This window comes from Rhodothermales bacterium, from assembly GCA_034439735.1.
Taxonomy (GTDB): Bacteria; Bacteroidota; Rhodothermia; order Rhodothermales; family JAHQVL01; genus JAWKNW01.
Genome location: JAWXAX010000029.1, coordinates 1 through 45,525 on the forward strand (window position 1 = coordinate 1; position 45,525 = coordinate 45,525).

The 45,525-nt window shown below is 62.1% G+C and carries 34 protein-coding genes; 26 read left to right on the top strand and 8 right to left on the bottom strand.

Features of this window, described 5'->3' with window-relative positions; genetic code table 11:
* The first annotated feature begins 213 nt into the window (after positions 1-213).
* Together SH809_01835 and SH809_01840 are read left to right on the top strand one after the other, a co-directional pair.
* Positions 214-1,446, top strand: a complete 1,233-nt coding sequence (locus SH809_01835; GenBank protein MDZ4698420.1) for an ABC transporter permease — start codon at positions 214-216, stop codon at positions 1,444-1,446.
* Positions 1,447-1,537: 91 nt separating this feature from the next.
* Entirely contained in the window at positions 1,538-2,782 is a 1,245-nt protein-coding gene (locus SH809_01840; protein ID MDZ4698421.1) for an ABC transporter permease, read from the top strand.
* Between the two features lie 71 nt (positions 2,783-2,853).
* Here the strand turns inward: SH809_01840 and SH809_01845 are convergent, their stop codons facing one another.
* The 4 genes from SH809_01845 to SH809_01860 form a co-directional block, all read right to left on the bottom strand.
* Positions 2,854-3,063 (bottom strand): hypothetical protein, encoded by a 210-nt coding sequence (locus tag SH809_01845; GenBank protein MDZ4698422.1) that lies wholly within the window; start codon positions 3,061-3,063, stop codon positions 2,854-2,856.
* Positions 3,064-3,310: 247 nt separating this feature from the next.
* On the bottom strand, positions 3,311-4,483 hold the full coding sequence (locus tag SH809_01850; protein MDZ4698423.1) for a hypothetical protein: 1,173 nt from the start codon (positions 4,481-4,483) through the stop codon (positions 3,311-3,313).
* A 60-nt stretch (positions 4,484-4,543) separates the two neighbouring features.
* On the bottom strand, positions 4,544-5,845 hold the full coding sequence (locus tag SH809_01855) for an aminotransferase class V-fold PLP-dependent enzyme (protein ID MDZ4698424.1): 1,302 nt from the start codon (positions 5,843-5,845) through the stop codon (positions 4,544-4,546).
* Between the two features lie 77 nt (positions 5,846-5,922).
* A complete protein-coding gene (locus SH809_01860; GenBank protein ID MDZ4698425.1) occupies positions 5,923-10,065 on the bottom strand; it encodes a choice-of-anchor D domain-containing protein in 4,143 nt (1,380 codons plus the stop codon).
* Between the two features lie 151 nt (positions 10,066-10,216).
* Between SH809_01860 and SH809_01865 the strand changes: the two genes are divergently transcribed.
* The 6 genes from SH809_01865 (at position 10,217) to SH809_01890 (ending at position 16,045) form a co-directional block, all read left to right on the top strand.
* Positions 10,217-11,437: a hypothetical protein gene (locus SH809_01865; GenBank protein ID MDZ4698426.1), complete on the top strand. Its 1,221-nt coding sequence runs from the start codon at positions 10,217-10,219 to the stop codon at positions 11,435-11,437.
* 256 nt (positions 11,438-11,693) lie between these two features.
* Complete coding sequence (locus SH809_01870; protein ID MDZ4698427.1) at positions 11,694-13,067, top strand: ammonium transporter; 1,374 nt, start codon at positions 11,694-11,696, stop codon at positions 13,065-13,067.
* A 26-nt stretch (positions 13,068-13,093) separates the two neighbouring features.
* Positions 13,094-13,447, top strand: coding sequence for a P-II family nitrogen regulator (locus SH809_01875; GenBank protein ID MDZ4698428.1), 354 nt, complete (start codon positions 13,094-13,096; stop codon positions 13,445-13,447).
* Between the two features lie 171 nt (positions 13,448-13,618).
* Positions 13,619-14,185 carry an NfeD family protein gene (locus SH809_01880; protein ID MDZ4698429.1) on the top strand — a complete coding sequence of 189 codons (567 nt, stop codon included), beginning with the start codon at positions 13,619-13,621 and terminating at the stop codon, positions 14,183-14,185.
* A gap of 50 nt (positions 14,186-14,235) precedes the next feature.
* A complete protein-coding gene (locus SH809_01885) occupies positions 14,236-15,462 on the top strand; it encodes an SPFH domain-containing protein (GenBank protein ID MDZ4698430.1) in 1,227 nt (408 codons plus the stop codon).
* Positions 15,463-15,526: 64 nt separating this feature from the next.
* Positions 15,527-16,045, top strand: a complete 519-nt coding sequence (locus SH809_01890; GenBank protein MDZ4698431.1) for a hypothetical protein — start codon at positions 15,527-15,529, stop codon at positions 16,043-16,045.
* Positions 16,046-16,153: 108 nt separating this feature from the next.
* On the opposite strand, the gene SH809_01895 is transcribed toward SH809_01890, so the two are convergent.
* Together SH809_01895 and SH809_01900 are read right to left on the bottom strand one after the other, a co-directional pair.
* Entirely contained in the window at positions 16,154-16,972 is an 819-nt protein-coding gene (locus tag SH809_01895; protein ID MDZ4698432.1) for a hypothetical protein, read from the bottom strand.
* 440 nt (positions 16,973-17,412) lie between these two features.
* On the bottom strand, positions 17,413-18,138 hold the full coding sequence (locus SH809_01900) for a hypothetical protein (GenBank protein ID MDZ4698433.1): 726 nt from the start codon (positions 18,136-18,138) through the stop codon (positions 17,413-17,415).
* Positions 18,139-18,309: 171 nt separating this feature from the next.
* Here SH809_01900 and SH809_01905 point away from each other — a divergent pair, with 171 nt between their 5' ends.
* The 14 genes from SH809_01905 to SH809_01970 all read left to right on the top strand — a co-directional run bounded on the left by SH809_01905 (position 18,310) and on the right by SH809_01970 (position 36,768).
* The gene (locus tag SH809_01905; protein MDZ4698434.1) at positions 18,310-20,538 is read left to right on the top strand and encodes a VIT domain-containing protein; all 2,229 of its coding nucleotides are present in this window, start codon (positions 18,310-18,312) and stop codon (positions 20,536-20,538) included.
* A gap of 350 nt (positions 20,539-20,888) precedes the next feature.
* A complete protein-coding gene (locus tag SH809_01910) occupies positions 20,889-21,665 on the top strand; it encodes a response regulator transcription factor (GenBank protein MDZ4698435.1) in 777 nt (258 codons plus the stop codon).
* Positions 21,662-22,123 carry an Asp23/Gls24 family envelope stress response protein gene (locus tag SH809_01915; protein MDZ4698436.1) on the top strand — a complete coding sequence of 154 codons (462 nt, stop codon included), beginning with the start codon at positions 21,662-21,664 and terminating at the stop codon, positions 22,121-22,123. The genes SH809_01910 and SH809_01915 overlap by 4 nt, the downstream gene beginning before the upstream one ends.
* A 50-nt stretch (positions 22,124-22,173) precedes the next feature.
* The gene (locus SH809_01920) at positions 22,174-22,773 is read left to right on the top strand and encodes a hypothetical protein (GenBank protein ID MDZ4698437.1); all 600 of its coding nucleotides are present in this window, start codon (positions 22,174-22,176) and stop codon (positions 22,771-22,773) included.
* A gap of 426 nt (positions 22,774-23,199) precedes the next feature.
* Entirely contained in the window at positions 23,200-23,670 is a 471-nt protein-coding gene (locus tag SH809_01925; protein MDZ4698438.1) for an Asp23/Gls24 family envelope stress response protein, read from the top strand.
* 318 nt (positions 23,671-23,988) lie between these two features.
* A complete protein-coding gene (locus SH809_01930; GenBank protein MDZ4698439.1) occupies positions 23,989-24,366 on the top strand; it encodes an Asp23/Gls24 family envelope stress response protein in 378 nt (125 codons plus the stop codon).
* 183 nt (positions 24,367-24,549) lie between these two features.
* Entirely contained in the window at positions 24,550-27,084 is a 2,535-nt protein-coding gene (locus SH809_01935) for a hypothetical protein (protein MDZ4698440.1), read from the top strand.
* Between the two features lie 346 nt (positions 27,085-27,430).
* Positions 27,431-28,411, top strand: a complete 981-nt coding sequence (locus SH809_01940) for an OmpA family protein (GenBank protein MDZ4698441.1) — start codon at positions 27,431-27,433, stop codon at positions 28,409-28,411.
* Between the two features lie 35 nt (positions 28,412-28,446).
* Positions 28,447-29,367, top strand: a complete 921-nt coding sequence (locus SH809_01945) for a DUF4097 family beta strand repeat-containing protein (GenBank protein MDZ4698442.1) — start codon at positions 28,447-28,449, stop codon at positions 29,365-29,367.
* Between the two features lie 96 nt (positions 29,368-29,463).
* Positions 29,464-30,486, top strand: coding sequence for a mechanosensitive ion channel family protein (locus SH809_01950; GenBank protein ID MDZ4698443.1), 1,023 nt, complete (start codon positions 29,464-29,466; stop codon positions 30,484-30,486).
* A 231-nt stretch (positions 30,487-30,717) separates the two neighbouring features.
* Positions 30,718-31,107 (top strand): BlaI/MecI/CopY family transcriptional regulator, encoded by a 390-nt coding sequence (locus tag SH809_01955; GenBank protein MDZ4698444.1) that lies wholly within the window; start codon positions 30,718-30,720, stop codon positions 31,105-31,107.
* Positions 31,104-33,011, top strand: a complete 1,908-nt coding sequence (locus tag SH809_01960) for a M56 family metallopeptidase (protein MDZ4698445.1) — start codon at positions 31,104-31,106, stop codon at positions 33,009-33,011. The genes SH809_01955 and SH809_01960 overlap by 4 nt, the downstream gene beginning before the upstream one ends.
* Before the next feature lie 433 nt (positions 33,012-33,444).
* Positions 33,445-33,804, top strand: a complete 360-nt coding sequence (locus tag SH809_01965) for an endonuclease domain-containing protein (protein ID MDZ4698446.1) — start codon at positions 33,445-33,447, stop codon at positions 33,802-33,804.
* A 42-nt stretch (positions 33,805-33,846) separates the two neighbouring features.
* On the top strand, positions 33,847-36,768 hold the full coding sequence (locus SH809_01970; GenBank protein MDZ4698447.1) for a hypothetical protein: 2,922 nt from the start codon (positions 33,847-33,849) through the stop codon (positions 36,766-36,768).
* Positions 36,769-36,901: 133 nt separating this feature from the next.
* Here SH809_01970 and SH809_01975 read toward each other — a convergent pair whose 3' ends face one another.
* Positions 36,902-37,741, bottom strand: coding sequence for an RNA polymerase sigma factor RpoD/SigA (locus SH809_01975; GenBank protein MDZ4698448.1), 840 nt, complete (start codon positions 37,739-37,741; stop codon positions 36,902-36,904).
* Between the two features lie 533 nt (positions 37,742-38,274).
* On the opposite strand from SH809_01975, the gene folP reads away from it, so the two are divergent.
* The 3 genes from folP to SH809_01990 all read left to right on the top strand — a co-directional run bounded on the left by folP (position 38,275) and on the right by SH809_01990 (position 40,724).
* On the top strand, positions 38,275-39,177 hold the full coding sequence (gene folP, locus SH809_01980) for a dihydropteroate synthase (GenBank protein MDZ4698449.1): 903 nt from the start codon (positions 38,275-38,277) through the stop codon (positions 39,175-39,177).
* A gap of 78 nt (positions 39,178-39,255) precedes the next feature.
* A complete protein-coding gene (cdaA, locus tag SH809_01985; GenBank protein ID MDZ4698450.1) occupies positions 39,256-40,017 on the top strand; it encodes a diadenylate cyclase CdaA in 762 nt (253 codons plus the stop codon).
* Between the two features lie 26 nt (positions 40,018-40,043).
* Positions 40,044-40,724, top strand: coding sequence for a protein-L-isoaspartate(D-aspartate) O-methyltransferase (locus tag SH809_01990; GenBank protein MDZ4698451.1), 681 nt, complete (start codon positions 40,044-40,046; stop codon positions 40,722-40,724).
* 67 nt (positions 40,725-40,791) lie between these two features.
* Here the strand turns inward: SH809_01990 and SH809_01995 are convergent, their stop codons facing one another.
* Positions 40,792-42,102 (bottom strand): hypothetical protein, encoded by a 1,311-nt coding sequence (locus SH809_01995; protein MDZ4698452.1) that lies wholly within the window; start codon positions 42,100-42,102, stop codon positions 40,792-40,794.
* A 279-nt stretch (positions 42,103-42,381) separates the two neighbouring features.
* On the opposite strand from SH809_01995, the gene SH809_02000 reads away from it, so the two are divergent.
* Complete coding sequence (locus SH809_02000; GenBank protein ID MDZ4698453.1) at positions 42,382-45,246, top strand: T9SS type A sorting domain-containing protein; 2,865 nt, start codon at positions 42,382-42,384, stop codon at positions 45,244-45,246.
* The last annotated feature ends 279 nt before the right edge of the window (positions 45,247-45,525 follow it).

A 45,525-nucleotide genomic window follows, 5' to 3' on the forward strand; every position in this document is an offset into this window, starting at 1 on the left:
GAACCATCCAGGCTTTAATGTTGCGCTGAAGCAAGCCAGGAACTGCAAGTGAGGTATTCTCGATTGTTCAATGGGTCCCCGCGTTCGCGGGGATGACGATAAAAAGAGATCTCCGTGTCAACGGCTCCACCCGATAGAACACCATTGCGCGAATAGCGGCTGCCACTTTACAGCGCCTGACATACCTCGCGCCCGCACACCAGGAATCAACCCATGCGTTTCCTCGCCACGTTATCCCAGTTTTTCTACGACCTCTGGGCGCAGCGCCTGCGGACGACCCTGACGATCCTCGGCATCACCTGGGGTACGGTGGCGGTGATCGTCCTGCTGGCCTTCGGTGTCGGGCTCGAGAAGCAGTCGCGTAAAAACATGCACGGCATGGGGGATGGCATCGTGGTGATGTTCGGCGGGCGGACCACCAAGTCGTTTGAAGGGTTTCCGGACGGGCGCGAGATCCCTCTCCGGGAGGAGGACGCCATGATGCTCGCTCGGGAGATTTCGGAAATCGAAAGCATCAGCCCGGAGTATATCGAGCGAAACACCGCGGTGCGGGTGGGTCAGGCCTCGACGATGCCGGCGATCACGGGGATTTACCCGGTTTATGGCGATATGCGTAACGTCATCGCCGAGCCCGGCGGACGGTTCATCAACACGCTCGACATGCAGAACCGCCGGCGGGTGGCCGTGCTCGGAAACGAGATCAAGCGCCTCCTTTTTGCGGACGAGGACGCGATAGGGAAACAGATCATGGTCGGCGAGGCCGCCTTCACCGTGGTCGGCGTGATGCAGCCCAAGACGCAGAATTCGTCCTACAACTCGCGGGATTCAGACCGGATGTTCATCCCGGCCAGCACCCATAAGTCGCTCTTCGGAGACCGGTACGTGAACAACATCATCTATCAGCCGGCGGACCCCCTGCTCAGCGAAGCTATCGAGACCCGCGTGTACGAGGTGATGGGCCGGCGCAACCGGTTCGACCCGACCGACGAGGACGCCCTCGGCATCTGGGATACCAACGAGGCCGACAAGTTCATGCGGGCCTTTTTCCTCGGATTCAACATCTTTATGGGCGTCATCGGGAGCTTCACCCTCACGGTGGGCGGAATCGGGGTGGCGAACATCATGTACGTCGTCGTCCGCGAGCGCACCCGCGAGATCGGCGTGAAACGGTCGGTCGGCGCCCGCCGGCGCGACATCCTCATGCAGTTCTTCGGCGAAACATTCCTGATCGTGGGCATCGGCGCCACGCTCGGTTTCGGCATCGCTGTCGGCCTCGTGAAGGCCCTCGCCTTCCTCCCGATCCAGGACGCCGTCGGCACCCCGGAAGTGTCGCCCATGGTGGCCGTGACCACGATGGCATTGCTCGCCATCATCGCCTTCCTCGCCGGCTTCTTCCCCGCCCGCAAAGCCTCCCGGCTGGACCCGGTGGAGTGCTTGCGAACTTGAAGTGGTTGCAGGTTCGCAGGTTAAAAGTATAAAGCCTGCCAACCTCAACTTGCCAACCTGCAACTTGCCAACCTGCCAACCTGCAACCCCCATGTGGAAAATCCTCCTCCAGGAATTCTGGAACGACCTGCGGACGCAAAAGACGCGGGCGTTTCTGACGATGTTCGCCATTACGTGGGGGACGCTGTCGGTGGTGCTGTTGCTGGCCTTCGGCGAGGGGCTGGGGCGGACGATGCAGAGCGGGCTGCTGAATGCCGGCGACCGCATCTTCCAGATCTACGGGGGCGAAACCAGTCAGTCGTATGAGGGCCTCGACAAAGGCCGGCGCATCCGGCTCATCCGCGAGGACCTCGACCTGCTTCAACGGTCGATCGCGGACGTAGACCTTGGCAGCATCTCCTACGGCCGCTGGGGCGTAGCGCTCCAGGTGGGGCAAAACAAAACCACGACGTACATGGAAGGCGTCGGCGAAGCCTTTGAGGATATGCGGCGCATGTATCCCGCGGCCGGTGGGCGTTTTCTGAATGCCATCGACGAGTCCCAGAAACGCCGCGTCGTGTTCCTGGGGCCGGAACTGGCCGGCCGGCTCTTCGGCGAGACCGAGCCTGTTGGGGGATCGGTGATGATCGACGGTCTCCCGTTCACCGTCGTCGGCATCATGCAGGAAAAGCTTCAGACCTCAATGAACAACGGGCCAGATGCCAACCGCGCCATCATCCCCTCGTCGACCTTCGAGACGATTTACGGGCATCGGTACATCGACCATATGGTCCTGCGGCCGCGCAATGTGGCGGTGGCGCCGGCGGTCAAGCAACAGATCTACGAGGTGCTCGGACGTAAATACAAATTTGATGCGTCGGACGAGCGGGCGCTGGGCATCTGGGACTTCATCGAGAACGAGAAGGAAAGCGCCAAGGTGTTTATGGGCATCCAGCTCTTCCTGGGGCTCGTTGGCGGGTTGACGCTGCTGCTGGCCGGGGTGGGGGTGGCGAACATTATGTACGTCACGGTCAAGGAGCGGACCCGCGAGTTCGGCGTCAAGCTGGCGCTAGGCGCCCGTAAGTATCACATCAAAATCCAGGTGATCTTCGAGGCGCTCCTCATCGCCCTGATGGGCGGCGCGATCGGGTTGCTGGTCTCCTACGGCGTCGTCAAAGCGATCCAGAGCTTGCCGAACAAAGAGGGTGCGATGGAATTCCTCGCCAACCCTGTGCTCTCCACGCCAGTCGCTCTCCTGACGGTGGGCGTATTGACGGTGATCGGGCTCCTCGCCGGCTACTTTCCCGCGCGGAAGGCGGCGAACGTGGACCCGGTGGAGTCTCTCCGATACGAATAAGGTGTAACGTTCGAGGTTCGAGGGTTAAGGCGTTTTGCCCCTTAACCCTCGAACCTCGAACCTTAAACCCTTCAGATGTTGCTGGCGGTGCGGTACAACTCGAAGTACAAGGCCGCCTTGCTCTTGTATTCTTCCGCCATCCGCTGGCGTTGTGGCTCGGGCATGAGGAACAGGCGCCGGCGCGAGGACTCCAGGTAATCCCGATCGAGGCCTTGCAAACTGGTCAGCCCGTCACGGATCGAATCAACATGTATATTCTGCTGCATGGAAGTGCTTGTCATCAAATGGGGTACTTAACCTTGTAAAGAGATTTCAAAATACGTTAGCCGGCCGCCGAACCCGTACTCATTTAGACCAGAAGTGAACGGTACTTTTGGTGTACCGTACAGGCTACTTTGGCGCGGCGTGACGTTACTTTTGACGGCGTACCTCCAGCAACGCCGGCCGGTATCAGGAAAGTCCACCCAGGCCCATTGGAATGCGGATTCTACAACCCGTATTCGTGTGTATCTGCTGGAAACCGCCGGCCTATAATTCGGGCCTCCGAAAGTCCATTAGACTATCCGGCTCCACATGCGGCGATGCCACCGGCGCCGCATCCGGGTCCACGGGGGGCTGCCAGTCTGGATCCAACTCTACCGCCTCCCGCCGCACCTCGAACCGTACGACGACATCCGCCACGGAAGCCTGACCCGGCTGTAATCGATATTCCTCAAGCACTACCTGTACCTCCCGCCCATACCAGATCGCGCGGCAAAACGGCCCTTTTTTCGTATGCAGCGTATCCGAATACGGGGCGCGGCCCATCTTGCGTTCCAGCGTCCGTAACATGTCGAAAAAGCCGATCGTCTGGCCCTGCGAATTGTCAAACCGAACCTCCATCGAGACGAGGCTATCCACTTTCGGCAGGAAATACAGGGCGACACGCGCCATGTCGAGGCCATAGAGACTCCGCCCTTGGACGCCAAAAAAGGACTGCACGAGGCTGTAGTCGATCATCCCGACGGCGCCCCGGCGATCCGGGTTGGCCGTCCGACGGTACTGGTAGCGCCAGGTAGCGAACGGCTCGGTGATCTGGAGTTGGACGGAGCCGACTTCCTGCAGGGCGTCGAGCGCCGGGGAGGGGGCGTCGCGGCCGGCGGCGATCGCTCGTTGGATGCTCAGACGGCGCCCGCGCAGCTGGCGGTCGTACACCAGTAGCTCGGCATACCCCTCCCCCATCCCATACGCCAGCACCACACGTTCTCCTTCCCAGTGCCGCTGGTCGATCTGGACGAGCATGCCGGCACCGGCCACATCGTTCGAATACACCGCCGTCGGTATGCCATACCGCGCGATGAGCGAATCCAGCATAGCACGTTGTTGCACCGTGCCGGACTCCAGTTGGAACAACAGGGCATAGACCTGCCCATCGATCACCCCGGCGGTCGACCGAGTGAGCGACACACCCATCATCCGGCGATCGTTGGAAACCGGCAGCGGGAGCTGGTCGGCAAACCGGCTGCCGGCCGTTTCAAACTCCAGCACATCGTAATCGAGCCGTGTCCGCTCCGCCTCCCCGATGACGCTGCTGTAGAGCGAATCCCCCAGCACGTAGCCCTCAAACCCGTAGTCCGCATCCAGCCGGCCCACACCCGCGGGCATCGGCTGGCAGGCCGACACGCTGGCGCACAGAAAAGTCAGGAGCAGGACACACCGCATGGCTACGCTGGAGAACCGCTGAAGGGGAAACACCGGGCCATCCATGCGCCTTCCGGGAGGTCAGGCAGAAGGCAGGCCGTGCTTGATCACATGTTCCATAGCATCGACGAAGCGATCCAGTTCCTCTAGCGTCGTATATACGTTCGGCGTCACCCGGAGACCTTCGAATTCCGGGTGGATGATGGGGACGACGATGATCCGGTGCTCTTTCCAGAGGTAGTTTTTGAGCGCGGCCGTATCTACGCCCACTACCTGCACATTCCCGATCCCGCAGGACATGCCGGGTTTCAGGCTGGTGTTGAGGCGCACGCGGTCGTGGCGGAGCAACGCGTCGGCCCAGTACTTCGTGAGGTACCGCAACCGCTCTTGCTTCCGCTCGGCCCCGATGCCCTGGTGGAATGTGAGGGCATCGGCGATAGCGAGGTAATTGGCGGCCGGGTGGGTGCCGATCTCCTCGTACTTGCGGATGTTGTCGTCCATCGTATCCGGCGAGGCCATGAGCGGCCAGAGATCCTTGATTTTCTCTTTGCGGACGTACAACAGGCCGGTACCGTGCGGCGCGAGCAGCCATTTATGCAGGCTGGAGCCGTAATAATCACAGTCGAGATCAGCATGTGTAAACGCGAAGTGGGCGTAGGCATGCGCGCCATCGACGACCACCGGGATGCCCTTTTCCCGCGCCATCTGGACGACTTTTTTGACCGGCAGGATCTGCCCCGTGATGTTCACGATGTGGGACATCAGGATCATCTTCGTGCGGGGCGTGATGTGCGACTCGAACAGCCGCACCACCTCGTCGTCGTCCTCGGCCGGCACGGGAAGCGGGAACTGGACGAGCCGGATGCCCTCCCGGCGCTCGCGCTGCTTGAAGGTGGTGAGCATGCGCGGATAGTCATGCGTGGAGGTCAGGACCTCATCGCCGGCTTTGAGATCGATGCCGAGCTGGCAGATCTGGAGGCTCTCGGACGCATTCCGCGTCAGGGCGATTTCCTCCGTATCACATCCAAAATCCCGCGCCACACGTTGCCGGACACCCTCGCGCTGGGGCTCGAGGATCTCCCACATCGTATAGACGGGTGCGAGATTCGAGAAGTCGAGGTACCGCTTCATGGCAGCCTGGACGTCCGCCGGCGACGGGCTCACACCGCCGTTGTTGAGGTTCACCAGGCTGCGATCCACCGTAAATGCCTGCTGCACGGTACGCCAGAATGCCTCGTCAGCCGCCACTACGGCCGGTGCGCCCGGGTAGTGGGCGAGGGTTTCCAGGAGATTGGGAAGGGCGGCCGGATTAAGGCTCGCGGCGGTCAGGGCGGCGGCGGCAGGCCGGCCGATATGACCGAAGAAGTCGCGACGGGTAGACATGGGGTCGACGAGGCATGGGTGAGCGAAGGTCCTGACGCACAGTATAGGCGACGGATGCGGACTCTATCAACGCCCCATCAGCGCACGACGATAAAACGGCGGACCTGCGCGGTATCCCCGGCCTGGATTCGGTAGAGGTAGATGCCGGCGGCCAGCCGTGAGCCATCGTAGGCGACGGCGTACGGCCCGGCCGGCTGTAGCTGATCGACCACCACATCCACTTCCCTTCCCAGCACATCGTACACCCGGAGCGACACCTGCGCAGTTGCGGGGAGGATGTAGCGGATGGTGGTTTCGGAGCGAAATGGATTCGGGTAGTTCTGCTCCAGGACAAAGGCCGGCGGCGTCATGGCGTCGGGTTCGTCGACCGCCGTGATGATCACCTGCCCCTCGAGCGCGACCAAATAGGCCGAGCCGGCGGTCGCGCCGTTCCCGTTGGCGTCGTACCGCGCGCCGATGAGGGCGTCTTCGCCATCGAGGGCGACCGTCTGTCCGAACCGATCAGGCCCGCCCTCGTCGGTGGGCCCCATGCGGGCTTTTTCTAGCCAGTTCGTGCCGCTCCGCTGGAAGACGTAGGCGGCGCCTCGCTCGGCATCCGCCCCATCCGCGCCGATGAGCGCATAACTGCCGCTCAGGGCGACGCCACGGCCGAAGCGCTGGCCGTCGCTTTCGTCGGAAGCCTGGAGCACGGCCAGTTCACGGACGCCCCACAGGCCGCCGGTGCGCCGGAAGACATAGGCGGCGCCGGCGTCGGCATCGCCTCGGTTTGGCGCGCCGACGAGGGCAAAGTCGCCCTCCAGCGCCACGGAAGCTCCGAGACCGTCATCCACCGATCCGACCGAAGCCACGAGTTTGGCCTCGGGGTTCCAGTCCAGCCCATCCCATCGGAAGATGTAGGCCGCGCCGGTTGCAAAAGGTCCTTCCTGGGGCGCGCCGATCAGCAGGTCCACCCCATCGACCGACACACTCTCGCCGAACCGGTCGCCCGCGCCGCCGTCACTGGCCAGCAGCGTGCCGGTGGACGGCCACTGGGCCCCATCGCGGCGGAAGACAAATACGGCGCCGGCATCCTCGCCGTTGGTGTTGTCGTCCGCCGGCGCGCCCACGAACACCTCTTCGCCCTGTACAGTGATTGCGGCGCCGAACGCATCGCCGACGGCCCCCGATGGGGCCACGATACGCGACTGCTCGCTCCACGATTCGCTGCCGCGGAGGAAGACATAGACGGCGCCGGCGTCGGCGCCGCGCTCGTTGTCATCGCCTGGTGCGCCCACAAACAGGTAGTTGCCGGCCAGAGCCACCGCCGCGCCGAAGCCATCACCGCCCTCGCCATCGGAGGCGACCAGCTCGGCGACCTGCCGCCAGCTTACCCCCGTGCGCTCATAGACATAGGCCGCGCCCGGAGTCCCCTCGCCGCCGCTCGCGCCGATGACGGCCATCCCATCGCCCAGCGTCACCGAGGCGCCGAAGTAGGGCTCGATGACCCGGCTCGAGGCGATGACCAGAGTTTGCTGCGCCCAGGAAAGGCCGATCCGGCTGTAGAAGTAGACGGCGCCGGCGTCGGTCCCGTTGAGGTTGTCGGCATCCGGAGCGCCCACGATGAGATCGCTGCCGCTAAACCCGAGGGCGCCGCCAAAGCCATCGCCGTCGCGGGCCCCGAGGGCCGAGATGCGAACATCGAACAGCCAGTCCTCACCACTTTTTGAGAACACGTAGGCCGCGCCGCGCTGGTTGTCGACACCGACCGCGCCGACGATCACCTCGTCCCCCTGGATGGCGACGGCCGTTCCAAACTCGGCTCCGCTCGCGCCGTCCGTGGCGCCTAGCCGGGCGCGCTCGACCCACTCCGCTTCCACCCGCTCGAAGATGTACGCTCCCCCTACATCCAGCGTGCTGTCGCCGTCGCGCAACGGCGCGCCCACCACCGCCACATCGCCTTCGATGGCGAGTGTGGCGCCAAAGCCGTCGCTCAGTCCGCCGTCCGACGCGGCGAGCTGGCCTTCCGCATCCCACACCGTGCCGTCGAACTCAAAGATGTAGGCCTTGCCCTCTCCAAAAAAGCCTCCGTTCGCCGCGCCGACGATCAACTGGAGATCGCGCAGGGCCACGGCGCTGCCGAATCGATCCCCCTGCCGGCCGTCCGAGGCCGCGAGGCGGGTTTGTTGCGTCCAATTCGAGCCCGAGCGCTGGAAGAGGTAGACGCTGCCGGCGCCCAGGCCGCGCTCGTTGTCATCCTCCAGGGCCCCGATCGCGGCCGCGTTGCCGTCGATCGAGACCGACCAGCCGAATCGGTCGCCCGGCAACGCATCGTCCGCCTGGATGCGGGCTTGCTGGACCCATACCGAGCCGCTACGCACAAAGACGTACGCGGCGCCCCGCGCCTCGTCGGCGCTCCATGCGCCGATCAGGGCCCGGTCGCCGTCGATCGACACCGCGCTCCCAAATCGATCCCCGCCCATCCCTTCGTTGGCCATCAACCGAGCCTGCTGGATCCACGTTTCGCCCGAACGCCGATAGATATACGCGGCCCCCGGATCCGTATCGTTTAAGCCTTCGGCGCCGACGATGGCAAAATCTCCGCTCACGGCCACCGTGCTGCCGAATCGCGGTTCGACCTCCCCGCGAGAGGCCAGCACCCGCGCGATGCCGGGCTGGAGGCCATCACTCCCCTGGCCGTTGAGTTCCACCTCGTGCGGACTGTCCGCCGCGTTGCTGACGATGACGAGGCGGGCCGGCTTCGCGCCCGGGCTCTGCGGCGAAAAACGCACGGTAACGCCGATACTAGCCAGAGGCGCCAGCAACGCGGGTCCTCCGGAGACCACCACGTACGAAGACGCGCCCTCCCCTTCGATGGAGACGCCGGTGATGTTCAGATCGGCCGTTCCGATATTTGAAATCGTGAACGAGTTTTCTACCGATTGTCCCACCGCCACGGTGTTAAACGAGAGACTGGCGCTGCTGGCGAGTAACGCCGGCAGCCCGCTGCCGCCTACGGGGAAAATGTACGCCGCGCCGGCGTCCTGGCCGCCGTCGTTGTCGTCCCATCGCGCCCCCACGATCGCCTGCTCGTTGCTGAACCCGAGCGCGCTCCCGAACTGATCGCCAAAGGCGCCGTCAGCGGCGATGAGCTGGGTTTCGAGCGACCAGGCCGCGCCGAAGCGCTCGAACAGATATACCGCGCCGGCTTTGTCGCCGTCGCCATTGCGTCGCCAGCGGGCGCCGACGATTGCGTACCCCCCTTCAATGTGTACCGCAGAGCCAAACTCGTCGCCTTCGCCGCTCGAGAACGGCAGCATACGCGTCTGGAGGCTCCAGGCCGTGCCGGTGCGGACAAAGAGGTAGGCCGCGCCCGCTTCGTCCCGCCCTTCCACGGATTCGCGGGCGTTGCCGACCACCGCGTACAGGTCGCTGATCGAGACCGAGCCGCCGAAGCCGTCGTCGCCGGCGGGGGTCGTCGCGGCGAGGGTGGCTTGCTGGACCCAGAGGGATCCCGTGAAGCTGAAGACGTACGCTGCGCCGGCATCCACCAGTCCGTTGGTATCATGAGCCTCGGCGCCGACCACCACGTGGTCGCCATCGATCGCCACCGCTTCGCCGAAGGCATCGCCATCCGCTCCGTCCGCGGCCTCGATGCGGCCTTCCAGCACCCATTCGGCGTCCGTTTTCCGGTAGATGTAGGCCGCGCCCCGCTGACGCGTAAAGCCGGGGGCTCCGACGACGACACGATCCCCCGACACATCAACCGCTGCCCCGAATTGATCGTCGAAGGCGCCTTCCGGCGCCAGGAGCCGCGCGTCCTCCCGCCAGCCCGCGCCATCGCGGACAAACACATAGGCCGCGCCGGCGAACGGACCGTTTTCGTTGTCGTCGCGTCGTGCGCCCACCACCGCGACCTCCCCATCGATCGCCACCGAGACGCCGAACTGGTCGCCGGCCTCGCCGTCGCTCGCGAGCAACGTCGCGTCGAGATCCCACCCGGGCCCATTCTGGCGATAGAGGTAGGCGGTGCCGGCGTCCTTCCCGTTCGCATTATCCCCCAGCCAGCTTCCCACGACGGCATACCCGCCGTCGATGGCTACCGACTCCCCGAAATAATCGAATGGCCCGCCATCTTCACCCAGAGACAGCTTGACGCTGACCTGCGCGTGCGCTAAGGAGAACCCGCCGGCACTCACGAGAAGGGACAGGAAAACAGAGACAAAAACGCGGGGGAGTTGCATACGAGGGGGGGCTGGGGGGTGTACCCGAAAACTACCGAATTCGATCCCATCAATCCAGCATCGCGCAAGGTTAAGCACCGAAGGGCCCGACCGATACCAATTCAGACACTCCGCAGGGACCCACCCCCCTTTCGACATGTGAGGTAGCTTCATGTATGAGGCGCTCAGCATAGCTCTTCTTGACACCATTACACGCTTTTACCTCCGGTCGAACCGGTTTACAGGGATCCCTGTAGCCACGCTCGCCGATCGGGAGAAGACGTCCCTCGAGACCGTTCGACAGGCGCTGCGTCCGCTCGTGCGGGCACAGCTGGTCAGCATCGAGTTCGGCGATCGATATCCGGACCCGCATGTGCGGGCGTTGCACGACGCGCCGATCTGGCGCCAGGAACAGGGGCTCGAAGGGGGGGATATCGAACTGGCCTGCGTCTTTCCGGCCCAGCGTCACCTGGAGCGGGTGGTCAATGCGCGGTTGTTTGCGGGCAGGCCGTACACGCTCGGTCTTGCGCTTGGGGCGCCACGGCTGAAGATCGAGACGTTCCATCCTTCGGTGCTAAGCTGGTACGATGCGCAGCCGGCAGAGGCAGGCATCGTGGTGGGCCGCGGGGCCACGCCGCCGCAGCCACCGGCGTACGGCATGGCGTACGACACTTCGTTTCATCGGGCGGTAGCCACGTGCGTGGGCGACCTCGCCGAGCTGCCCCCGGCCGAGCAACAGCTCTGGCTCGGAAAGGCCATTCACGGACCGTTCCGTATCCACCCCGAGTTCGAGCGGTCGCTTTACGGCCACTCCTTCAACCGGCGCCTGTCGATTTATCGGGCCCTCCAGGAAGAGCTTCAGACCATCAATCGGTGCTGCGCCTACCTGCGTCGGCCCCTCCTCTTTCCGCACGCCCTGTCCGATGGGCTGTTTCTCAACGAGGTCGGCCTGCTCGCCCGGCCCAGCGTCGCCACGGCGAGCCGCTTCCTCACCTGCCTCCAGACCCTTACGATCCAAAATCTCGACACCGCCTTTTTTGCCGGCGACGACGTCGAAACTCGCGCCACGGTCGGCGTCTACCCCCGGGAGGTGACCCTCGCCACAACCACCCTCGAACGGCTGGACAACTGGATGATGCGGTATCAGGGCGCCGAGGAATCGGCGTTTCGGCCGTACCTCAAGGTGCTGCGCAGCGCCCGCCGGCGTATTCGGCGCATTCAACTCGCTTCCCCAGGAGAGGGCTGGGAAGATACCATGAGCGACCTCCAGCGGCGCGTCGTTCGCGCCGCCTACGTGAGCTTCCGAGATATCCGCAAGCACCTCGAACAACGGATCGGGGCCGACCTCTACATGCATCCCGCCGCTCGGGAGGAAATGGTCTGGAGTCTCTGACCCCTTATAGGGCCATCACATCATACGGCAGGGGCATCATCAGGCTTATTTTGTAAGATGAGCCCGCCCATTTGCAAGCATTTCACAAAAAGATTCGGGTTTTCCCTTCTTTTTCTCTGCGTTCTATTCCCCCCCAAGCACTTGTTAATGAACGCGTTAGCCCGACAGGAAGCGCTTTCGTAACTATTTTGGTTTATGTCCACTTTGTATTATTAAATTAACCAAACCTAGACCATGCACCTAACTTTATTCCATCATGAATCGCTACACCCTACTCTTGCTCCCGCTCGTAGCGCTGGCACAGCCGGCCTATGCCCAGGACGCAGCTGAGGTTGCCATCTCCGGGGCCGACACGGCCTGGATCCTGATGTCGACCGCCCTTGTGCTGCTGATGACCCCTGCTCTGGCGTTCTTCTACGGCGGCCTGGTTCGCTCGAAGGACATGCTCAACACGATGATGATGAGCTTTGTCTCGCTGGGCATCACCGGAGTGCTCTGGGCGCTGGTCGCCTACTCCCTGGCGTTCGGCGCCGGTAGCCCCTGGCTCGGCGATCTGTCAATGGCCTTCCTCGCCGGTGTGGGTCTCGAGGCGAAAGGTAGTATCCCTCACATCCTCTTTATGGCGTTCCAGGGGACGTTCGCGATCATCACGGTGGCGCTCATCTCGGGAGCGATCATCGGTCGGATGCGGTTCAGCGCCTACATGCTCTTCATTGCAGCGTGGATTCTGTTGGTTTATGCGCCGGTATGTCACTGGGTATGGGGAGGTGGATGGATCGGAGGGATGGGTGCGTTGGACTTCGCCGGCGGCGCCGTCGTCCACGTCAACGCCGGCATCGCCGCGCTGGTAGCGGCTTCGATGCTCGGGCCGCGGAAGGACTATGGTCGCCAGGCCCTGCTGCCCCACAACGTCCCGTTTGTGCTGCTCGGCACCGGTCTCCTCTGGTTCGGATGGTTCGGCTTCAACGGCGGCAGCGCCCTGGGCTCCAACGGAATCGCCGCGCTGGCCTTCGTCAATACCATGCTCGCGCCGGCCGCCACGGCCGTCGTCTGGGCGTTGTTGGACTACCTGCGGAATGGCAAGGTGACGGCCGTTGGGCTCGCCACCGCCATCGTCGTGGGCCTCGTCGCCATAACGCCGGCCGCAGGCTTCATCTCCCCAATGTTTTCGCTCCTGCTCGGCGCGATCGCGGCATTCCCAAGTTATTACCTGATCCTGTGGCGCTCGCGTACCCGGCTCGACGACTCGCTCGACGTGTTCGCGGCGCACGGCGTGGGCGGCCTCACGGGCGCCCTGCTCACCGGCGTGTTCGCCCAGCAGTCCATCAACGGCATCGCCGATGGGCTCCTGTTCGGCAATCCCACCCAGTTCATCATCCAGCTCGGCTCTGTCGTCGCCGTGCTGCTGTACAGCGGGGGCATTACCTTCGGCATCCTGAAGGTGCTTGGCCTCTTCATGAAGATCCGCGCGACGGATAAGGAAGAAGGCATCGGTCTGGACCTCACCTATCACGGCGAGGAGGCCTACGCCAACGGCGACGGCACGGTGCTGCTGCTCGACGAAGAGATGAATGGAGACGGCGCTTCCCATGGAGTGCACGTCAAACCGGCTCGTGTAGCCGGCGCCTGACCCCGCCACGCAATCCAGATACGGACATGAAACTCATTAAAGCGATCATTCGCCCCGAAAAACTAAACGACGTGCTCAAGGCCCTTTACCAGGCCGAAGTCCACGGCATCACCGTAACCCGCGTGCACGGCCACGGCGGCGAAACAGACCTGGTCGAAACCTACCGCGGCACCACCGTCAAGAAGGTGTTGACCGAAAAAGTGGCGCTGGACATCGGCGTCTCCGAGCCGTTTGTCGAACGGACCGTCCAGGCCATCCTCGGAGCCAGCCGCACCGGCGAGGTTGGTGACGGCAAGATCTTTGTCCTCCCCGTCGAAAAAATCTATCGGATCCGCACCGGCGAGGAAGACATGGCCGCGGTGACGCCCGTGACCGCCTGATCCAACACATCGGCGTTTTACTTCACTACGGACCCACAGAGCCCGCTCTCGCTTCGGCGAGGGCGGGCTTTTGTTTGTTCCTTCAACGCAAGGCCCTGGTATTCTTGCCGACCGGCGCAACGCTCCCTATCATAAGGCCGTATTCCCCTCGTCTTCCATCCAGATGCACCTATGGATACTGTTTATCTGGTCAGCATGATCGTTGGCGGCTTCTTCGTCCTGCTTTCCATCTTTGGAGGGGAGATGGAACACCACGTCGACGTTTCCAGCGATGTGCATGGCGATTTCGGCGGAGCTACCGCGCACGACTCGGATACGGGCGGCGGCGGCTTTGTGGACCTCCTCTCTCTTCGCACCCTGTTCTTTTTCCTGGCCTTTTTCGGTCTCACGGGCTCTCTCCTGTCGTGGACGGGCTCGAGCGAAACGCTGACTGCCATTACAGCCACGGTGGTGGGCCTCGTCGTCGGCTTAGGGGGCAACTTCGCCATCCAGCGCATCGGCCATGCCCGGGTCTCGAGCGAGATCACGTCGAACGACCTGACGGGGCTGACCGGACGGGTACTGATCCCGTTTTCGGGCAGCGACCGGGGGAAGATCAGAGTCGTGGTCAAGGGCAACGAACTCCGCCTGCCGGCCCGCTCCCTCGATGTCGAATCGGCTGAATCGTTCGAAACCGGCGATGAAGTGGTGGTCGTCTCGCGCGACGGCGTCACTGTCGAAGTCGTAAAGCCTACCTGAAACCTGCGCGGGGACTGTCCCCACCACACCCTTATTGGAACGGAACGTCTATGTTCGAGCTCATTGTCGCCGGCGTCATCATCCTGGCCATCCTCACCGTACTCGGCGTCATCCGCGCCAACCTGAAAATCTGCCAGCCCAACGAAATCCTCATCTTCAGCGGCAAACGACGGGTCCTGCCGGATGGCACGACACTCGGCTACCGCCTCATCCGCGGCGGCCGCGCGTTCCGCATCCCGATCATCGAGCGGGTGGATCACATGATGCTTACCACGATCCCTATCGATCTGTCGGTTTCAAACGCCTACTCCAAAGGGGGCATTCCGCTCACCGTCCGCGCCATAGCCAACGTCAAGATTGCCTCTACCGAGCCCGAGATTAACAACGCCGTCGAGCGCCTGCTCGGTAAACCGCTGGACGACGTGCAGGCGATCGCCAAGGAAACCCTCGAGGGCAACCTCCGCGGCGTACTCGCCCTACTGACCCCCGAGGAAGTGAACGAGGACCGGCTCAAGTTCGCCAAGCAGCTGGTCGACGAAGCCGACCAGGACATGAACGCCCTCGGGCTTCAGCTGGACACGCTCAAAATCCAGAGCGTAGAGGACGAACGGGGCTACCTGAAGGCCATTGGCCGACAGCGGACCGCCCAGATCATTGCCACGGCTGAAATTACCGAAGCCGAACAACGCGAGCAAGCCAAACTGGCTGAAGCTAAAGCCAACCAGTCGATCGCCGAGGCCGAGAACAAGGTACGTGTCGTTCGCGCCCAACTCGCCGCCGACGCCGAAGCCGAGGAGGCGAAGATCAGCATCGCCGCGAAAGTCGCCCAGGCGCGCGCCGAACAGGAGTTGGCCGAGCAGGAAATCACCCTCGCCGAAAAACGCCAGCGGTCCACGGTAATCGTCGCTGCCGAAGGCGAGCGCCGGGCGAAGGAAGAGATCGCCAAGGGCAACGCCGCTCGCATCTTCGAAGACGGGCTGGCCGAGGTAGAGGTTCTTCGCCGGAAACTCGAACTCTGGAACCTGGCCGGCCCGGACGCCGAGCGCCTGTTCCTCATCCAGATGCTCCCGGACATCCTGAAGCAGGTGGTGCAGACGGTCGACAACCTGAGGATCGACAAACTCACCGTGGTCGATAATGGCGGCGGGAATGGCGGCGTGCCGGCTGTGTTTAACCAGATCGCCGGCGCCACGCCGGCCCTGCTGGAAAGCCTGAAAGCATCCACGGGCATCGACGTGGCCGGGATGCTTGGCCGGGCGTCGGCGCACAATGATTGAGGGGGAATACAAGGGGGTGTAAAGTGGTCCAAGGGCTGAGGTACATCCACAAATCCATCGTCCTATGCGCCGGCCTTCTTCCATTTCCCTATTTGCCCTCCTCATCGTCACCTTTTCCCCCGGCTGCCGCGTGATCGACAGCGAAGACGAAGCGGAAGTAGCGTTGTTCGCTTACGCCTCTGCGTCGTGTGCCCCCTGGGATGGGCCGGCGCTGGATCTGGTGCTGACCACACGGGAACAGAGTTGCGCGAATATCGAACACGTCACATACGGCGATGGCCCCGCGCTGGACTTCACACGCCTGGTCATCTACGGGATCAACGAGCCGGAAAGCGGCCGGAGCTGGACGATCGATCTTGACGAAGACGGGGGCCTCACGCCGGCCAGCGCCGGCTGGGGCCAGAGGTGCCCTGGAAACGAACAGAGCTGCGCGCCCATCGACCGGGCGACGGTGGCGTTCACCCCGGCCGGCGATGACGCGTTTACGATTATGACCACCATTCTCTATCCCGACGGTTCCGAGGACACCACTCGACGCAACGTGTGCGTTTGCCCGCGCCCAAGTTTTCCATTGTGCGGCTGACGCCGGCTCGAGCTCAGGAACGCAACGCCAATAGCCCGCATAGGATCAAAAAGGCCACGTGAATCCAGATGGTCGACACGGGTTTGGCCGCGACACTTTTCATCCCGATCACCAGGCCGTCACGTTCAGTGTATACTGGGCGCCGAAGATGTTTTCTCCCCCGGCGTCCACCACGATCAGGGCTTCGTAACTGCCGGCGTTGAGCGTATCAAGCGGCAGGCGATGCCGGAGGGAGTCGCCCGGATACAGCCGCAACGACATGGCCTGATGACGTTCGACGAGTTCGCCGGCAGGGGTATAAAGCTCTACAGAGATCAAGGGCTCGATCATCACATCACCCGTGTTTTCCAGGTCCGCCGTCATGATGCGCACACCAGCCTCGTCATGTACATCGACCCCACGAAACAGGAGATTCGCGTGACCAGTGCCCTCGATATGGGTGGCTAACTGGACGCTCTGGCGGACATCGTGTGTCGCCGGCGACGCAACGGCATCAGCAATAAACTGGAAGGCCCCATGCGTGGACTCAATGGCCAGGTCGGACACCGAGAGCAGGCTTCGATAGGATCCAGCGGGCGGCGCCCCCTTCAGACGCGCGGGGACGGTGATATCATAATCGACCCGCCGCGCTTCGCCGGGCGCAACGGAGAAGCGAGACGGCGATACGACAATCCAGCCGGCGTTACTACGGCGATGCGTGGCCGGAGGCCTGAGGGTCGCCAGGGAGTCGCTATCGAGCCGATAATCGTGCTGAAGCACCTGAACGTCGCGCGGCGTGTTCGAGTCGTTTCGGACCAGGAACGAGCCGGCGTAGCGGTCGCCGGGGCGAACCGTGCGGTCGTCCATGAGCCGGCCGTGGACCGAAAGCTGGGCGAACGCGGGAGTGACCGAAAGTAAAAGGAGTACCAGAACGATGCGGATACGCATGATGGTCAGAACCCCATCGTGTTTGGTGATCGGGGCCACGCGCTATGCGGGGCCAGGATGCCGCGCGGTTTGGGGACGCGGCGAAGGGACGCGCAGGAGGAGTCCGGACGACTCGGCGGGGTGTGGGGTAATAAAACGCCAGGCTCAGGGGGGCTTGAGCCTGGCTAAGAGATGTATCGGCGGAAAGGGTAGAAGTATTAAATGACTTGAAAAACCGGGCAGGATAGCGAAACCCCAAATAATTGAGTCATCCCGAGCCTGTCGAGGGACCTCCCGGACGATCGAGAGGTCCCTCGACAGGCTCGGGATGACTCGGATACGGGAATTAGCGATTTTGGCCTTTAACCATGTGTTCATGCCCGGTAAGAAAGCCCCGTGCAACTGGGCTATGGGTCTCAGCATGACATGATCGCAGGATCTGCGTAATATCGGATATTAAATCACGCCGTCTTCGCCCAGTGGCCGCGGAGCTGGCCGACGGTGATGCCAACATGCGCGAGCGCCTCGTCCACCTCCCGCATCCAGCCGGCGGGGTGGTAGCGGCTCATGCGACGGACGGTCAGACGGTCGCCGGCCTCCTCCGACGGCCAGATAAAGGCCTCTCCGATCCACCCATCCTCTTCCGGCGGGAGGATGAGGGCGATGGGACCGCTCTCCTGCCCCGGCGTGGGATAGAATGCCCGGGCCGCCGGCGAGGCCTGCGCCTCGATCTTCGCCAGCCCGCGATCGCTGAAGAGCCCCGGGTTCCAGCGGGCGATCAGGCACAGGGTGTCGAACAACCGATGCTGGAGGTCCGCTTCGTCGATCCGGTACAGGATGTCCACTAGGCCGGCGTCGACCAGCAATGTGTCGTGAAAGGCCGCGTCGACCTCGTCCTCCCCTTCCGAGGAGCGCGTCACCTGAAGGCCCATTCGCTGCCGGCCGTACTCCACCAGAAACGTCACCTCGAACGAAGCATACGACGTCCCCATCCGCGCCTGGTAGTGTAGACCGGCCGTTTCTGCCAGCGTCCCGACCAGCTGGTAGGCGAGATCGTCCTCCGCCTCCGTCTCGTACGGGGGATGATAAAACAAAGCCGGCTCCTGGAGCAGGTGGCGTACGGAGGAAGCCGCGGGGACCGGGAAGAGGCGGCCGATGGCCGGGCGTGGGTTCTGGGCGTTCAGCATGAGCGTGTCCGTTTCTGTGGGATGAAACCCTGTTCGGGTCAGGTAGGAGCAAGATAAAAAGGCAGGGTGACAACATTGTGTCATAGGGCAATAACCCTGAAGATGGCCACGTTATCCACACGACCCCGCGATTCACATCCCCGTTTCCGCGCACCCATCGCTACCGCTACCATGGCACTTCGCACGATCGCATTCCTGCTGGTTTTCCTCATCGCCCGCGCCGGCCTGGCCCAGGGCCTGATCATCGGGCCGGACTACCACTTCTCCCCCATCTCCCTCACCGAACACACCGTCGATGCCGCGATCGACGAGCAGGTGGCCGTCGTGAATGTCAGCCACACGTTCACGAATCAATCGCGCGCCCAGATCGAAGGCACGTTCCTCTTTCCGCTCCCCAAGGACGCGCAGGTATCGCGGTTCAGCATGGAGATCGATGGGAAAGAGGTGGCTGGCGAGCTCCTCGCGGCCGACGAAGCGCGGGCGATCTACGAAGCCATCGTCCGCAAAAATATCGATCCGGCCCTGCTGGAAATGGTGGAGCACCGCACGTTTCGGGCAAACATCTTTCCGATCCCTCCCGGCCAATCACGCACGATCACCCTCCGGTATGACGCCACCCTGCCGGCGGATGGCGCGACGGTCGCCTTCACCTATCCGTTCCAGGGCATCCTCGGGTCGCGCGGGCCCGGGGTAATCCCGATGCCACGGCCTATGCCGCACCGCGAGGACCGTCGGGAACCCCGGGATCGTCCTGATCGAGAACCGCAGGCGACGCATACGACCCTCACGGCCACGATCCGGAGCGACCGGGGCGTCGGCGCCGTGTATTCGCCGTCGCACGCGGTCCAGACCGAGCGCCGGAACAGCCGGCACGCGGTCGTCCGTTACGAGCACACCGGCGACCGCGACGGGCGCGATTTTGTACTCTACGTGACCCGCGACAACGCGGAAGTTGGCGCCACGCTGTTGTCCCACCGCCCCTACAGCGACAAAGCGGGGTATTTCATGTTGATGCTATCGCCCAACGCCGAGCGCGGCGCGGAGGCCGTCCAGCCGCGCGACGTCGTCTTCGTGCTGGACACCTCGGGCAGCATGGCCGGCGACAAGATGACCCAGGCCCGCGACGCGCTCCGCTACTGCGTCCAGCGCCTCGGCGCTCAGGACCGGTTCGGGATCGTCGCCTTCAGCTCGGATGTCGATGCGTTTCGCGAGACGCTTGTGCCGGCCTCGGCGAAAGAAGACGCGCTGTTTTTTATCGACCAGCTCGAGGCCCGCGGCGGCACCAACATCGACGAAGCGCTGAAAACGGCGCTCGGGCAGCTGGACGATAGCCGGCGGGGCCAGATCGTATTCCTGACGGACGGCCTTCCCTCGACCGGCGAAACCGACGAGGAGGCGATCCGCAAAAACATCCGCACCGCTAACGGGCAGGACGTGAACGTGTTTGCCTTTGGCGTCGGCTACGATGTCAACACCCGCCTGTTGGACGGGTTAGCGGCCGAATCGGGGGCGTTCGCGGACTACATCTCCCCGGAAGAAACCATCGAGGAGCGCGTCGGCGGCTGGTACGACAAGGTGCGTTTCCCGGTGATGACGGATCTGAAGCTAACGATCGAAGGCGGAGAGACGTTTGCCGTAAGCCCGGGCCGGATGCCCAATCTCTACAAAAACGGACAACTCGTCGTCGCCGGCCGTTACCGTAAGGCGGGGCCGGCGCGGATCCATCTCACGGGGATGCTGGACGGCCGGGAGCAGTCGTTCCAGTACTCATTCGATATGCCGGAACGGGAGCGCGAGCGCGACTTTGTCGCCCGCCTCTGGGGCCAGCGCCGAGTCGGAGCCTTGCTGGATGAAATCCGGATGCACGGGGAAAGCGACGAACTCAAAGAAGAAGTCATCGCCCTCGCAAAGGAGTTCGGCATCGTTACGCCCTATACCTCGTATCTGGTGACCGAGGACGAGTCGATGGCGATGGATCAGATGCCGCCGCCCGGTGCGCCGCGGCCGACGTATCAAACCCGGAGCATGAGCGCCGACGCCGGCTTCAGCCAGACGTCCGGCCAGGCGGCCGTCGAAATGAGTAAATCGATCCGGGAGATGCGTGAGGCCGAGGTGGCCGCGCCGGCCGAGGCCGGCGTCGCTGCCATCCAGGGCCGCACGATGGTGCAGACTTCAGAAGGCATCTGGCAGGATGACGATTTCGACGCCGCGAAGGACAAGCCTCTCGCCATCGCCTTCGGGTCCGACACCTACTTCCGCCTCCTCCGCCTCTATCCGGACGCCCTGCCCTTCGCGCAGCTCGGGGAAAAGGTGGTGTTTAAACTCGGCGAGCATTTCGTTTCCATCGAGGCAGGTGGTGATACGCTGGACGACGCAGCGCTTAGGCGATTGTTTGGCTGATCGCGCCCAATCCGGGTTCAAATTCTAATACGCCTTTAATACAGCGTGCCCGCAGCTCGTGTATCATTCACTGATCTTACGCAGCAGCCCTGATTGGAGGAAGCCAGTGGCCGAATTATGGCCATGGCCACATGTCTATCGTGTGCCTGCCCGGCTGGCGCGTAATGGTAGTCCTTCAGCATCATTCCCGGGCGATATACAGCGCGTCGCCACCATTGTGCGATACAAAGGCATAAATTCCCATTAAAAAACCGGTATTGAACGAGCGATTTCCCCGATTCTTTCTGCATCAGAACCAGGAAGTCCTATCTTGTACTGAGTACGTGCGCCTCATGTATTCATCACCCGTCATGCTGAACTCGCCGAACCGTAGCACTGATTCCGCTCTACAAGCTGAGAAGGTGAAGCTATGCCTTGTCGGGATTGAATCGATGTCGGACCTCGCCGAGGACACACCATCGGACAGTGTTTCCGTCATAGCTCGCTTATCCTGGACGTTCTTTGATCGCATGGTCGATTCGCCGCAACTGCCGATCGGCTGTGATGCGCTTTGCTGCGCGTGGTCGCTCGATGAGCAGCCCCGTTTCGACCGTCTCTGCCGGCTGGCCAGGGAGGCAAAAATCCCCGTAATTGCATTGTGCGACGCCCCAGGCGATATCGTCCCCGCCCTGCTGATGGGCGCTGACGAAGCCGTCCCGTTGCCTTTCGACCTCGAGTGGCTCGACGCCCGCATTGCGGTGTTCAGGCGATGGACGAATCCCCCGCAGGCTACTGAAAGCACTCCAATTAGGGAAGCTGATACATCCTATCAGCTCGTTTTTGGCTCTTTGAAGATGGACCTTGTGGCGAGAACACTGCACATCAACGATGAGCCCATCGAGTTGACGTACAAGGAATTCGAATTGCTTCGTTTTATGATGGAGCGCCCTGGAAAATGCTGTTCGCGGGATGACATCCTCGATCATGTATGGGACATCGACTTCCATACCGGCACCAACATGGTTGAAGTGTATATGTTTTATTTGCGCCGCAAGCTGCGTGAACACCATGCGTCGGATCTCATACAAACGGTGCGAGGTGCCGGATACCGGCTCTCCTTGCCGCAAAACGGGGGTATAACACCATGAATGACCCCATGATTACCAGAGGGAGGATCAGAGTTTCAGCGGCGGTATTGGACAAGTTGGCGCTGGCAGCTACCCGTGAAGTACAAGGGGTGCACGATATCGAGCACCTCGTTGTCGGCGCATTGATCGGCAGTATTGCCGGCGGCGCGCTCGGCTTTTCACAGGGCGGGCCTGCGGGTGCCGCGATAGGCGCCTCATTTGGCACTGCTGCCGGGGCCTTTCTCGGCCATTTGATAGAGCAATCGGTCGATGCACTCCACGATACGGAGTCCGATCACCCACCACTCCACGTCCGAATCAGCGCCGAATATGGGTCGAACTTGTATCAGGTTGCTGAGGATGTGCGCCGCCGCGTTCGGGAGACGGTTTACGATCTCGCCGGCCTGCGAGTCGGCGCCATCGAAATAGAAATAGTTGAGGTTGTACAACCACGTGCCGTGCGCGCGCGAATTCACTGACGGCCTCCTTCCAGCAACGACAGGTCCGCCCACTCAAACACGCCACGCGAATGAACGAATCGATTCTTACGACAAGTTGGCGATCGATCACGCTCGTACTGGGCGTCTTCCTCTTGCTTCTGGGCGCAACGCTCGCAGGGTATGCTGTCGTGCCAGGGAAGGGCCTTTCAGGTTCACTCGGTGGGGCTACGTTGGCGTTCGATCTATCCGATCAATCCGCTGCCGTGCGGAGTACCTGGTTTGGGACCGGTATCCTGGGCGTGCTGTTGTCGTTGTTACTGCTGCGCATCGGATTCGCGCGTATCGGCCAGAGGGGAAAACAGGTGATCCTGAGCGATGTGTCTTCGTCCGGAGCATTCGGCAGCGGACGCGTATCCATTGCCATCGACAGTCTGACGGCATTGCTCGTACATGTTGCGGAGCGCGTCGAGGGGATTCGCGAGATCGACCCTAAACTGCAAATGACAAAAAAGGGGTGGCGTCTCGACTGCGTCGCCGCTATAACACCCGATGCCTTGATGCCTTCAGTGACCTCGGCCTTGAAGGCACAGCTAAAGGACACACTGGAGCAGCACACGGGCCTACCGGTTGCCACGGTGAACATATCGGCGCAACTTCTCCCCATTCGGAATTTAAAACGCGTACGATAACTGGCATTACTTACCATGGGCCCAGGAGATCCGTTTAAAACTATTCATACACCCATCGGGGACGACAGACTGGATCCACCCGCAATCGATTCAGAAACGGGGACCTCGGTACATTCGAGCTATTCCCCCACAACCGATATGAAACTCCGCTATATGCTACTCGGGTTTTTATTCGGCGCCCTTTTCGGTGCCAGCGTCCTGACATTCGGGTGGGGCAATACGCTCTTGATCGGGCTATGCGGTGGCGTGGGACTCCTGGCCGCGCTAATACTACATGAACTTGCGAATGGCCGATTCGACGTACGAGCCGCCTGGCATGCGTTGCGAAATACACGTTGATCGCACTTATGTCCGCTCACTTTATTGGTGATTGTAATGACTAAGAAATCGAGATCGAATATCACGCAGGACAACACCGTTGAAAACATGGCCGACGATCCTGTTCGTTCTACGGGCATGGCCTTGCGCGAGAAGCATCCCGCAGCACCCGGTTCTATCGTCCTCAAAGGGGAAAATGGAAGAACGGTGATTCAGACGGAAGTTGTAGCAAAAATCGCCGGCCTCGCGGTGCGTGAGGTGTCAGGGGTCCACAAACTCGTGCCGTATGGCGCGGGCCAATCGGTGGCGTCGCTGGCCAGTGCGATCACGCGGAGTGACATCAAGGACCTCGGTGTGCAGGTCGAGGTCGGACAGAAAGAGGCGGCGATCGATGTACGAATCATCACCGACTATGGAGCCAATATCCCCGAGATCGCGCGATCGATCCGCCAGGTAGTCGCTGAACGAATAGCGAGCATGACCGGACTTGTCGTGGTCGAAGTCAATATCGATATCGTCGATCTTTATTTCGGACAGGACGACGACGGGCTTTCGCCCCGAGACGCCCGTGTCGAATGATCGCGGTGGGTACTCAGTGCAATGCGTCCTTACTGGCGCCGACCTCTATCCCTCCATCCAGCCCGGTTCGAGGCACATCAGCATCTCTAATGTAATTCTAATCCGGTTCTAACACCGCTCTAATATGCGGTGCGTCGTTTTGCTCAATATTGAGTGGTCATCATCCGGTGGCGTTCACCCAGCAAAATGACATAGCACCCTATGGAAACGAGCAGGACGTCCAAGAAAACTTCATCGGCCAGGACGACGGCCGTTTCAACTTCGGCGAGCGCCCATCACAGCGGAGCACATGTGCTGGAGGGTGATCGCGGCCGGACCATGATCCACCGCGAAGTCGTCGCAAAGATCGCCGGCCTGGCCGTACGCGAAGTGGAAGGCGTCTACCGGCTTGTCTCATACGGAGCAGGTCAAGCTGTTGCATCATTGGCCCGGTCCATCACACGCTCGGATGTAAAAGACCTCGGTATTCAAGTCGAAGTAGGGCAGAAGGAAGCCGCCATCGACGTCAAGATCGTGACCGAATACGGGTACAGCATCCCCTCGATCGCGGAATCAATCCGAAAAAACCTCGACCACCGCGTCCATGAGATGACGGGGCTCAATGTAGTGGATATCAACATCGAGGTCATGGATCTCTATTTCCCAGAGGATGAGGTGGTCGATGCCGCCGGAGCCCCCACCCGGCGTGTCGAATAATCGCCTTGATAACCGGCCGCCACTAACCGGTTATGGCTTGTATCATTCCGCTCATCCGCGAGCCCTCTCTCATCATTGCGCACAGCCCTGGAGGCCGCGTGTTAACGAATAGAAAACACCATGGACTGTATTGATAGAATCAAGCGAGTTTCGAAGACTCGCAATATGTGGAAGGGTGCGGCAGTGCTCCTATGGCTCCTGTCATACACCGGGATTTCCAGCGCTCAGGTTTCTGATCTGAGCTATACCCTTTCTCCTACCGCCCAACGCGTCAACTGGGCTGGCGATGCCGGATTGAAGGATGGCTATCAGTTTGGAGGATCCCTGGGCTTCGGCTTCGGGGAATTCGTTCAGCTGAGTGGACTGTATATGCTGGGCCGCGATTTCGCGACCGACTTTGGAGACTTCTCGTCAGGCGACTCCCTGTTCATGCAGTCGATCGAGTCCATTCCATCGCGGGATCTCGAATTGCAGCGTTATGGCGGCGAACTGCGGCTCAATATCGCACGCGGGTCGATTACCCCCTTCATTACCGCAGGCACCGGCCTCATCAAGTTCGAACCCAAAGATCTGGAGTCGTTCGAGCGCATCTACCTGTCGGGCGGAGCCGGTGTGTCGTTCAGTGTGGCGGATCGGTATAGGCTTTCCGTACAGGCGCAAAACCTGGCGTATCGGTACAGTCCGTCTTCTTTATTCTCGGTGGATGAACTTGCCACCCTCGGCGACACCGGTACGCTCAGCGAGCAGCAATCCGTCCGCAACTGGGCGTTCAGCGGTAGTCTTTCGCTCTTCCTTGGCGGGCGGCGCCCGGGGCAACTGTCTGAAATTGACCGCGCGTTCAGCGACCAGTTCTCCAGCGGGTTGCGAGGACTTAGTGTGACAGCTGAACCCTTTTACGGGCAGATTAGCTTCGATGAAAATCTGGGGTACCGGACCAGCCAGACGGTTGCCGGCGTCGGTGCGAGTTTTGATTTCGGGCCCTACCTGGGATTGCGCGGGTTCTACTGGCGTGGCTTAGACGGGAGTGCAGCGGACGACATCCAGTTCTACGGCGGCGAGATGCAGTTCAACCTGAGCGACGGAGAGGGAGTCGTCCCGTACTTATTGATAGGGGGAGGCTACGTTGACGTACTGAATGGGTATCAAGTACCAGATGCACTCGTCGAAGCCAAGGACAATCCGTTCGCGGTTGGCGGCGGCGGTCTGGCGTTCCCGATTTCGCCGCGCTTCAAATTGCACGCCGGCGTGCGCGCCATGTTAATGAGCACGGACAACCTGGAATCCATCAGCGCGCCGAATCAGGTTCAGACAAGTTGGATGTATACCGGTGGCGTCAAGTTCGCACTGGGTGGCCAGCGGGCTACACGCCCCGATGTGCTGTACAGACAAGAAATGGAGGACGAAGTCGCTCGTGTACAGTACGAAGCGGCCCTTCGAGAAGCTGAATTGAACGACGCCATTGCCATTTCGCAGGCACGCACCGACTCGCTGAATCACGCACTTCTGCTCGCGGACGCGCGCGGCGATTCGTTGAATGCATCCCGGCTACGGCTCGAAAAAGCAAGCCAGGAAGCGGCTCAACAGCGCATCGAAGATCAAGCAAACCGGGCCGCGCACGTAAGCGAAGCAGCGCAGGTCACTGCCGAGCCTGCGGTGGTTCGCACCGCCAGCGGTGATCGTTTTGTCACGCTCCCTCTTCCTGAAGAAGGCGAACTATACATCCGGTTCGGCACGCCCGGCGGCGTGAACATCGAATCGACCTATGAAGAAACAGGCGTGAGCGCTCCGCAGCCAACAACAGCGGTATCCGCTCCAGTTGAGCCGCCGCTCACGAATACCCAGATCCGTGCGATCATGAGCGAGACGCTCCGGGAAGCTCTGCGTTTACAGGAGACCGATTCCCTGCGCAGCCAGGCGCTGCCTTCGCAAAACAAGACGGGCAGTGAATCCATCGATCGGCAGCAGGAAATCTTCGACCAGCTCCAGCTGCGGCTCGACGAACTGGAACGCCGCATCGATTCGACGCAGCGTCCTTCTCAACCCGCACCCACGGGCGACGTGAGGCCGCCTGCCGGCGTCACCCAGGATGACATCGGGCAACTCGAGCGTCGCTTCGAAGACCGATTGGACGATCGTATCGAGTCGCTTCGCGCCGAGATTCGTGCGATCCCGAGATCGAACACAACGCCGCAACCGGCACCGCCTGCCGTCGTCGTCGTGCAGCCGGCCGAGTCGGCCGGCCAGACGCAGACGGTGGAACAGGTCGAGGTCGGCTCAATCTCGGGAAGCGGCCGTCAGCGTCCCTCGTATCAGCTGGACCATATCCGGCCATTTATCGGATACAATCTCGGAGGAGATCCGAACCAGTTTCTGGTCGGGCTACGCGCCGAGTGGCAGCAACGGCAAGGCACCAGCGCATGGCGTTTTCTGCCAGAACTCGTCCTCGGGTTTGGCGAGGGTTCGACCATGATAAACCCCAGTCTGAATGTTGCCGTCCCAGTGGTCCCAATACAGCGGCTTTACCCGTACGTCGGAGGCGGACTTGGCTTGCTTGGATTTCTAAGTGCGCCCGATGGAACAGACGCCTTCGAGGCCACTCTCAACCTCCTGGTTGGGACAGAATTCGATATGGGGACGAGCCGCCTCTTCATCGAATATGCGAACATCGACTTATCGAGTTACAACCGCATCAATGCAGGGTACAGATTAACGTTCTAACCAGCTCTCGACCGCTTTTCCCCGCCCTGTATTTCCCTGCACCAGGCTTTTTCCGGATGATGCCATGCGCTACCACCCCTTACTTGCGGGACTGTTGGCTGTTTGCATCGGGTCAAATCCCTCCCTGGCACAACAGGCTACTGATCTTCCCTCCGATGCGCAGCGTGCGGATAGTTCGGCGCGCCCGGTCATGGAGCGCGTGACGATGCCATTGCCCGAGTCCGGGCTGTTTTACCTCCGGATGGGGACCCCGGGCGGTGTACAGATCGACAAACGACGCACCGTGAGACACGCTCCGAGAACGCCTGATAGGCCGGCGGCACTTCCTGTCGCCGCGCCCGAACCGATGTTCCTCTTGATCCCTACCCCGCCTGTGTCGGAAGCGGTCGTTCAGCGCGCCGCGCCTGCAACGACTGAACGGCTCGCTCCGACACCCTCCGAAGAAGGTGCAGACTGGAGGGATCTACAGGACCTCGAGCGCTACTTGCTTGAGCAAATGACCGCCCGCATCGATGCGTCGATCGAAAAGAATCGAGCCCTCATGCGCGAAAGCGAGGCCTACTTGATCGGGCGCATCGACGACCGATTCGATGTGCTCCGCCGGGAGATCTCGGAATTACGCGCCACGCTGCAACCCGCCGGCCAGACTGCTGTCGTAACAATACCGGGCGGACAGGCACCTGGACGGGATACGACGAGTAGCCTGGCCATTCGAGCCAATGAAGCCATCGTACCGTCTCTGGATGCACAGACCCAGCGCACGCTCACCCCTGCACCTCCCCCCCACTTGTCCTTGCCCATCGTCGAACGCATTGAACGGGCTATGCTCGAGACCGGTGTCTTTCTGGCGCTGTCGATCAACTTCGAGCTCGGTAAGGAACAGCTCCTGCCTTCCTCCCTACCCACCCTCGACGCCGTTGGCCATGTCCTGACCAATTATCCTGACCTGCAGATCGAGATTGCAGGCCATACCGATTCTACCGGCCCCCTGGCGTTAAATCAGACGCTCTCGCAGGCGCGGGCCGAGTCCGTCCGCTCGTATCTCCTCGCTACAAATCCCGGCATCGTCCCGGAGCGGCTTGTGGCGCGCGGATACGGACCTACCCGGCCGCTCGCCAGCAATGATCGACCAACCGGACGCATGCTCAACCGGCGGGTAGAGTTTACCGTCCTCAATCCTGAAGCGACGCAACGGCTCACGCGCACCACTTCGCTATCACCCGTGGATTCATCGACGACGGATAGCGAAGTACTCCGCCTGCTGCGCGAACTGCTCGAACAAGAACTGCTGCGTACCGAGCCTGCACGCCCAGACACTTTGCATTGACGATTATGAACGCGAAACGCGTACCCACTCCGCTTATGTCTGCCCTGATCACAGGGCTCTTCCTCGTTGCAGGATGCACTGCTCCCGAACCTCCGGCAGTGGAGATGCAGGACGGTCGCCTCGTGCTCGCCGGCGCTTCCCTGGAGGAGCACATCGAACGTTCGTTGGCCTTTGAAGGCAGAACCTTCGTGTGGAAAAACCCGGAAGGAGATGTTACGCTCGAAGGAATAGATGCTCCAATCGCGACCTTACGTTTTACGAAACGAGCAAGGGGAAACGACCGAGTCGCTGCGCAAGAGCATCTCGATGGCATTGAGCTACGTGAAAGTGGCAGCGAATCCGCATTCTCGTTCACGGCGCATTATCCACGTAAATCCACACACAGTGCTGTCGCGTTGGCCGGCCAGCTCCCCAGAGCTACGAACCTCTCACTCGAAATCAATAATGGTAATATCGCGTTGACAGATGTCGCCGGCGACCTTACTGCAAAAAGCGTCAATGGCTCGATCACGGTTCGGCATCAGAACGGTACCCTCAAGCTGGCCACCGAGAATGGTGATATCTTCCTGGTGGAAAACACCGTGCATCTATCTCATCGTATCGAAATGACAACCCTGAACGGGGACATAGAACTCTTTCTCCCGGAAAACATCGACGCAACTGTAGACGCCAGTACGTCCGTCGGCACGATCGAGTTGTCCGGTCTTGCGCTCTCCACAAAAGCATTCGAACAAACATCCGTGGGTGCTGCATTGGAAGCCACGCTCGGAAAAGGTGGCCCAACAATCCTACTGAGCACCCAGAAAGGGCGAATTAATATCGGCACGATCCCCGTATCTATACCCGAGAAGAGGCCTGAGACTACTGGCGTCGACTCAGTAGAGGTCCAGCAAACGGTGCCCGACTATCCAATGCCTGACACCACAACAACGCCGGCTCGCCAACCGGTGTTGTAATGTGCCGTACTGCGTCTTCGAGTTCATGATGGTTACCGATCCGGTACATTTTGCCTACCTTGTGGCTCTGCATTCGAAGACATGCGTAGGAGCTGTATGATTCCCTTTGTTGTACCACAGGATGCCCGCGTTCCCAGGGACTCTCTGTCGATCTCCCAGTCGCTCGCGGATTCCAGCGCCGCGGCGGATTCACTTCAGAGCGACAGTTCGATCTTATCGCTCACCCCGCGACTGGCCGAGGCGCAATCCCAGCTCATCGACGGTCAATGGGAAGAGATCATCAAGACGTTTTACACCGAACTTACGAGCATTGCGGCGACGTTCATCCCCAGGCTGGCCAGCGCCTTGTTCGTCCTTTTCCTGTTCTACCTCCTGTTCCGATTTAGCAGCAAGCTCCTGCGCCAGCTCTTACATCGGAGCAAACATGTTGACGCCGGCCTGGAAGGCCTGCTCACGAAGACCTACGCCGTCGTCGCGTGGATCTTCATCGGGATCATGGTGCTCGCACAGTTCGGCATCAACGTCACCGCTCTGCTTGCCGGCCTGAGCGTGGCCGGCATCGCGGTGGGGTTTGCGGCGCAAGATACCCTCCAGAACTTCATCGCCGGCATCACCATCCTGACCGATCGTCCCTTTCGAATCGGTCATTTTGTTGAAGTGGACCAGGTGTATGGGCAGGTAGAGGAAATCACGCTCCGTTCCACGCGTGTACGAACCCCGAATAACGAGGTCATGGTGATGCCCAATTCGCTGATGATCAACCAGAAACTGGTCAACCATTCGCTCTTCGGAGTGCTGCGTATCGAGATCCCGTTCGGCATTGCGTACAAAGAATTTCCCCAGGAGGCTCGCGACGTGGTGCTTGCTATCGTTAAGGGCGACGAACGCCTGCACCCCGATTATACGCCGGATGTCGTGGTGACATCCCTGAACGACTCCAGCGTGGACATGAAGCTTAGGCTCCACATCAGCGACTCAAAACTGGCTGTCCCGATGAAAAGCGAGTACACGGAACGGATCCGGGAAGCGCTCCGCGATGCCGACATTGAAATCCCATTCCCACACCTCCAGCTGTTTATCGACGAAGCGAAGGCATTCCCCCAGGGCGGGGTCGCCTGAGCGCGACCGCATCGTATCCGGGGTTCGCGCGGGCATATCCGTAAATCTTATCACAAATTTTCATAATGAACCCGGGAATTCGCGCGGGCATTTCGCAAACCCCGGGTTCGCGCGGGCATATCCGCAAATCTTATCACAAATTTTCATAGCGAACCCGGGCTACGGGTTGACATCTACGAATCACTTCGTATATTATCTACGAACCTATTCGTACATTAACTCCAGACCATCGTGCCTCCAGAATCCACCCTGCCCCGCCCCACCGATGCCGAGCTAGCGATCCTGCGTGTATTGTGGGATTGCGGCGCCAGCACCGTGCGCGCCGTCCACGAAGCGCTCGAGTCCACCCAGTCGACCGGCTACACGACCGTCCTCAAGCTGATGCAGATCATGCACGGCAAGGGCCTGGTGACGCGCGACGACGCCAACAAGGCGCACGTATACCGGCCGGCTGTTGAGGAGGAGGCCATCCAGCGCAACCTGGTGGCATCATTGCTCGACCGGGCGTTTCAGGGCAGCGCCGAGAAGCTCGTGCTCCGCGCCTTATCCCTGAAACCCAGCACCCCCGAAGAACTCGCCGCGATTCGTGCGTTGTTGGACAAACTGGAGGACACGCCATGAACGCGACTTTTGTAGATCTTGCGGGCTTGGCGCTACTGCACTCGCTGTGGCAGGGATTGGTAATCGCTGGGGCGTTGGGCCTGGCGCTGCACCTGCTGCGCGGCGTCTCACCGGGGGTGCGGTATCTGGTGTGTTGGGTGGCGTTGGTGGCGATGGTTGCCGCGCCGGTGGGGTTGGTGTTGGGTGGACAGGGGGGACTCGCTGGACAGGGTGTTGGGGGATGGGAGGAAGGAGCGGTGGCGCCGGCCACGACAGAGGGTTTGGGGGGTGGAGTGGATGAGGAGTTGGCGGCCTTGCAGGAATCCAGTTTTGCGGTGCGGCCGTTTCTGGTTGTGGGGTGGTTGGTGGGTGTTGTTGTGATGCTCGCCCGACTGGTGCTGGGTTGGCGGGCCGTGCATCGACTGTGCCGGCTGCCGGGCGAGGCGCTCGGCGAGGACCTACGGCTGGCCGTCGACCGGTTGCGGAATCGGTTGGGGATAGACCGGCTCATCCGCATCACCGTGACCGACCGCGCCGGCGAGCCGATGCTTATCGGATGGCTCAAGCCCGTTGTCCTGATCCCGGCCGCCCTGCTCGCCGGCATGCCGGTAGCGCAGGTCGAGGCCATCCTCGCCCATGAGCTGGCGCACATCCGCCGGCACGATTACCTTTTCGCCGTGCTTCAATCGCTGATGGAGGCCGTGCTGTTTTACCATCCGGCCGCGTGGTGGATTTCGGGGAAGATCCGCGAGGAGCGCGAGCGGGCGTGTGACGACCTGGCGGTAGCGGCGATCAACAACCGGGTGACGTATGCCCGTGCGCTGGCCGGACTGGAGCAGCGCCGGGTGGAGTCGACGCGGCTGGCGCTGCTGGCTGGCGGAGGGTCGTTGCTGGAGCGGATCCAGCGCCTGGTGGAGCCGCCGGCGCCGGACCGGTTGCGGTCGAGCGCCGGCGTGGTGCTGGTGGTGGCGATGGTGGTGATTTCCGGCTTCTTGATGGCGGCCTGCAACGAAAAAACCCTGCCTGGAGAGCCCCTCGTCGAAGACCTCGCCGCCCTTCCCGACGAGCTGGCCACGATGATCCAACAGGCGGATATCGAGGGGACGATTACGTACCTGCACGACCGGCGGGAGGCGGGGGATCCGGGGGCGTATCAGCTGTTGCTGGATGCTTTTCGGGCAGCGAAGGATGACGAATTGCGCCGTAACATGGTGTTCGTCTTCGCCCACTTCAACACGCTGGAGGCGGATCGAGAGCTGATCCGGATTGCTGAGACAGATTCGGAACCGAGAGTTCGGCAGAATACAGTTCGAGCCATCAATATGCGTATCCCCCGAGATCAGGCGGCCACTTATGGTGTCGCATTCACCCGGGGAGAGCCCATCGGATACAACGAACACTATCCCAAAATGTCCGATGAACAGATTGAAGCCGTCCGCCCGGGATTGAGGCGCATTGCGCTAGATTCCGACAACCCATCTAACTCATCTGCCGTGCATGCACTGGCGTGGCATGGTGACGAAAAAGAATTGCTCGAGGAGTTATTGATGGGTAGTGAAAACTATCTGCTACTTTCTGATGCCGTGGTGTTGCTGGGAACACCCGATGATCAGGGACGCTCCCTCAGGGATCTCTATCATCGCTGGAACGGCGAGGGATTGGGACGACACCACGTTTTAGGTCGACTGGTATCCAGCTTCCCTTCCATGGAAGGCGTTGAGTTGGTACTCGACGCCGCGAGAGACGACATGAAGCAACATTTCGAGGGGGAGTACGCGATTCTGATGGGTTATCTCGAGCGTTTTCCGCCGGAGCTTCGCCTGAACGCCATCACTCGATTGGAACAGGAGCAGGGGACATTCGAGGCGGGTAGTCAACCTGCCGACGAGCTGCGCGATATGATTAAGCGGCTGAACACGTTGTAGAAACGTCGTGGCAGCCCGAATCGCTCCTCCCCGCCCTCGCTAGCGCTCTGGCTGCCCCTCCTCACGGAGGAGGGGCCTGACCAAAATCCGCCGCCACCGCAATACCCAACCAGCCACCGCAATACCCAACCAGCCCCATCCTCCCGGGAGGGGGACAAGGGGGATGGTCGCGCCCCAATCGCTCCTCCCCGCCCTCGCTAACTCTCGGGCTGCCCCTCCTCACGGAGGAGGGGCCTGACCAAAATCCGCCGCCACCGCAACACCCAACCAGCCCCATCCTCCCAGGAGGGGGACACAGGGGGTGGTAAACCGGGTGGCACATTGCCTCCCAGGAGGGGGACACAGGGGGTGGTAAACCGGGTGGCACAACGCCAAACGTTATGCCCGCACCCGGCGAAACGTCTATATAGGCAGACCCCTCCCTCTGCCTCCCATGTCTCCCCAAGACCTCGCCCGAATCCGACGCCGCATCCTCCGCAAAAACGCCACGCCGGCGGAGCGCGTCCTGTGGGAATGCCTCCGCAACCACCGCTGTGCCGAACGCAGATTCCGCCGGCAGCATTCCATCGGACCCTTCATTGTCGACTTCTACTGCCACTCCGCCCGACTTGTCGTTGAAGTCGAAGGCGGCGTCCATAATGACCCATGGCGCGCCGATTATGACTACCGAAGGGATAGGTATCTGCGTTCGATGGGGCTCCGCGTTATCTATTTCAGCAACGAAGATGTCATCTACGCAACCGAGGCGGTGTTCTCCGCCATCGCGCAACATATCGTCAGAACGGGATCTTAATTCCTCCCTATATCATTCAGACCGTGCACAATGTACAGCCGAATGATGAAATCCATCCTCCTCGCGTTTATTGCCCTTTTTCTTGTTTCCGATACCGCCTCCGCCCAGGGCTTCCAGATCTTCAACGGACGCAATCACCCGGAGCTGAAGTGGCAGGTCGCCGAGACCGCCCACTTCCTGATCATGTACCCCCGGCACCTCGCCGGCATCGAGGCCGAGGCCGCCCCCATCGCCGAGGCTACCTACGCCGCGCTTTCCAGTAACCTCGGGGTGACGTTCGACCAGAAAATCCGCATCTACCTCTCCGACGAGGACGAAATCCTCAACGGCTTCGCCGTCCGTATCGGCAACGGGTACACGAACATCTGGGTACACGTAAACGACGTCGCCACCACATGGTCCGGCCAGACGAAATGGCTCCGCACCGTGCTCTCCCACGAACTCGCGCACCTGTTCCACTACCGGGCGGTGAAGGGGTCGCTCGGGTTCGCCGACATCTTCTTCGGCGACCCGCTTCCAGGGTTCTGGACGGAGGGCCTCGCGCAGTACCAGACCGAGCGCTGGGACGCCTACCGGGGCGACCAGTGGCTCCGCACCGCCGTCCTCGACGACCGGCTCTCCTACGAAGACGGCCGCTCGCTCTACAACGGGCGGCTCCTCTACGCCTCCGGCAATGCCCAGCTTCGTTTCTTCGCCGAACAATACGGCGACTCCGCCCTGGCCGACATGCTCGCCCACCGCAAAAAGGCATTTTTCGGGAGGATAACGGTGCACGACTTCTACACGGCTTTCGAGGAGACGACGGACAAGACCTACCGCGAGTTCTTCGACGACTGGCGCCGGCACATGAACGTGTACTACAACACGCTCGCCGGCCAGATGGAGAATATAGACTCGCTCGGGGTCGACCCGCTCGCGCTGCCCGGGCAGTACCTGTACGACGTCCGCTATAGCCCGGACACGACGCGTGTCGCCGTGCTTTCCGTACTCTCCGTCCGCCGGCCCGTGCGCCGGCTGTATGTGATCGACACAAAAAAGAAAACCCGCACCATCGCCGCCGAGGGCAGCATCGACGGACCCGTTTCCTGGAGCCCCGACGGCCAGACGATTGCGTTTGCTCGGACCGTGCGCGGTGCGCGAGGCAGCCTGCTCAGCGACCTCTTCACCGTCCGCGCCGACGGCAAGAAGCTGCGCCGGCTCACGAACAGCCGCCGCGCCTCTTCGCCTGCCTTCTCGCCGGACGGTCGCCAACTCGCGTTCATCGGCTCAGACGCCGGCACAGCCAATATTTTCTTGCTGGATCTTGCCTCGGGGCGAGAGCAGCAACTTACCTCGTTTGAGGGGGATGTCCAGATCGGCTCCCTGGCCTGGCATCCGTTCCAGCCCAAAATCGCCTTTGCCCGTTTTGACGCCGAAGGCAGGCGGGATATCCAGATTATCGACATCGATGCCCGCACCATCGCGCCGGCGACGGACGGGCAGCACGAAGACCACGGCCCGGTATGGAGTCCGGATGGCGATCAACTGGCCTACACGTCGCTGCGGGACCGGGTGCCGAACGTCTTTGCCGTCGACCTCGCCTCGGGCGCGCACCGCCGGGTGACCCACCTCGTCGCCGGCGCGCGGGTCCACCAGTGGATCCAGCCGGACTCCCTGCATCCCGCCGGCCGCCTCGTCGCCACAGCTGCATCATCCAAAGAGCGCGAGGAAGCGTACCGGATCGATGCGGACCGGCCCGTATTCACCGGCGAGCCCGTCGTCCCACCCGCCTACGCGGCGTGGACCGTGCATGAGCCGCCCGCTATTGTCCCCGCCCGGATAGCGCCCGATCCCACACTCATCATCGGCCGGAGTCGTTATCACTCGCTCCGCAACTTGACTCACGTCGCTTCCATTGCGCTGCCCTACTACAACGCGGCCGATGACTGGGGCGTGGCCGGCCTGACAAGCTGGACCGAGCCGCTGGGCAAACACCTGTTCGCCCTCACCGGTAGCCTGTCGATCCCCACGCCGTTCGCCAACAGCTTTGTGCTCGCCAGCTACGTCAACAACCAGCTCGTTCCCTCGATCACCCTCAACGGCTACTCCCTCCTCCCCAGCGTGCAGGCCTACGGAGACACCTACCTGGCGGACGGATTGAGTGGCGGCGACGTATCTGTCGACTGGCCGCTGGACATCGGGATCCAGCCGTATACGGCCACGCGGTTCGAGGCCCGGCTGCGGTATCTCCGCTTCGACCCGCTCAATCCCGACGAATTCGAGGCCTCGAGCCTCCTTCCCACACCGGCCGAAGGCGAGCAGGCCGACCTGCGGCTTTCCCTTACCCGCAAGCGTCTGCGCCCGTACGCCGACAACCTCATCCACCCGATCGACGGCCACGGCATCCGGCTGGAGGCGACGGCGGGGGCCCGCGTGTTGGGCGCCGACACCCGGTTTGTGCGTGGGGATGCGTCGGCCTTTGCCGTCCTGCCGGCGCTCGGGCTGAGCCGGCTGTATGTTTATGCTCATGGCCAGTTGATTCTGGGGGATGTCCTGCCCCAGCACCGCGTCGGCTTCGCGCGGTACGACGATGTGCAGATCACCGCGCCCGAAGTGGGCCTGCTCGCATTTGTCGACGCCAACCGGGTGCGAGGGTATCGTGAATTCGTGCTGGGCAACCGGCTCGCGTTCGGGACGGTGGAGTATCGGATGCCCATCGCCCCGAGCCTGCAGACCACCGTGCTCGGCTTTGTGTCACTCGGCGCCACTACCCTGGCCTTGTTCGCGGATGGGGGGATGGTCTGGGAGGACCGGGTGCGGCAGGCGCGCCGGCTGGGCGTGGGCGCGGAAGTCAAGAACGCTCTTGTCCTGGGCGGCGTGCTGACGATCGCGCACGCGGTGGGAATCGGGCAGCCCTACGATGTGCTGGGGACGGATCGGAATTACGAGATTTATTACCGCCTGAGGGCGGCTCTGCCGTTTTGAAGCCGACTCGCGTGGGTACATCTGGGGGTGCCCGTTGAGGCGTGAGGACGCGGAGGGCACCTCCTTTAAACCTGTAACCAGTAAACCTGCAAACCTGTAACAAAAAAGCCGGCGGGATGCGCCGGCTTTTTTATTACCCAATGTGCATCTGCAGCTCTTCGCGGCGGTGTTTTTGCCGGAGTTTGCGGAGTGCCTTTTCCTTGATCTGGCGGACCCGTTCGCGGGTGAGCCCGAAGCGCTGGCCGATCTCCTCGAGCGTGAGCGGGTGCTCGCGACCGATCCCGAAATAGAGCCGAGTGATTTCGGCCTCGCGGGGATGCAGGAGGCTCAGGGCGCGTTCGATGTCGATTTTGAGCGACTCGTCCATGAGCGAGTCGTCCGGTGCCGTATCCTCATCGTCCGGGAGCACGTCGAGCAGGCTGTTATCGTCCTCCTCGTTAAACGGCGCGTCCATGGACAGATGCCGGCTGGTATGCTGCATCGCTTCACGAACCTTTTCGACATCGACGTCGAGTTCGCGGGCGAGCTCTTCGATATTTGGCTGGCGCTCGTGCGTCTGCGCGAGGCGAGCACTCGTTTTGCGGATCTTGGAGATCGTGCCGATGCGGTTCAGCGGGAGCCGCACGACGCGGCTTTGCTCGGCGAGCGCCTGCAGAATCGCCTGACGGATCCACCACACCGCGTAGGAAATAAACTTGAACCCTCGGGTCTCGTCAAAGCGTTGCGCGGCCTTGATGAGGCCGTAGTTGCCTTCGTTGATCAGGTCGGCCAACGTGAGGCCCTGTCCCTGATACTTCTTGGCAACTGAGACCACAAAGCGAAGATTGGCGCGCGTCAGTTTATGCAGCGCTTCCTGGTCGCCCTGTTTGATCAGACGCGCTAACCTGACTTCCTCTTCGGGGACGAGCAGAGGGATCTGCCCGATCTCCTGAAGATACTGGTCCAGCATACGTTGCTGGCGAGGAACGTACATAGGCCTTCTAGCGGTTTGGTTGTAGCGATTGTGCGGGGAAGCTTCTCAGTTCTGGATGAGTGGAAGCGCCAAAGCAGAAGCGCCGGCAGTTCCTGCGTACACAGGCGGCGAATTCAGGTTGTATGCGCTGGATACAGCCAGTGGATGCGTCCCTTTCAAACCCCGGGCGCGTCGATTACTGGAGGACACGTACGCACGTGCTCACATACCGTTCCGAGCCTTATACAGGATTCAGCGGGGGGACCGATTTCCGCCGGACGCATCCCAAAAAGGACGTGGTTACCGGAGCGGGCACGGGGTTGTACTGGCACAAAACGAGCACAATACGGGCAACGCACATGCGGAACCTGAACCAACCAGCCCATGCCGGCCGTTCTCGTAAGGTTGAAGGCTCGCTGCCGGTGAAGGTTCCAACGGTGGGGAGGCGAGCCCATGGGTAGTGAAATCATCGGCAATTTCGGGTACGAAGTTAAACCCGGCGCCGGTTGTACTATAGAACAGTGCGTAGAACGACAAAACGAGTCGCCTCCATCATGCTTCCTACACACCATCCTTTCATCCTGGACGCTCGCGGAAAGTGGCTCGATTGCCGGCGCGAGAATCCAGCCGGCCCGGTCGTCATGGGCATCCTGAACGTCACGCCGGATTCGTTCTCCGACGGGGGCCGCTACACCTCCCTCGATGCGGCGCTGGCCCGAGTGGAAACGATGATTTCGGAAGGTGCGGCGATCATCGACGTCGGCGGCGAGTCCACGCGGCCGCGGGGGCGGGCCTATGGCGCCGGGGCTAGCGCGGTGGCCGAGGCCGAAGAGCGCGAGCGGGTTGTCCCCATCATCCGAGCCATCACTGGGCGTTTCCCGGACATCCTCGTCTCCATCGACACCTACAAGCCGGCCGTCGCCCGCGCCGCCCTCGAGGTCGGCGCCCACCTCGTCAACGACGTGACGGGTCTCCGCCTCTTCCCCGAGACGGCCGCCGTCGCCGCCGAGGCCGGCGCGCCGCTGATCGTCATGCATTCGCTTGGCCGTCCGGGCGAGATGCCCCACGAGCACCCCTACACCGACGTCGTCGCGGAGGTCTACGCCTCGCTCGACGCCTCGATCCAGACCGCCCAACGCGCCGGCGTGCGCGACATCGTCGTGGACCCCGGCTTTGGTTTCGGGAAGACGCCGGCGGAAAACGCCGCCCTGATTCGCCACACCGACGCCTTTCTCGCGCTGGGCCGGCCTGTGCTGGTGGGTGTCTCCCGCAAAAGCTCGATCGCCACCTTCCTCGGCGACCCCTCCCGCCCGCCGGACGCCCGGCTCTTCGGCAGCCTCGGCGCCACCGCCGTGGCCGTCCTCCGCGGCGCCACGCTCGTCCGCACCCACGACATCCGCGAAACCGTCGATCTGCTGCGGGTCATCGCGGCGGTGACGACAGCCGCGCCCCGTTGAGGCCTTCGAACCATTTTACGGCGTGCGATTTGAACGCGTGAAGCCTACCTTGGGCTATTCATCAAGCCGGCCTCCGCGTTGACGTTATTCGAGTGGTTCATACCGATCCGCGTCGTCGATCTCATCGAGATCGGCATCGTGGCGTTCATCCTGTACAAGCTGTATGTACTGATGCGCGGCACGATCGCCGTCCAGATCTTCCTGGGGATCGTCGCCCTCTCGCTCGTGCAGATCGTTGTCGCCTGGGCGGACATGACGATGCTTCAGACCCTCTTCCGATCGATCAACGAGGTGTTTGCCGTCGCCGTCATCATCCTATTCCAGCCCGAAATCCGTCGCGTCCTGTTCCTGCTCGGCAAAAACAACCCCCTCGCCCAGCGCTTTTTTGTCCCCCAGAGCCAGGAATCCGTTATTTCAGATGTGATCTCCGCGATCGCCGAAATGAGCAAGCAACGGATCGGGGCACTGATCGTATTCGAGCGACAAACGGGGCTGCGCAACTATATTGAAACCGGCACCCCGCTCCAGGCGGCGATCAGCCGTGACCTGCTCATCGCCATATTCTTCGAAAAAAACCCGCTGCACGACGGCGCCCTGATCATCCGCAACCAGCGGATCGAAGCCGCGCGGTGTATCCTACCGGTCTCCAACAGCAACCGGCTCAGTCCGAACCTCGGCCTGCGCCACCGCGCGGCCGTCGGCCTCACCGAGCAGACGGACGCGTTCGTGGTGGTGGTTTCCGAAGAAACCGGCCACATTTCGATCTCGAAAAGCGGAGAATTGATCTCGCGTTTGACCGCCGAGGAGCTCCGTTCCTACCTTACTGACGCGCTGGCGTGACACTTCTCCCTCAACCATCCCCTACCGTGACCTCCGACGACCGCAAATACGACCGGCTTCGGGCCCGCCTCGTGGAGGACCTGCGCGTCAAAGGGATCGAGGACGAGCGGGTTCTCGCCGCCATCGGCCGGGTGCCGCGGCACCGGTTTGTCGAGCCGGCCATGCAACAGCGCGCCTACGAAGACGAGGCCCTGCCGATCGGGCTCAACCAGACCATCTCCCAGCCCTACACGGTGGCCCATCAGACCCTGCTGATCGAACCGAAACGGCGCGATCGGATTCTCGAGATCGGCACCGGGAGCGGCTACCAGGCGGCGGTATTATGTGAGATGGGCGCCGAGGTCTATTCCATCGAACGGCATCAGGCCTTGCACGACCGCGCGAAGGCGATCCTGCGGGAGCTCGGCTACCGGGTCATCACCAAGTGCGGAGACGGAACGCTCGGCTGGCCGGCCTTTGCGCCTTACGACAAAATCGTGGTGACCGCCGGCGCCGCCGGCGTGCCCGAAGCGCTGCTGGAACAACTCGCCCAGCCGAAAGGCGACACATCCGGCGGCTGCCTGGTCATCCCCGTCGGATCGGCGGACGAACAGATGATGAAGCGCATTTACCGCACCGGCGAACACACCTATCGACACGAAGAAACCAACGTCTTCCGCTTCGTCCCGCTGGTTGGGGAGGGGAAATTGATCCGGGGGAACCGGTAAAAACGCGTTAATCGTCAGACACAACGGCTCCGAATCCGGACCATACGGACACGATGGCACAACGTCATCATTCGATGATCGTGCACGCGCCTGTTTCGAATGCTTCGCGGAGGGCTTCGGTGGCGTCGGCGCGTAGGGCGTCAGGGGTGGTGTGGCGGTCGTGCAGGAGGGCGATGCCGATGCTCACCCCGCCGACGAGGTGCTCGGTATCCGCGGCCAACTGTTCCTGCAGGCTCAGCGCCCAGGCCTCGACATCGGACACCTCTTCATGGTGGAAAACGCCGTACGTGAGTTCGCCGAACCGTTCGAGCCGGCCGTCCAGCAAGGCCTCCTGAAGGGACTTCTGCATCGCGCGTTCCGTGGCACCCAGCGCCTTGACACCCTGGCCGGCGATGGCTTCCGCCCGGTTGAGGTAGATGAGCGCGAGCGAGAGGGGCAACTCGTTGGCCCGTGCGTTCTCCATCTCTTCGGCGATGATTTCACGACGGGGCCGGATGCGCAGACGATCTTTCTGGACCGCATCGCCGGGGAGCGGCGAGCCCAGGTAGGTCCCGATCAACGTGGCGAACTGCCCCAGAAGCAAGCGCTGCCAGGGATCGTCGAGGTCCCGCCAGGCCAGCGCGTCGATGAGCAACAGATAGGCCAGTTCGTCGTCCGGCACCCGCACCGGCGCTACGGCCACCTGCCGCACCGATACCGGCTGGCGGTAGTAGCCGAGCGCCTCCCAGGTCGTTTCATCGCTGCCGATGTCTTTGATGGAGACCGGCACCAGCTCCATCGCCTCTACCAGGAGGGACGGGTGGATGGAGATCGATCCGTCGGCGTGGACGTGCTCGTTTTCACTAACGATGGCGACAACCTCGTACCGGTTGCCGCCGTCCTGACGGACGAGGCACACCGAGTAGCCGCCGGCGGAGGCCCGGATGGCCTGGAGCAAAGCCACCAGGTCCGGCCGACCGCCGCTCTGTGCGACCGGCGCAGACGCCGGTTTCGCAGGCGCCGGAGGCTCGGGTTCGACAGGGGCGGTCACGCGTTCGACCGGAGGTGCGCTGACCGGTTCGGGCTCGAGCTCCTCATCCCGTGCATTCACCAACTCGGAGACGGGCTCAATCACAGGTAGCGAAGCAGGCGTCGGCGAAGCAACCGGAACCGGCGCCGATTGGGCCGGCGGGCTGTCCGACCGGCGCGCCCTGGGCTTGATTTCAAGGATACCGAGCGCGCTCAGCTCCTGCTGAGGCGGCACGGTGGGCGGCGAGGGGATCGTCCGTGTGCCAATGGCGGAGCGCTCGAACCGCTTGTACAAAACTAGAGCGCCCAAACCGACAACCAGTAAAATCCCGAACGCAACAGTGAGCACGATAGCGAGGGTGCTGCTCATGCAGAATACGAGGAAGGACGTGAGCTTTGAGATACGCCCGCACGTGGCGGGCTTCGTAACGGACGGGCTGTAATCCGGTCCGGCAATCTAGCAGGAAGCCTCGGCAAAGTCAACTCGCCCGCCGGCAGCGCGGCGCCCCGCCTGGAGCGCACGGTCAGTACATAGGCAGATCCAATCTCACACAAAAACAGCACATTTCACGCATAACTTCGCGGCTTGGATTGTGGTACCAGTGGCCGATACCAAGCGTACCGGTATACACATGCCCCTGGAATTACAATGCCCTACTTACTCTATGCGGATGCGCCGATCTCGGCCGCATCCGTGCACCCTACGCTGAAGCGCTCGCTGCCTCTTCTCGCCGCCTTCGCCCTGCACATCCTCACCGCTGGGGGCGTATTCGCCCAGTCCCAGGTCATCGACTTTGAAAGCCTGATGGAAGGGCAGATTGTCCGCTCCGTGACCGCCACAGGTGGATACGGCGACATCAGCGTGTGGGGCACAAACCCCGGCTGCGCGGCCAACGCCGCCGTGATCTATGCCACGACCTGCCCGGGCGGCTGCTCGGGTGACGACGAGGACCTCGGCACGCCGAATGAAACCTACGGAGGCCCCGGCATCGGCTCGGGCGGGGAGGCAGGCAGCGCCTATCCGAACGACAGGCCGCTCGGCAACGTACTGATCGTCCAACAGGGCTGCGGCACGCTTAATTCCGACCCCGTGGCAGATCCCCGCGACCACGGCGGGAATACCACCCTCCGCCTCGATTTCCCGACACCGATCTCCGTCACCGCCTTCACGGCGCTGGATGTGGAAACGCACGAGTCGATGATCGTTGAGTTCCTCGACGCCGCCGGTGCCGTCGTGACGGCTGTCGCCCCGCCGGCCACCGGCGACAACGGTAAGGTTGTCGTCGCCACCAACGCGGTAGACATCAGCACCATGCGTGTCACCCGCCAGGGCTCTGGGGCGTTGGACAACATCACCTTCACGCCCGGCGCATCGGCCGACCTTGAGATTGCCAAAACGGTGGATAACCCGGCGCCCGACTCCGGCGCGACGGTCGTCTTTACGATTACCCTTACCAACCAGGGTCCGGACGAAGCGACGGGCATTCGCATAGAAGATCGGATGCCGGCCGGGCTGGTATATGTCGACTACGCCGGCGACGGCACGGTCGTCCTCAACGCCAGCTCCTTGGAGATCGCCATCGACGCCCTCGCGGCTGGCGCTTCCGTGACCGGAACGCTCACCGCACGCGTCGAAACCATGCTGCCGGTCGAAAACGTGGTCGAGGTCATGGCCGCGGAGCCGCCCGACCCCGATTCGACACCCGGCAACGGAGATACTTCGGAGGACGACTGGGCCTCGGCCGCCGTCACCCCGGGGAGCACCTCGGGGGGCGGCGACGGCGGCATCGAGAGCGACGGCAACATGGCCTCCCAGCTTGCGCGGCGTATGTTCACTCGCCGGCAGGACGCCCAGGCCGCCCGAGCCCTCCGCGCCGCACCGGAGCCCGTGCCGTTTCATGCGCAGACGCTCAAGGGCGAACGCGTGTACGGGCTGGCTTCCGATAACGTCGCCGGCATCATCCCCGAAGAAGGGCCCCAGTTCAGCCGCGCCTTCGAGGTCTCCCCGGTCGACTTGCTCGATTTCACCAATGCGACGAGCGTGCTCGCAGTGGATTACATCCGCCTCGACGGCCGGCGCGTGGCCGCGATCTTCACGGCCACGTCGGCCTCCGGCGAGTTGTACGACCATACCAAAGTCACCTGCGACCGCCTCGGCGGCGGCATGCTCAGCGATGTACGGACGGTGACCGTGAACGAGCAACCGTTCATCCTGTCCAAGCTGCACCAGCCGAACGGCGAGATCGACTACGCGATCAGCTTCGTGGCCTACCGCCAGGGCGATCGGTACACGATCGATAGCCGATTCGCCCCCCGAGAGTACGACGTGCCCGACGGCATCGACGAGGTCATCAACATGCAAATCTGGAGCGTCGCTCCCGAATTCACGCAGGCGCTGTTGAGCGACCTGCTTGGCCGGCTCGGCCAGCGCGGCTACGTGACCTACGCCAACGACGACACCCAAGCGCCGAGCGTGTTCGTGGTGGACGGCACCTACCGCCAGGGCTCGCTTCGTCTTCGCCTCGCCAACCGCGTCGGCCCGACGCAGGTCACCCTCCGCGGCTCCCTGGCGATGACCGAAAGCGACGCCGACAACCGGATTCGAACCCCCTTCATGCGGACGATCGCGCTGCCGGCCCCCGCCCCGGGCACGCACTATTCGACGGTCGACGTCGAGGTGGGCGCCGTCTACGACGCCGCCTTCTTCGTCGAACACGAAGCCTCTGCAAGCTACGACCAGATCTACCATGCCGACGGCCCCTGGAGCTTCGCCGCAGGCGAACAGACCACAGTCGACGCCTTCGAGACGCACGGCTTCCGGCAGACGTTCGTCGGCGACCGCTATGTCGTCGAGCGCGGCGGTACGTTGGACGGCACGGTGACCGACTGGGCGAGCCTGTTCCGCTACCTGCGCCCCGATGGCGAGCCGGTCGACCTGTCCGACTACGGCAACCTGTCCTTCTCTGCCTATGGCGAGGGCCGCGTCCGCCTCGTGATCGAAAAAGCCGGCATCGACACGTGGGATCAGTTCGGCTACACGTTCGAACTGTCCCCGGAACCTACGACGCACCAGATCAACTTCGCCGACTTCCGCCGCTCCCTCGTCCAGGGCGACGCATTCGACGCGAATGACGTGACGCTGCTCGCCTTCTACGCGTTGGGCAATGGCAATACAACAACGCCGTTTACCATCCACATCGAACACATGAGCTTCGGCCTGGACGGGGCGGACTCGCCGGCCGGCCTGCCCCTGGAATTCGGGCTGGAGCAGAACTATCCGAACCCGTTTAATCCGACGACGGAGATCGCGTTTATGCTTTCGGAGGCAAGTGACGTCCGCATGGCGGTGTACGACATGCTCGGCCGCGAGGTAGCCGTGCTGCTGGAGGGCCTCCAGCCGGCCGGCCGCAACACGGTCGCTTTCGAAGCAAGCAACCTCCCGAGCGGCCTCTATCTCTACCGGATCGAGACGTCAAAAGGCGAAACCGCGAAGCTGATGAGCCTGATGAAATAGCGATTAGCGAATAGCGATTAGCGATTAGCGAATAAACGATTAGCGAATAAACGATTAGCGAATAAATGGTGGCGGCCTTTCCCCGTTCCCCAATCGTTTAATCGCTAATCGCTATTGGCTAATCGCTAATCCTAATCGTTTCCGTTCCATCCGGCATCGGGATCTCGGGCAGACGGATGGCCGGGTCTTCGTCGGGGTCCCACGGGTTGGGCTCGGCCCAGATCTGGCCGCCGTAGGTGCGCATCACCACGCGATCGCCGCTGCGTCCCAGGACGTAGC

What these genes read in the sequence shown, in the direction of transcription:
- SH809_01835 (MDZ4698420.1), top strand. Translation starts at nt 214, where the DNA reads ATGCGTTTCCTCGCCACGTTATCCCAGTTTTTCTACGACCTCTGGGCG.
- SH809_01840 (MDZ4698421.1), top strand. Translation starts at nt 1,538, where the DNA reads ATGTGGAAAATCCTCCTCCAGGAATTCTGGAACGACCTGCGGACGCAA.
- SH809_01845 (MDZ4698422.1), bottom strand. Translation starts at nt 3,063, where the DNA reads ATGACAAGCACTTCCATGCAGCAGAATATACATGTTGATTCGATCCGT.
- SH809_01850 (MDZ4698423.1), bottom strand. Translation starts at nt 4,483, where the DNA reads ATGCGGTGTGTCCTGCTCCTGACTTTTCTGTGCGCCAGCGTGTCGGCC.
- SH809_01855 (MDZ4698424.1), bottom strand. Translation starts at nt 5,845, where the DNA reads ATGTCTACCCGTCGCGACTTCTTCGGTCATATCGGCCGGCCTGCCGCC.
- SH809_01860 (MDZ4698425.1), bottom strand. Translation starts at nt 10,065, where the DNA reads ATGCAACTCCCCCGCGTTTTTGTCTCTGTTTTCCTGTCCCTTCTCGTG.
- SH809_01865 (MDZ4698426.1), top strand. Translation starts at nt 10,217, where the DNA reads ATGTATGAGGCGCTCAGCATAGCTCTTCTTGACACCATTACACGCTTT.
- SH809_01870 (MDZ4698427.1), top strand. Translation starts at nt 11,694, where the DNA reads ATGAATCGCTACACCCTACTCTTGCTCCCGCTCGTAGCGCTGGCACAG.
- SH809_01875 (MDZ4698428.1), top strand. Translation starts at nt 13,094, where the DNA reads ATGAAACTCATTAAAGCGATCATTCGCCCCGAAAAACTAAACGACGTG.
- SH809_01880 (MDZ4698429.1), top strand. Translation starts at nt 13,619, where the DNA reads ATGGATACTGTTTATCTGGTCAGCATGATCGTTGGCGGCTTCTTCGTC.
- SH809_01885 (MDZ4698430.1), top strand. Translation starts at nt 14,236, where the DNA reads ATGTTCGAGCTCATTGTCGCCGGCGTCATCATCCTGGCCATCCTCACC.
- SH809_01890 (MDZ4698431.1), top strand. Translation starts at nt 15,527, where the DNA reads ATGCGCCGGCCTTCTTCCATTTCCCTATTTGCCCTCCTCATCGTCACC.
- SH809_01895 (MDZ4698432.1), bottom strand. Translation starts at nt 16,972, where the DNA reads ATGCGTATCCGCATCGTTCTGGTACTCCTTTTACTTTCGGTCACTCCC.
- SH809_01900 (MDZ4698433.1), bottom strand. Translation starts at nt 18,138, where the DNA reads ATGCTGAACGCCCAGAACCCACGCCCGGCCATCGGCCGCCTCTTCCCG.
- SH809_01905 (MDZ4698434.1), top strand. Translation starts at nt 18,310, where the DNA reads ATGGCACTTCGCACGATCGCATTCCTGCTGGTTTTCCTCATCGCCCGC.
- SH809_01910 (MDZ4698435.1), top strand. Translation starts at nt 20,889, where the DNA reads ATGCTGAACTCGCCGAACCGTAGCACTGATTCCGCTCTACAAGCTGAG.
- SH809_01915 (MDZ4698436.1), top strand. Translation starts at nt 21,662, where the DNA reads ATGAATGACCCCATGATTACCAGAGGGAGGATCAGAGTTTCAGCGGCG.
- SH809_01920 (MDZ4698437.1), top strand. Translation starts at nt 22,174, where the DNA reads ATGAACGAATCGATTCTTACGACAAGTTGGCGATCGATCACGCTCGTA.
- SH809_01925 (MDZ4698438.1), top strand. Translation starts at nt 23,200, where the DNA reads ATGGCCGACGATCCTGTTCGTTCTACGGGCATGGCCTTGCGCGAGAAG.
- SH809_01930 (MDZ4698439.1), top strand. Translation starts at nt 23,989, where the DNA reads ATGATCCACCGCGAAGTCGTCGCAAAGATCGCCGGCCTGGCCGTACGC.
- SH809_01940 (MDZ4698441.1), top strand. Translation starts at nt 27,431, where the DNA reads ATGTTCCTCTTGATCCCTACCCCGCCTGTGTCGGAAGCGGTCGTTCAG.
- SH809_01945 (MDZ4698442.1), top strand. Translation starts at nt 28,447, where the DNA reads ATGTCTGCCCTGATCACAGGGCTCTTCCTCGTTGCAGGATGCACTGCT.
- SH809_01950 (MDZ4698443.1), top strand. Translation starts at nt 29,464, where the DNA reads ATGATTCCCTTTGTTGTACCACAGGATGCCCGCGTTCCCAGGGACTCT.
- SH809_01960 (MDZ4698445.1), top strand. Translation starts at nt 31,104, where the DNA reads ATGAACGCGACTTTTGTAGATCTTGCGGGCTTGGCGCTACTGCACTCG.
- SH809_01965 (MDZ4698446.1), top strand. Translation starts at nt 33,445, where the DNA reads ATGTCTCCCCAAGACCTCGCCCGAATCCGACGCCGCATCCTCCGCAAA.
- SH809_01970 (MDZ4698447.1), top strand. Translation starts at nt 33,847, where the DNA reads ATGATGAAATCCATCCTCCTCGCGTTTATTGCCCTTTTTCTTGTTTCC.
- SH809_01975 (MDZ4698448.1), bottom strand. Translation starts at nt 37,741, where the DNA reads ATGTACGTTCCTCGCCAGCAACGTATGCTGGACCAGTATCTTCAGGAG.
- folP (MDZ4698449.1), top strand. Translation starts at nt 38,275, where the DNA reads ATGCTTCCTACACACCATCCTTTCATCCTGGACGCTCGCGGAAAGTGG.
- SH809_01995 (MDZ4698452.1), bottom strand. Translation starts at nt 42,102, where the DNA reads ATGAGCAGCACCCTCGCTATCGTGCTCACTGTTGCGTTCGGGATTTTA.
- SH809_02000 (MDZ4698453.1), top strand. Translation starts at nt 42,382, where the DNA reads ATGCCCTACTTACTCTATGCGGATGCGCCGATCTCGGCCGCATCCGTG.